Here is a 56,448-nt window from a genome sequence, read left to right on the forward strand (position 1 = left end):
GGACGCGCAGACGGCACAGCGCATGATCCGCGCCGAATATACCCGCACGCGCGTGCGCCTGGCGTCCGCCGTCACGATCCTGGCGCATGCGACGTCCAAGCGGCAGGCCCTGGCGTCGCGGGTGGACGATCTGGAAAAGGCATGGGAGGTCGGCGAGGTGTCGGTCATCGAATATCTGCGGGCGCGGCGTGACGCCCTGGCGGCGCAGCAGCAGGAACGCACGGCCTCGGTCGCCTGGCACAGCGCCATCGCCCGCATCCTGATTTCCGCGGGTTCCACGCCGTGAGATCCTGCCTGAGAACGCTTTTTTCCGGCGCACCGGCCGGCCTTTGCGTCCTGGCGTGCGCCCTCCTGCTGTCCGCGACGGGGGTGGTGCAGGCGTCGGCCGCCGAGCCTGTGGTGACGATTTCCGCCGACGCCCTGAACAGGATGGGAATCGGCACCGCCGTGGCCGTGGCGGGGACCCTGCGCGGTCATGTGACCTGTCCGGCCTATGTGGTGCCCGACGACCGGGCCGTCGTGCGGATCCATGCGGTCGGGCAGGGCCGGATCCTGCAGGTGCGGTCCTATCCCGGACAGGCCGTCTCGGCGGGCCAGGTCCTGATGGAGTACGACGATTATACCCTGACCGACGTCCAGCAGCAGGTCCGCGCCGCCGAGGCCACGCTGGAGGAGGCGCAGGCGACGCGCGACGAGGCCGCGCTGGCGGCCCGGCGGGCCGAAACCCTGCGGGGCGGCGCGCTGGCGACTGGCGAGGTGGAGCGTCGCCGGATGGTGCTGCGCCATGCCCAGGGCGCGGTCCGCGAAAAGCAGGCAATGCTGGACAATACCCGCATGCGGCTGGCGCAGTTTTCCTCGGCCACCGAACGTCCTGACGGCCATCGCTCGCGGATCGTGTCGCCGGTGGCGGGCGTCGTGCGCGTGGTCAACGTGGCGGCGGGCGACAGCGCCGGAGCCGGCCCGCTGCCGCTGGTCGAAATCGACGACCTGTCGTCGGTCTGGGTGGTGTCGCAGGTACTGGACCACGACGCCCGGCAACTGGCGCCGGGGAATCCGCAACTGACCTTCCCGGGCCGCGATGCGGCCGGGCAGATCGAGTCGCGGATCAGCACGATCGACGGCACCGTCGACGTGCAGACCCGCCAGCTTCTGGTGCGCAGCCTGGTCGATAACCGCGCGCGCCGGCTGCGTCCGGGCATGCTGGTCACCACCGCCCTGTTCGGTTCCACACCGGTGTCCGGCGTGGTCGTCCCCGACAGCGCGCTCCAGACCGTCGATGGCCGGCCCGTCATCTTCGTGCGGGTCGCCCCGGAACGCTACGCCGTCCGCGACGTGCGGGTCGGCCCCACCGCCGAGGGGCGGATAGTGGTCACGCAGGGCCTGTCGGCCGGCGAGACCGTCGTCACCCAGGGCAGTTTCGCCCTGAAATCGCAGTTGATGCTCACGCGACCCGACGGCGGGCCGTGACATGAGGCTGATTCATGCCCTGTTGCGCAGCCGCAGCCGCAGCATCGTGCTGGGGCTGGTGGCGCTGTTGACGCTGGCCGGCATTGCCGATCTGCGGACCCTGCCGGTCGAGCCGGTGCCCGATATCTCGCCCACCCAGGTGATGCTGTCGGTGCTGGCGCCCGGCCTGCCGACCGCCGAGGTCGAGAAGCTGGTCACCTTCCCCGTCGAGGTCGCGATGGCCGGCATCCCGGGGATGACGGGCATGCGTTCGGTGTCACGCACCGGCGTCGCCGTCGTCTATCTCCAGTTCGCGAGCGGGTCGGACATCTATCGGGACCGCACCCTGGTATCGCAACGCATGGCCGACGCCCGGTCGCGTATCTTCGTCAACGGGCTGTCGTTCACCATGGGTCCGATGGCCACCGGGATGGGCGAGATCATGCAGTTCCAGCTGCGTGGGCCGAACCTGCCACTGCCGGAACTGAACCGGATCATGACATGGCAGGTCGTGCCGCACATGAAGCTGATCCCCGGGGTGATCGACGTCAACGTCAATGGCGGGGCCGAGGAAACCTTCAAGGTCGCCCTGGATCCCGACCGGCTGCAGCAGTACGGCGTGTCCGTGTCCGACGTGTTCGAGGCGGTGGACAAGGGCAACGCGGCGGCGGGCGGCGCCTGGATCGAGCATAATGACGAACAGCGTGTCGTCGTCGGACGGACGCTCATCGACGACCTGGCCGAATTCGGCGAGATCCAGGTCCGCTCCGGCCCTAATGGCGAGGTCATCCATGTGCGCGACGTCGGCACCGTCTCGCGCGGGGCGCGGCCGCGCCTGGGGGCCGTCACGCGTGACGGGCAGGGCGAGATCGTCAATGCGGTGGTGCTGCTGCAACAGGGCGCCAGCGCCAAGGCCACGCTGACGCGGATCGACGAGGCCTTGCCCGGCATCCGGCGGACCCTGCCAGCCGGCACGTCGCTGGACGTCTATTACAGCCGGGCCGACCTGACGAATTCCACCATCGGCACGGTCAAGGAGAATCTGGCGCTGGGCGCCGTGCTGGTGCTGGTGGTGCTGCTGGTCGTCATCGGGGACTGGCGCGCGTCCGTGGTCATCATCTCGGTCATCCCGTTCGCGCTGATCGCCGCCATGGTGGGCATGCACCATCTGGGCATTTCGGCGAACCTGCTCAGCCTGGGCGCGATCGATTTCGGCATGGTGGTCGACAGTTCGCTGGTCATCGTCGAGAGCGTCATCAGCATGCAGGCCCACCGGCGGGTGTCCATGGGCGAGATGATCGCGACCGCGCTGTCGCAGGTGGTGCGTCCGGTCACCTTCGCGATCCTGGTCATCGTCATGGTCTATCTGCCGATCCTGACCCTGCAGGGGGTCGAGGGACGGATGTTCCGCCCGATGGCCCAGACCGTGATCCTGGCGCTGATCGCGTCGCTGGTCTTCTCGCTGGTCTGCGTGCCGGTGCTGACGCAATTGCTGGTGCGCGTGCCGCAGGGCCATCACGACACCGCCTTCATCCGGTTCTGCCGGCGCTATTACGAACCCGCCTTCGCCTGGTGCACCGCCCATGCCAATGCCGTCATCGGCGTGGCGCTGGCACTGCTGGTCGTCTCGGGGGGGCTTGCGATGCGTCTGGGCGGCGAATTCATTCCTCAGTTGCAGGAAGGCGACCTGGTGGTGACGTCCACCCGCCTGCCTGGGATTTCGCTCGATGCCTCGATCCGGGCCGCGACCGCCATCGAGAAGACCCTGAGCCAGTTTCCCGACATCCAGACGGTCGTCAGCAATACCGGAACGGCGGCCATTCCCACCGACCCCCAGGGCTGGGAACAGACGGACAGCTTCATCCTGTTGAAGCCGCGGGCCGAGTGGAAGACCGCCACGACGCAGGAGGGGCTGGTGCGCGCCTTTACCGCCGCCCTGCGCCGTAACGTGCCCGGGTCGCTGTTTTCGTGGAGCCAACCCATCCAGATGCGCATGGACGACATGCTTTCGGGTGTGCGCTCGCAGATCGCGGTCGGGATCTACGGCGACGATCTGCCGACGCTGGGTCGTCTTGCGGCACAGATTTCGGCGCAGATCGCCGCCATTCCCGGCGCGGCCGACGTGGCGCCGCAGGATGTCGGCACGATCGCGTTCCTGCATATCGACGTCGACCGCACGGCGGCGGCCCGACTGAATGTCGATACGACCGAGGTCATGAACGTCGTCGAGGCGCTGGGCGGGCATATCGGGCCGCCGGTCGTGCTGAACGGCGCGCTGATCCCCACGCAGGTGCGTTTCGCCGATGATGCCGGAAATACGGTGGAGAAGATCCGTAACCTGCCGGTCCTGACACGCAACGACCATGTCGTGCGCCTGTCGCAGGTAGCGTCGGTGGTGCTGGAGGAGGGCCCCGCCGCCATCCGGCGCGACCAGGGGCAGCGGCGGATGATGGTGCAGGCCAATGTGCGCGGCCGCGACCTGGGATCGTTCGTGGCCGAGGCCCAGCGGCGGGTCGCCAGGGTCGCGCTGCCGCATGGCTACCGGATCGAATGGAGCGGCCAGTTCAAGAACATGCAATCCGCCGTGGCGCGCCTGGGCGTCGTCGTGCCGGTGGCGCTGTTCCTGATCTTCTGCCTGCTGACGGTTGCGTTGGGGGAATTGCGTCTGGCCGGGCTGGTCTTCATCAACCTGCCCTTCGCCGCGACAGGCGGCATCATCGCCCTGTACGTCCGGGGCATGCCGTTCAGCGTTTCGGCCGGGATCGGCTTCATCGCCCTGTTCGGCGTCGCCGTCCTGAACGGCGTGGTGCTGGTCAGCTATATCCGCCAGAAGCGCCAGGCAGGCCTGAGCGTGGTTGAAGCCGCGACCAGCGCCGCGAAGGAACGCTTCCGCCCGGTGATGGCGACGGCCACCGTGGCCTGCCTGGGCTTTTTCCCGATGGCCTTTTCCCTCAGCGAGGGGGGCGAGGTCGAAAAACCCCTGGCCACCGTGGTGATCGGCGGCCTGATATCGTGCACCGCCCTGACGCTGCTGGTCCTGCCGTCGCTGTATATGCGCATCGTGGGGGACAAGGCGTCGCGGCGGCGCGAGGCGGGGAAGGCGGGCTGACCCCTGCGCGGCGACGGGGGCCGGTTATGCCCCCTGTCGTCCCGGTTCATGCCGGGCCGGCGGCAGCAGGCGGTGCAGCCGCTGGGCGATGTCCGGGGCGCTGGAATCCACCGGGACAGGCGGCATCATCGCCCTGTACGTCCGGGGCATGCCGTTCAGCGTTTCGGCCGGGATCGGCTTCATCGCCCTGTTCGGCGTCGCCGTCCTGAACGGCGTGGTGCTGGTCAGCTATATCCGCCAGAAGCGCCAGGCAGGCCTGAGCGTGGTTGAAGCCGCGACCAGCGCCGCGAAGGAACGCTTCCGCCCGGTGATGGCGACGGCCACCGTGGCCTGCCTGGGCTTTTTCCCGATGGCCTTTTCCCTCAGCGAGGGGGGCGAGGTCGAAAAACCCCTGGCCACCGTGGTGATCGGCGGCCTGATATCGTGCACCGCCCTGACGCTGCTGGTCCTGCCGTCGCTGTATATGCGCATCGTGGGGGACAAGGCGTCGCGGCGGCGCGAGGCGGGGAAGGCGGGCTGACCCCTGCGCGGCGACGGGGGCCGGTTATGCCCCCTGTCGTCCCGGTTCATGCCGGGCCGGCGGCAGCAGGCGGTGCAGCCGCTGGGCGATGTCCGGGGCGCTGGAATCCACCGGAAACAGCGAGACCAGGCGGTTGTTGCCATCCATCAGGTACAGGACCGAACTGTGGTCCATCAGGTAGCCATCCGCCTGACCCGGCCCGGGGCGCCTGCGGGCCAGGGCGTGGAATGCCGCCAGGGTGCGCCCGATTTCGGCCTCGGTACCGGTCAGGCCGACGATCCGGGGCGAGAAGGACGTGACATAGCGATGCACGACGGCGGGCGTGTCACGCGCCGGATCGACCGAGATGAACAGTGGCACGATCTCGTCCTGTCGCGGCCCCAGTTCGGCCAGCGCCGCCGTCACGGTGGCGAGGGTGAGCGGACAGACGTCGATACAATGGGTATAGCCGAAATAGATCAGGGTATATCTGCCCCTGAACATGGCCTGTGACACCGTGCGGCCCCGATCGTCCACCAGGGTGTAGTCGCCGCCGATGCGGGCGTGCGGCAGCAGGCCGGCAACCGTCCGATACAACGCGGCCCCGCCCAGCAGCACGGCCGCGACTGCGGCGATCGCCCAGCGGGCGCGCCGGTCCTGCGCCCGTATCCTGTCCTGCTGCGTGCCGCGTGCCATGGCGTTTTCATATCCCGGTTCCGCCGATCTTCACAACGCGGCGGATGCGTATCGGCAAGGATCTGGCCCGCGATACCTGTCATGGTGCGTGATCCGCCGTGCGCATTCCCGACCCGACGTCTCCGTTGCGGCAATGCCCCGGGCCGGGCTATGCCCTCGGCCTGCCCATTTATCCGTCTCTGTGCCGAACCTGTCGGCCGGACACTGTCTCGTCGCCGGAGCCCTCATGACGTCGCCGCCGCCTGCCGTCCCGCCCCCTTGCGCCTCGGATGAGGCGATTGCCGCAATCGGTTGCGGGCTGCTGGACCGTACCCTGCCGAAGGAGGCATGGACCCATGCCGCCCACTTCGCCGCCACGTTCTGGCTTCTGCGGACGCGGCCCGGGATGGATCTGCCGCGCGAGATGCCCGACCTGATTCGTGCCTACAATCTGGCGCTCGGTGGGGAGAATACCGACACCAGCGGGTACCACGAAACGATCACCCAGGCCTCGATCCGTGCCGCACGCGCCATACTGGCCGAGGACCCGTCGCGCCCGCTTTGGGCCACCTGCGACGCGCTGATGACCTCGCCGTTCGGCCGCAGCGACTGGCTGCTGACCTACTGGACGCGGCCGGTGCTGTTCTCGGTCGCCGCGCGGCGGGGGTGGTGCGCGCCTGATATTCGCGACCTGCCCTTCTGACGGTCGCGCCGCGTCGGGATCAGCGCAGGAAGACCTTTGGCACGCCTTCGCTGTTCAGGCACGACATGACGATCACCCCGGTCCACAGCGCCAGCGACGCCGCCGCGACCACGCGCGCCTGCGTCGTCCCGGCGGGCTGGCCGCCAAGTGCGGCCCTGTAGACCCTGCGGTGCGAGAACGCGACCAGCCCCATGGCCATGGCGATCAGCAGCAGCTTCGGCGTCAGATAGCTGCGACTGCCGATATGCACCGGATCGTAGAAAAACAGTGCGACCCCGGTGACCATCGCGACGGCGAACAGGCTGTGGATCCACGGCAGGATCAGCCGCGACACCGCTGCCAACGCCTGCCTGCCGCCATGCCGGAACAGCGCCACATCCAGCACCAGGTCGATGCCGAAGAAACCGGCCATGCTGATCATATGCGCCGTGCGGACCAGGTAATGGACGGGCTGCATCCAGTAATGGTACATACGGCTGTCGAGCATGGTCAGCACGGCGTAGGGCAAGCGCATGAACGCCAGGGGGTGAGACATCTTCATCTTCCGGGTCGTCGGTTCACCCTGTCGAATAGCATGGCAAATTAACAGTGCGAAGCAGTCGCATTACATGCCCGGCATATTCCCGATGGACCTCCCCATGCGCAGGGTTGTCACGGCGTGCCCGCCAAAGGGCATAGCCCTTTGGAAATCAATCTGTTTATTCATGATCGGGGTCCAGGGCCTCAGGTCCTGGTGGGTTCGGGCAAAGCCCGACCTTCCTTAACTGCGGGCGGCAGCGCCCCGGTCAGGCGGCGGTCTGGCGCAGATGCAGGGTCACGCGCATCGCCTCGGCGGCCAGGCGCGCGCCGCGCGTGGTGGTCGTCAGGCTGATATCGACGCCGTGATTGTTTTCCATCACCTTGCCGCCGCGGCCCCGGCCCATCGTCGCCTCGCCCTGCACGGCCCAGTAGGTGCCGTCGAAATCGCGCAGGCGGGTCAGGTTGCGGATGGTGCCGCGTGCCTCGATGCGCGAGAAGCCGACGCCGACGAGGCCGCCGCCCGAAATGGTGAAATCATAGGTGTGTCCGCCATAGACCAGCCGGCCCCGCCCCCAGGTGAATCCCGCCCCGACATCCAGTTCCTTGATCGAGAACGAGATCTGCCCCGTCGTCGCCGCGTCCGGCGAAAGGGGCGGCGCGATCGCGGCCGCCGTGGCGAGAGCGGCGTCGCCGAATGCCGCGCCGCACAGCGCCAAGGCCCCGAACAGGATTTTCTTCACGCCACATCCCCCCGTGAGGCCGGCCGCCGGCCCTGTCGGCCTACTGAAACCCGGCCTCGCGGATTTTACAACTCTCTTGATGCATCGGGCGCCTTTCCCGCGCGGCCCCGGTCGGCGAGAAAGTCCGCCAGCCCCGCGTCGATAGCCCGCCGGAAGGCGGCCAGGGTTTCCACGCCCACGTAATGTTCCATGCCTTCGGCATCGATTCGGGCGGTGTCGGCACTGATGCCCAGCGCGCGCAGGAAGGCCTCGACCACCCGGTGGCGGGTGCGGCTGTCCTCGGCCATTTTCTGCCCGGATTCGGTCAGGAAGATCCCGCGATAGGGACGGCGCGTCACCAGCCCGTCGGCAGCCAGCCGGGCCAGCATCTTGGCGACGGTCGGCTGCGACACGCCCAGCCGGCAGGCGATGTCCACCTGCCGGGCTTCGCGTCCTTCGGCCAGCAGGTCGGCGATCAGCTCGACATAATCCTCGACCAGCGCGGTCCGTCGGGCCTCGCGCGCCTGGCGGAAGCCTTCGGACTGGACGTCGGGGTCGGGCATGATCTCGACGGGCTTGCGCGCCGCGCGTGCGTTCTTCACCTGCCGGGACCTCCTGTATGACCTGCGCGAGAAAACCGTCCTTATACTGGACTGCCGCCGCGCCTCAATTCCCGCGTCGCGGCGACGCCGCCGTCCGCCTGGCCGTTACGGATTGACCCAAGCATATATCAGATCGCCTGCACTACATCATATAGCATATTGCATATTGTCGGCGGCGGGCGTTACGCTGGTTCGGTCGGGAGGGTTGTCCAGCATGTTCGAGGTCAATGCGACAGTCAGCGTGCCGCGTGACGCCACGGGATGGCGGCGTCTGCTGGCGTTCATCGGGCCGGGATATCTGGTGTCGGTCGGCTATATGGACCCTGGCAACTGGGCGACCGACCTCGCCGGGGGGGCGGGGTTCGGCTATACGCTGCTCTCGGTCATCATGCTGTCCAACCTGATGGCGATCCTGTTGCAGGCGCTGTCGGCCCGGCTGGGCATCGCGACCGGGCTCGACCTGGCGCAGGCGTGCCGCGAGCGGTTTCCGATGCCGGTCAATGTCGCGCTGTGGCTGGCGTGCGAGGCCGCGATCATCGCCTGCGACCTGGCCGAGGTCATCGGCACCGCCATCGCGCTGCAGCTTCTGTTCGGTATTCCGCTGCTGCTGGGGGCGGTGATCACCGTGCTGGACGCCGTGATCGTCCTGCTGCTGATGAATCGGGGTTTCCGTTATCTCGAGGCGTTCGTGATCGGGCTGCTGGCCGTCATCGCGGCCTGTTTCCTGGTGCAGGTCGTGGCGGCGGCGCCCCCGCTGGCCGCGATCCTGCGCGGCATCGTCCCGTCGCCCGCGATCCTGACCGAGCCGGGCATGCTATATGTCGCCATCGGCATCATCGGCGCCACGGTCATGCCGCATAACCTCTACCTCCATTCCTCGATCGTGCAGACCCGCGCCTATGACCGAACCGAGGCCGGGCGACGCGACGCGATCCGCTGGTCGACCTGGGACAGCACGCTGGCGCTGATGCTGGCGCTGTTCATCAACGCGGCCATCCTGATCGTCGCCGCCGCCGCCTTTCACGACAGCGGGCATCGCGACGTGGTCGAGATCGCGCAGGCCTATCGCCTGATGTCGCCGCTATTGGGACTGGGGGTCGCCTCGACGCTGTTTGCGGTGGCGTTGCTGGCGGCGGGCATGAATTCCACGATCACCGGCACGCTGGCGGGCCAGATCGTCATGGAGGGATTCCTGCATCTGCGCCTGCCGCACTGGGCGCGGCGGCTGCTGACGCGCGGGCTGGCCATCGTGCCGGTGGTGGTCGCGACCGCCCTCTACGGCCCCAGCGGGGCCGACCGGCTGCTGGTGTTCAGCCAGGTCGTGCTGTCGATGCAGCTTCCCTTCGCGGTGGTTCCGCTGGTGCTGTTCGTGTCCGACCGGCGGCTGATGGGGCCGTTCGCCATCACCCGGCGCATGGCCGCGCTGTCCTGGCTGGCGGCGGGGGTGATCCTGGTCCTGAACGGCAAGCTGCTGTGGGACATGGCCCTGGGAAACGGGTAAACGGTTCGCGCCCTGATCCTCGACCTTCTGGTGCCCGATGAATTGTCCCGTCTTTTCGACCGATTTTCGCGACACGCTCGACCGGCTGTTTCTCTGGCGGCGGGATGTGCGGCATTTCCGCCCCGATCCGGTGGCGGAGGCCACGCTGGATGGGTTGCTGGCGACCGCCTGCCTGGCCCCGTCGGTCGGGTTGAGCGAGCCATGGCGCTTCATGCGGGTCGATCGCCCCGACCGGCGCGCGGCCGTGCGGGCGGATTTCGCGCGCTGCAATGCCGAAGCGCTGGCCGCGCGGAGCGAGGACGACAGCGGGCGATACGCGGCGCTGAAACTGGCCGGGCTGGACCAGGCCCCGCATCATGTCGCGGTGTTCTGCGACGCCGATCCGCGTCAGGGGCGCGGGCTGGGGCGGATGACGATGCCCGAGACCACGGTCTGGTCGGCAGTCATGGCCATCCATACGTTCTGGCTGGCCGCGACCGCGGCGGGGCTGGGGGTCGGGTGGGTGTCGATCCTGGACCCCGAGCGGATCGCGCGGGTCCTGGACGCCGATCCCGACTGGACGTTCCTGGCCTATCTCTGCGTCGGGTATCCGCAGGACCACGCGGACAGTCCCGAACTGGAGCGCCAGGGATGGGAACGGCGCGACCCCCACCGGCGCGGCTGGATCGTCCGCTAGAGCCTCCATCCGACCGGAGAGGGATGCACGTCAGACCAACAAGCTAGAGCCATATCCGCGAGCCGGCGCGAAGGGATATCGCGCCAGGCTCGGCCACCGCATGGCGGCACGGCACGGCATAGAGGCGCGCGCCCCCTTGCCGCATGACGGGGTCCAGCAATGCCGGCCGCCGTCCCGCCGCCAGCCCTTCCATCAGCCGCAGCGGGCCGCCATGCGACAGCACGCAGGCCGGCGCGCCCTGCGCCAGCATATCGTGCCAGAACGACTGGACGCGGTGCAGCAGACCGCGGCCGGCCTCGCCGCCGGGGGGCGCGAACCCCTCGGGGTCGGCTGCCCATGCGTCAAGGGTCGCGCGGTCGATGCTGTCCCAGGACTGTCCCTCCCACGCGCCGAAATCCAGTTCGGCGAGGCGGGGGTCGACACGCAGCGCGATCCCGGCGCGGGCGGCGATCCGTTCGGCCACCTGCCGGCAGCGGCTGGCGGGGGAGGCATGGATGACGCGGCAGCCGGCCCCGCGCGCCAGGACGGCCAGGCCGTCGGCGCGGCCCCGCCACCCCGGCAGCAGGGCGACGTCGTGCCGGCCGTAGCAGGTGCCGGCCGGTACGGCGACGGGGGGATGACGTGTCAGCAGGATGGCCAGAGGGGCGTAAATCGTGTCGATCGCGGGACAATCCACCTGAGTCTCCCGTGGGGTCATGGCGTCCGTGCGACCGTGCCCGCACGCCGATACGGCGTCAAAGCGCCGGGGGGCGCAAGGATCATGGTTTCCGGCCGGGGTCACGGTTTCTTGACAGGCAGGGCGCACCTTATATGAAGGGCGCGATGGCTCCTCCTTCGGGAGGATTAAAAGGGAATGCAGTGCGGACCGGGCGGTCCAAGCCTGCGGCTGTCCCCGCAACTGTAAGCGGCATGTCACGTATCGCCGGGCGTCATGGTCCGGGCCACTGGGGTTTCTCGTCCCCGGGAAGGCAATGCGGGATGCGACGTCGCGAGCCAGGAGACCTGCCGTCAGCACTGGTTGCGACCGGGAACCGTCAGGCGGGGTAATCTGGCGGGCGGGCAGGGGCTGGAGTCGCGCGGCATGTCGCGGCGGTCCCGGCGGGTCCGTGTTCTCGTGGCAGCCGTGAACAGTCACGAGAACGGCCTTCGATGTATTTTCTTCGACATTTCCTATCCATATCGACCCTTTTCACGGGGCTGGGCGTCGCCGACGCCCTGGCCCGGGACGCGGCCGGCCCGGAGGCGCCGAACGGGCGAAAGGCGCCCCGCGTCACAATGTCGCCGGGGCAGGACAGCCTTCCCGAAACCATCACCGTCAGCGCCGCCCGCCGCCCGGTCCGCGTGGACGAGATCGGCACCAGCCTGAGCATCATCACCGAACAGGATATCCAGCTGCGCCAGCGCCGGACCCTGCCCGACCTGCTGAAGACCCAGCCCGGCCTGAACCTGGTCCAGACCGGCGGCCCGGGCGGCACGACGTCGATCTTCATGCGCGGCACCAATGCCAACGAGGTCAAGGTGCGGCTGGACGGCATGGACATCAATGACACCAGCAACCCCAGCGGGGCGTTCGACGCGGCGCAGTTTCTGACCGATGGAATCGGGCGGGTCGAAATCCTGCGCGGCCCGCAAAGCGGCCTGTACGGCGCGGATGCGATGGGCGGGGTCATCGACATCACCAGCATCCGGGGCGACGGGCCGATGAAGGCCATGGGCCGGATCGAGGGCGGCACCTTCGGTACCTTCAACCAGACGCTGGGCATGCGCGGCGGAGCGGGGCGTTTTCATTACGCGGTCTACGCCACGCATTCCCGCGTGGAAGACGTGCAGGTCACGCCACCCCGGCTGATCCCGCCGGGGGTAAAGATCCCGGGCAACCGCAACGACAACCGGTCGGCGAACGTGCGGCTGGGGTACGACGTCACGGACAATTTCGACCTGGGCCTGACCGCGCATCTGACGCAGAGCACCTACCGCTATGTCGGTGACGACTACAATGTGTATCCGCCGGTGCCGATGGCCGAGCGCAATACCTCGAACCTGAACCAGGCCGTGGTGCGGGGAACGGCGCATCTGCGCTCGTTCGGGGGCCGGTTCGACCAGGTTACCGGCCTTGGCTATACCGTCTATCGCCGTCGGGACGTGACGGCGGGCGAGGCGCAGGGCACCGATATGGGCAACCCCGCCTACAATCGCGGCGGCCGGGTGAAGATCGACTGGCACGGCACCACCGACCTGGGCCGGGCGGGAACCCTGCTGGTGGGCGCGGAACATATCCACGAGGTGATCTGGAACAGTCCCATCACCGCCCATACCGACACCAATGCCGGGTACGGCCAGTATCAGGGACAGTGGCGGCACATCCTGTTCGGAGCGGCGAACATCCGGTACGATTCCAATTCGCGCTACGGGAATTACGTCACCTGGCGCGTGGCGCCGGCGATCCACGTGCCGCATACCGGCACAGTCATCAAGGCCAGCGCCGGGTCCGGCTATCACGGCCCTTCGCTGAACCAGCTTTTCGTCAGCTATCCGGCCTATTTCTTCGTGGCCAACCCCAACCTGAAGGCCGAGCGCCTTCTGGGGTATGATGCCGGCGTGCAGCAGAGCCTGCTGCACGACCGCCTGAAATTTGGCGCGACATGGTATGAAAGCAAGGTGGACAACCTGATCAATACCGGCCTGTCGGGCTATAACTATACCTATGTCAACGTCGCGCGGGCGCGGCTGTACGGGGTCGAATCCTTCGTGGACTGGAAGGCGCTGGACACGCTGGACCTGACCGCCAACTACAGCTGGACGGTGGCGAAGGATGTGCAGACCGGCCAGGAACTGCAACGTCGTCCGCGGCATAAATTCAGCTTCGGCGCGGTCTGGACGGCGATGCCCGGCCTGACGTTCTCGCCCACCATCCTGTATGTCAGCCACTGGCGCGATGTCGATCGCTACGGCATGGACAGCGACGTGAAGGCCAGCGGCTATTTCACCATCGACCTGGCGGCGCAGTACCGCGTCAACCGCTACGTCACGGTCTTCGCGCGGGCGGACAATCTTCTGAACCGGCAGTTCGAGAACCCGGTCGGCTACCTGCAGCCGGGCCGGGCCGGATATGGCGGCATGACGCTGACGTACTGACATGCGCCGGCGGCCAGCCCTGACCTGCCTGATCGTAATAGGCCTGGTCGCGGTCTGGGGCGGCGCGCGGGCGCAGACCCGGCACAGGATCGTGTCGCTCAATCTCTGCACGGACCAGATGCTGCTGCTTCTGGTGCCCCGGCAGGATATCGTGGGCGTTACCTCGCTGGCCGCGGATTGCTCGAACGCGGTGATGTGCGATGCGGCGCGAGGGCTCCCTGTCATCCGCCAGACGGCCGAGGCCGTCATCGCCGCGCGGCCCGACCTGGTGTTGGGCGGGGTGTACACCGCCGCCACCGCCATCCTGGCCGCGCGGGAAACCGGACTGCCGGTGATGCAGGTTCCGCCGGCCGAGCGTCTGGACGACATCCCGCGCCAGATCCGCGAGGTCGCGCGGGCGGTGGGCGTTCCCGAACGCGGCGAGGCCCTGGCCGGGGCGTTCGCACGGCGGCTGGATGCCCTGCGGCGCGTGCCTTCCGTCACCGATCCCGTTGCCGCGATCTATGGCGCCAACGGCTTCGTCACCGACAAGGGGTCGCTGTCGGATGATGTGCTGACCCATGCCGGCCTGCGGAATTTCACCACCGTCGCCGGGATGGGCCGCGCGCATTTCCTGCCGATCGAAATGCTGATCGCCCGGCCGCCCGACCTGCTGGTCGTCGACCGGTCGGGCGTCGGGACGTCGCTGGCGCAGTCGATGCTGGACCACCCGGCCCTGCGCGACGCCTTTCCCGGCCCACATCGGGTGACGATTCCGGCGCGGCTGTGGCTCTGCGGCCTGCCGCAGACGCTGGACGCGCTGGACCGGCTGGCGCGGGCGCGCGACGCCCTGGAACGAGGGAACCGATGAATGATCGCCGCGACAGGACCCTGGTCGCCATCCTGGGCGGGGCGGTGCTGGCGCTGTTCGCGCTGTCCCTGGTGTGGGGGGAATCGGCCATCGCGTTCGGCCCGGCCTGCGCCGACCTGCTGGCCGGCCGCCACAGCGCGGGGGCCGTGATCCTAGGCGAACTGCGCCTGCCGCGCGCCATCCTGGCGGTGACGGTGGGGGGCGCGCTGGGCCTGTCGGGGGCTGCGTTGCAGGGGTATCTGCGCAATCCGCTGGCCGACCCGGGGGTGCTGGGGGTGTCCGGCGGCGCGGCGCTGGGGGCGGTGCTGGTGTTCTATACCGGCCTGATGGGTCTGTCGGTCGCGATGCTGCCGCTGGGGGGGCTGGCGGGCGCCCTGCTGGCGGTGCTGCTGCTGATGGGGCTGGTCGGGCAGGGGGGTGCGCTGGTGCTGCTGCTGGCGGGGGCGGCGCTGAGCAGTTTCGCCGCCGCGCTGACGGCGCTGGCGCTCAATCTGATGCCCAGCCCCTATGCGTCGTTCGAGATCATGCACTGGGTCATGGGCTCGCTGACCGACCGGACCTTCACCCACGTCTGGATCAGCCTGCCCGGAACGCTGCTGGGCTGCCTGCTGATGCTGACGACGGCCCGCGCGCTGGACGCGCTGGCGCTGGGCGACGAGGTGGCGGAAAGCCTGGGGTTCCGCCTGCGCGGACCTGCGGGGATACAGGCCCGCGTGGTGCTGGGCACCGCCCTGGCGGTCGGGTCCTGCGTCGCGGTGGCCGGAGCGATCGGGTTCGTGGGGCTGGTCATTCCGCACCTGCTGCGTCCGCTGACCGGCCACCAGCCGTCGCGCCTGCTGCTGCCGTCCTTCCTGGGGGGCGCGCTGCTGCTGCTGGTCGCGGATGCGGCGGTCAGGGTCCTGTCCACCGGGACGGAGATCCAGATCGGCGTGTTGACGGCCCTGGCCGGCGCGCCGGTCTTCTTCTTCCGCGTCCTGAAGATGCGCCGGGGGATGTCATGACCGGCCTGGTCGCCCGCGACGTCGCGCTGTCGCTGGGCGGGCGGGTGGTGCTGCACCCGTCCTCGGCGGGGGTGGCGCCGGGCGAACTGGTGGGGCTGATCGGCCCCAACGGCGCGGGCAAAAGCACGCTGCTGCGGGTGATGGCGGGCATGCAGCCGCCGGACCAGGGGCAGGTCGTGCTGGAAGGCCGGCCCCTGGCGACGGCCGGGCGCACATGGCGGGCGCGCACCCTGTCCTTCCTGCCGCAGGACGAGGTGCCGCCGCCGCCCATGCACGTCGCGGACCTGGTGGCGCTGGGCCGCCTACCGTACCGCGCCCATCCCGACCGCGCGCGCGACGGCGCGGCCGTGACGCGGGCGCTGGCGGAAGCCGACCTGCTGGCCCTGCGCGACCGCCCCGCCAGCCGCCTGTCGGGCGGCGAACGCGCGCGCATGCGGCTTGCGCGGGCGCTGGCGGTCGAGGCGCCCTACCTGCTGGCCGACGAACCGGTCGCGGCCCTGGACCCGGCCCACGCCCTGGCGGTGATGGACGTGTTCCGCCGCCTGGCGGCCGGCGGGGCCGGCGTGGTGGTGGTGCTGCACGACCTGATGCTGGCCGCGCGGTTCTGCGACCGGATCGTACTGATGCACGCGGGGCAGGTAGCGGCGCAGGGCCGGCCGGCCGACGTGCTGACCGATGCGGCCCTGCGCGCCGTCTATGGGGTCGAGGTCCGCCGCATCGAGGACGCCGTCATTCCGTGGCGCCTGGCGGGCGCCACGGAGTGACGGCCGCCTTCGGGGATTTCATGAAAGATACATAAAAGAAACGGAAGGATACGGTTAGAAGAAGCCCGTCTTTCATCAGGGTGCCTGTCCGCGATGAACGTGATTCTTCATGATCGTATCCCTTCCCACGATTATCGGGCGGTTTTTCTGTCCGATGTGCATCTGGGCACGCGGGACTGCCGGGCCGACCTGCTGGCCGATTTCCTGCGGGGCCTGTCCTGCCGGCGGCTGTACCTTGTCGGCGACATCATCGACGGGTGGAAGCTGAAGCGATCCTGGTTCTGGAACGATCATCACGACGACGTCCTGAACCTGATCCTGCGCATGGCCCGCGGCGGGACCGAGGTTTTCTATATTCCCGGAAACCATGACGAGATATTCCGCCGCTGGCTTCCCCACCGGCTGGAGGTCGCGGGTATCCGCCTGTGCGAACAGGCCGAACACGTGACGGCGACGGGGCAGAGATTCCTCGTGCTGCACGGCGACGAATTCGACAGCGTGGTACGCTACGCGCCCTTCCTGGCCGTACTGGGCGACCGGGCCTATTCCGCCGCCCTGCTCGTCAACCGCTGGTTCAATACGGTGCGCCGTCGGTTGGGGCTGCCTTACCGTTCGTTGTCGGCGTGGCTGAAACGGCAGGTCAAGGGCGCCGTCATGGCCATCGACCGGTTCGAGACTGCGGTGGCGGACGAGGCCCGGCGGCGCGGCATGGACGGCGTCATCTGCGGACATATCCACCATGCGGTCATCAAGGAGGTGGACGGCATCCTGTACATGAATGACGGCGACTGGGTGGAAAGCTGCAGCGCGCTGGTGGAACATCACGACGGCAGCATGCAGCTTCTGGACATGACGGACGTGCGGTGGCGCGTGGCCGCGCCCCGGCGCCTGGGGGCCGTGATGGTTCCGGCCGATGCCTGACGGCGCGATGCACGGCATGGTGCAGGGCCGTTCGCCGGGGCGGACGGCCTGCGTGGGGCCGGCGCGCATCCTGATCGTGACGGATGCCTGGTATCCCCAGGTCAACGGGGTTGTCCGCACGGTGTCGCGGCTGGCCGAGGAATTGCGCGCGGCGGGGCGGATCGTGGCGGTGGTCGGGCCGCATCTGTTCCGTACCGTGCCCTGCCCGACCTACCCCGAGATCCGGCTGAGCGTCCTGCCCGGCCGCCGCCTGGCCCGGATGATCGAGGATTTCCGCCCCGACGCGCTGCATCTGGTGACCGAGGGGCCGCTGGGCCTGGCGGCCCGGCGATGGGCGATGCGCAACCATCGTTGCTTCACCACGTCGTTCCACACGCGCTTCCCCGAATATATCCAGGCCCGGACGGGGCTTCCGACGGGACTGGCCTATCGGTTCCTGCGCTGGTTCCATGGCGCCGCGGCCCTGACCCTGGTGCCGACGCCCAGCCTGCTGCGCGCGCTGGACGACCGGGGATTCCGTCATCTGGAATGCTGGACGCGGGGCGTGGATGCCCAGCGCTTCCGGCCCGGCCGGGCCGGGTGCGACTGGCGCGCGCGGTTCGGGGTGAAGGGTCCCTACCTGCTGTATGTCGGGCGGGTGGCGGTCGAGAAGAACCTGACGGCGTTCCTCGACCTGGATGTGCCGGGGACCAAGATCGTGGTCGGCGACGGACCCGACCGCGTCGGGCTGGCGGCGCGCTATCCCGACGCGGTGTTCACGGGCTATCTGGACGGGGACGATCTGTCGGCGGCCTATGCCGCCAGCCACGTGTTCGTCTTTCCCAGTCTGACGGACACGTTCGGCCTGGTGATTCTCGAAGCCCTGGCCAGCGGTCTGCCCGTCGCGGCCTTCGACGTGACGGGGCCGCGCGACATCCTGCCCCCGGGGGTGTCGCCGGTCGGCGCGATCGGCCCGGACCTGCGGCGCAACGTGCTGGCGGCGCTGCAGGGCGATCGGGCGACGTGTCGTGCCTACGTGGCGCGGTTCGGCTGGGATGCCTGCGCGCGGATGTTTCTCGATGCCATCACGCGGGTGCTGCCCGACACCGCCCTGCACCTGCCATCCTATGGAGGCACTGCAACCGATTCGACGAGGTAATGGATCGGAAAAACCGGGTTTACCTGCCGCCGTGCCTCCGTTCATCCTGCCTGCGTGCAGGATAAAGAGCAGGGCATGACCGTACACGACGAAAGCCGGATCCGTGTCGACCTGGCGGCAGCCTTCCGCATCGTGGCGCGGCTGGGCCTGCATGAAGCCGTCGCCAATCATTTCAGCGCGGCGGTGTCCCCGGATGGGCGGTGGTTCCTGCTGAACCCGAAATGGCGGCATTTCTCGCGCATCCGGGCCAGCGACCTGGTGCTACTGGATGCCGAGGACGAGGATGCGCGCCATCGCGCCGACATCGACCCGACGGCCTGGGCCATCCATGGGCAGATCCATCGCCTGCTGCCGCAGGTGCGCGTGGCGATGCACCTGCACCCCATCCACGCCACCACCATCGCCTGCCTGGCGGACCCGACCATCAGGCCGATCGAGCAGAACACCGCGCGCTATTTCAACCGGGTCGCCACGGACACCCTGTACGGCGGCATGGCCGACACCGGGGCCGAGGGCGCGCGCCTGGCCGGCCTGCTGGGCAACCGGTCGCGGCTGATGATGGGCAATCATGGCGTGCTGGTCACCGCCCCCACGGTGGGCGAGGCCTTCGACGATATCTATACCCTGGAGCGCGCCTGCCAGATCCTGGTCTCGGCCTATGCCACGGGCCAGCCGCTGAAGGTCCTGAACGATGACGTGGCCGAAAAGACCGCGCGTGACTGGGAAGGGATCCGCGATTTCTCGATCGCCCATTTCGAGGAAATGAAGCGCATTCTCGACCGCGAGGATCCGTCTTACGCCGATTGACGCCCCCGCCTGAAGGAGCCGCATATGATTACGCGACGACATATCGTTCTGGGCGGTTTGTTCGAAGCCAACGGCTATCACTCGGCGGCGTGGCTGATGCCCGGGGCGCAGGATGGCGCCGCGACCGACATCGATTATTTCCGCCGCATCGTCCAGACGGCGGAACGGGGCAAGCTGGATTTCTTCTTCCTGGCCGATACGCCGGCGGCGCGGACCGAAAACCTCGACGCCTGGACGCGGGCACCGCTGTATATGAACATGATGGAGCCGATCACCCTGCTGTCGGCCATCGCCGGTTCGACGTCGCATATCGGCCTTGGCGCCACGGCGTCCACCAGTTTCTACGAACCCTATAACGTCGCCCGCCTGTTCGCGTCGCTGGACCATATCAGCCACGGCCGCGCCGCGTGGAACGTCGTGACCACCGCCAACGACTATGCCGCGCGCAATTTCGGCCTAGATGCGTTGCCGCCGCATCACCGGCGTTATGACCGGGCCGGGGAATTCCTCGACGTCGTGCAGGCCTTGTGGGACACCTGGGAGGACGACGCCTTCATCCACGACAAGGCGAACGTGCGGATGTTCGACCCGGAGAAATTCCATGTCCTGGACCATCAGGGCGAATTCTTCCGGGTGCAGGGCGGGCTGAACATGGCGCGCTCGCCGCAGGGGCAGCCGGTCATCTTCCAGGCGGGGGCGTCGGAAACCGGCAAGGAATTCGCGGCGCGGACGGCCGAAGTGGTGTTCGGCACCGGCGCCTCGATGTCCGAGGCCACGGCGTTCTATCAGGATGTGAAGGGACGCATGGCGCGCTACGGCCGCCATCCCGACGCGCTGAAGATACTGTCCGGCGTGTCCATCGTCCTGGGCGAGAGCGAGGCGCACGCGCGCGAGAAATGGGCCGCCTGGCAGGAGATGATCCATATCGACATCGGGCTGATGTACCTGAAGACCGACCTGGAAACCGACCTGTCCGACCTGCCGCTGGACGAGCCGGTGCCCGAACACCGGATTCCGGAAAAATCGAATTTCCATCAGGTCTATTTCCAGGAAATCTCCGGTCTGATCCGCCAGGGGCTGACCTTGCGTCAGGTGTGCAAGCGCTACAATCGCAGCAAGGCGATCTTCTACGGCACTGCCCGGCAGATCGCCGACCAGATGGAGGAATGGGTCGCGGCGGGTGCTGGCGACGGCTTCATGATGGCGCTGCCGGTGCTGCCGGAAAGCCTGACCGACATCACGGAAAAGGTGGTGCCGGAACTGCAGCGGCGTGGTCTGTTCCGCACCGAATATCAGGGCACGACCCTGCGCGAGAATCTGGGGCTGGCCCGTCCGCGCAATCGCTATGCGCCCAGGGGATGACCATGGTTTCCAAGGACCCGGCCGGGACGGCCCTGCTGCAGACGGCGTCGCGTCCGTTCGACGATGCGATTGCCATGCCGCCCGAGGTTTACACCAGCGAGGCGTTCCTGGCGCGCGAGGTCGAGACGATCTTCGCCCGGGAATGGATCTGCGTCGGGCGCGCGTCGGCGTTGGGGGCGGTCGGTGACTACCTGACCTGCGAGGTCGCGGGGCAGCCGATCATCGTCCTGCGCGACAGGGACGGCGGGGTGCGGGCAATGTCAAATGTCTGTCTGCACCGCATGTCCACCTTGCTGGAAGGCACGGGGAACGTCCGGGCGATCGTCTGCCCCTATCACGCCTGGTCGTACAATCTGGACGGCACGATGCGGGGCGCGCCGTTGATGAACGGGCGCCCGGGCTTCTGCAAGGACGAGTACCGGTTGCCCGACATCCGGTGCGAGGAGTGGCTGGGCTGGCTCTACGTGACGCTGGACGCCAATGCCGCGCCGGTGGCGGACCGCCTGCGCCCGCTGGAGCAGATGGTCGCGCCCTACGGCATGGAGCGGTATGTCGAATGCTTTCGGGAAACGCATGTCTGGGACACCAACTGGAAAATCCTGGCCGAGAATTTCATGGAAAGCTACCATCTGCCGGTCTGCCACGCCCGTACCGTCGGCCCGCATTCGAAGCTGGAGGAAATGGAGTGCCCGCCCGGTCTCGCGGCATTCAACTACCACTGGATCACCAAGGAGGCGTCCCTGCCGATCGGCAACGCCCATCCCACCAATACGCGGCTGACCGGGCACTGGCGCCGGACCACCGGCCTGATCACCATCTATCCGTCTCACCTGATCACGCTGACCCCCGGTTATTTCTGGTACCTGTCCCTCCATCCCCAGGGCGTAGGCAGGGTGCGGATGATCTTCGGCGGCGGCCTGTCCCCCGAATTCATCGACGACCCCAAGGGCCAGGAGTATGTCGCAGCGCTGAAGGCCCTGCTGGACGCGGTCAATATCGAGGACCGCCGCTGCACCGAAAAAGTGTTCCACGGCATGGGCGCCGCCCGGGCGGCGCCGGGCCGGCTGTCCCACCTGGAACGGCCGTTGTATGATTTCACCCGGTATCTTGCCGGGCGCACGGCGGGTTTCGACCCTGCGTCCGCACCGGCCGGCGGGGCATGACAGCGCCGCCCCGCCCATCTGTCGGCCCCGTCATCGAGGCCGAGACGATCTTTCCCATTCCCCATGACCGGCGTCACGGTCGGACCCGCGACCTGTTCACCGTCTGGTGCGGGTCGAACATGATGATGCTGACGATCGTCACCGGGGCGCTGTCCACCGGCCTGTTCGGCCTGTCGATCGGGCCGGCGCTGCTGGCCATCCTGCTGGGCAGCCTGGTCGGCGGGGTCGTGATGGCGCTGCATGCCGCGCAGGGGCCCATGCTGGGCGTGCCGCAGATGGTCCAGACGCGGGGCCAGTTCGGATCGGTGGGGGCCGTCCCGATCGTGATCCTGGCCACGCTGATGTATCTGGGCTTCACGGCGTCGAACCTCGTCCTGGGGGGCGAGACGCTGCGCGCGGCGCTGCCGGGCCTGGGGCGCGTTCCGGCGGTCCTGGCCATCGGCGTGTGCAGCATGGCGCCGACCATTTTCGGCTATCGGGGCATCCATGCCGGCGCGCGCGCGCTGACCTGGCTGGGCGGGCTGGCCATCCTGTACGCGCTGGCGCGCGGCCTGCCGCTGCTGGCGCATCTGGCGGCGCTGCCCCGGCACGGGTCGTTCCTGGGGTTTCTGGGGGCGTTGTCGACAGCGGCGCTGTGGCAGATCGCCTATGCGCCGAACGTGTCGGATTCCTCGCGCTACCTGCCGGCGACCACCGATGGCGGCCGGCGGGCCTTTGCCGCATGCTACGCCGGCAGCGTCACCGGGTCGGTCCTGCCCATGACGGTCGGCGCGCTGCTGGGGCCATTCGTGCGGCACGACGACGTGACCGGGTCGCTGGCTGGCCTGGTATCGCCGCATGCGGTGCCGGTCCTGGCTGTGCTGGCGCTCGGCATTGCGATCTCGACGGCCATGAATATCTATTGCGCCGCCCTGTCCAGCATCACCATCGTCCAGACCTTCGCCACCGGCTGGCGGCCCGGCCGCGCCGTCCGGCTGGGGCTGACGGCGGGCATCCTGCTGCTGTCGCTGGGTGTCGCGCTGCTGGCGGAGCGGCATTTCTTCCAGTCCTACACCACCTTTCTGGAAATGCTGATGGCGTTCCTGGTGCCATGGACGGCGGTCAATCTGGTGGATTACTACCTGGTCCGGCGTGGCGCGTATGACGTGGCCGCGTTCTTCCGCGCCGATGGCGGCATCTACGGACGCTTCAACACCGCCGCGTTGCTGGCCTACGGGTTCGGGCTGGCGGTGCAGTTCCCGTTCCTGACGAATGGATATTACACCGGGCCGGCGGTGCCACTGCTGCACGGGGTGGATATTTCCTGGATCGTCGGGCTGGCGCTGACGACGCCGGCCTATCTGTGGCTGTTGCGCGCCTTCGCGCCCGTCCAAAAGGGGGGCACGCGCGTCTGGACGGTTGTCATCCTGATGGGGCTGCTGCTGCCCGTCACAGGGGCGCGGGCGGGGTGCCTGGACGATGTCAGGCGCGCGGGGGTGCTGACATCGGGCACCGGCCTGCTGGGTGACCGGATCGCGCTGTGGCAGGATCGGAACGGCGAATATCACGGAGTGACCGCCGACCTGTTCTTTGAAATCGCGCGCCGGATGGGCGTCCCGCAGGCCCGCTTCATCCCGACCGAATGGCCGACCCTGATCCCCGGCCTGAAGGCCCGCCGGTGGGACATCGTGCTGTCGGACATTGTGATCACGCAGGAACGTATCATCGACGGAAACGTGCTGTTTTCCACACCCTATTTCCGGCTGTACGACCGTGTGATCGTGCTGGGCGATTCGCCGATCCGGACTACGGACGACCTGCGCGGCAAGACCCTGGGCTCGGTCGTCGGATCGACCGATTCCATGGTCGCGCACGGCCTTGTGGCGCAGGGGTACGGGGCGTCGGTCTCGGATTACAATAATTGGGCCGATCCGTTCCAGGCCTTGCGCAACCGCCAGATCGACGCCGTCATCCTCGACCAGGATTCGCTGCTGTCCCACAAGGACGAGTTCAAGAGCCTGCGGGTCATCGGCGATCCGCTGTTCTACCAGGCCAAGCCCGCCTGGCAGGAGGCGGAGCGCGCCTCGCCCTACTATCTGGGCGACGAGGGCATTGTGGTGCGGCCCGCTTGCGCCGACCTGCGGGCGGCGTTGAACAATGCGCTGGAGGCGATGCGGGCGGATGGAACGCTGAAGGCGATTCTGAAGAAGAACGGCGTGTGGGAACCGGTACAGGATCATCTGATCAAGCCGCAACCGACGGGGCGATAAGGGCGTGCACAGATTCTTCTTCAGGGAAGTCCCGGAATATTTTCTCTTCCTGCTGCAAGGGGCATGGATCACCCTTGTGCTGTCGCTGGTCAGCATGGCATGCGGGCTGGTCCTGGGCCTGGCTGTCGCCCTGGGGCGCCTGTCCCCCTATCGGGCTGTGCGCTGGCCGCTGGATGCCTATGTCGAATTGTGGCGCGACACGCCGCTGATCGTGCAATTGCTGTTCATCTACTTCACCTTGCCCGAATTCGGCCTGACGCTGCCGGCGTTCTGGGCGGGGGTGGCGGGGTTGTCGCTCAATCTCGCGGCCTATCTGTCCGAAGTGTTTCGCGCGGCCATTGTCGCGATCGACCCGGGCCAGCGGCAGGCGGCCCTGTCGCTGGGCATGTCGCGCGCCGCGATCTATCGCCGGGTCGTCCTGCCACAGATGTTCCGGGCGACGCTGCCGACGGTGGGCGGATATTTCATCGCGCTGCTGAAGGATTGCTCGCTGGTCTCGTTCATTTCGGTCAATGAGCTGCTGCGGCACGCCAATATCGTCATCGCGGATACCTTCGACAGCATGAACACCTACATCATGGTGGGCTTCATCTATTTCGTCATGAGCTTCGGCAGCGCCCGGCTGATCGGACTGCTGGAACGCAGGCTGACGCCGCGTCACCAGCGGCGCGGCACCGCGATGCTGTCCGATCCGAAAGGCGCCGCGGCATGAGCGGGGCCGCGCCCCAACCCGTGCTGGTCGCGCGGGGGCTGCGCAAGAGCTACGGCGCGATCGAGGTGCTGGCCGGTGTGGATCTGGCGGTGGCCCCGGGCGAGGTCGCCTGCCTGATCGGCCCCAGCGGCGGTGGCAAATCGACGCTGCTGCGGTGCCTGAACTTCCTGGAACGGCCCAGTGGCGGCTCGATTTCCGTCTTTGGCGAGGCGCTGTGCCAGGATGACGGGACGGGCGTGCGCATCGCGCCCGAGCGGACCCTGCGCCGGGCGCGCAGCCGCATGCCGATGGTCTTCCAGCATTTCAACCTGTTCAACCATCAGACCGTGCTGCAGAACGTGATGGAAGGGCCGGTGACGGTTCTGGGCCTGGACCGGGAGGCCGCGACCGACCGCGCCCGCCGCCTGCTGCGCGACGTGGGCATGGCCGCCCGCGAGGATCATTATCCCGATCAGATCTCGGGCGGGCAGAAACAGCGTGTCGCCATTGCGCGCGCGCTGGCGATGGCGCCGTCGGTCATCCTGTTCGACGAACCGACCAGCGCGCTGGACCCGCAACTGGTCAAGGGCATCCTGGCGGTGATCAACGACCTTGCACAGCAGGGGACCACCATGCTGATCGTGACGCACGAAATGAAATTCGCCCGCGAAGTGGCCGACCGGGTTCATTTCTGCGACGGCGGCCGCATTGTCGAATCAGGCCGCCCGGACGCCATCTTCCAGCGTCCCCGGTCGGCGCGTCTGGTGGATTTCGTCAGGTCGATTCACGAATGATGCGGACCGCCGCCGACCTCGCCGCTGTATCGCCTCCTCGCGGGCCCCGACAGGGCGCGGATCAACGTTGCCGTCGCTGTCCGGCATAAGCCGAAACCGCATATGTTCAGCAGGGAACCGTCATTTTTCATCCTTGTGCGTTACGATTGATTCATGACCGGTTGGTCACCAGCAATCCGTTTCATCTGATCCGCAAGGAATGTTCGAATGCGCGGCAGGAAGGCCGACGTATTGCCGCCGAGATGGGGCGTGAGGAGAAAATGAGGCGCGCTCCATAGCGGGTGATCCTCGGGTAGTGGCTCCGGGTCGGTCACATCCACCGCTGCGGAAATGCGCCCCGAATAAAGTTCGGCCGCCAGGGCATCCTGATCGACGACGCCGCCGCGTCCGACATTGATGAACAGGGCGCCGTCCTTCATCGCGGACAGAACGGGCCGATTGATGAGGCGCACGGTGCGTGGCGTCATGGGCAGGCTGCTGATCAGGATATCCGTCTGGGGCAGCAGACCCATGAGGTCGTCCATTCCATGGATATCGCCATGCTCGTCCCGGCGTGCGGTCTGGCCTATCCGAACGATCTCGACATCGAACGCGGCCAGCTTGCGGTGAAGCTCCTGCCCGATGCTGCCGTACCCCAGCAGCGCCACCTTTCGGTCGGTCAGGGTCAGGCGACGTTCCTCCTGCCAGACGCGGCGGGTCATGTTGCGTGCGGCGACATCAATCCCGCGCAACGATGCAATGACAAGGCCAACAGCCAGTTCGGCCGTCGATGCGGCATGCACCCCACGCGCACTGCACAGCACCACGCCGGGGGGAACCTTGCCCACCAAATTGTCCATCCCTGTACTTTGCGTCTGTACCAGCTTGAGGTTCGGTAGCGATGCCAGACGTTCGACCGTCAGGCTGGAATGCGCGTAGGGGGTAATGACGGCGTCGATGACGGAAAGATCGTCGGCGGACGGGTCCTCTTCATCCTTCCAGAGAATGAAATCAAGAATCGGACAGCGTTCTTCCAGATACGTCTTCAGCGCCGCATCCGGAACAGAAACCACCTTGATTCCCAGGCTTGTCATCGTCGTCTTCCCCATTTCGTGTGGGACCGATCATGCCAGAACATTTCGATTGACGAAAGACAATATGCTGTCCACGATACAGCATATTGACGGTCTGCCATTGTATGGGCGTCGACTGACGTGGTCCGCGTGATGGTTATCCGTTCTCCGCAACCTTGAACTGGAGGGTGCCGAATGACGATTCTGAGACACAATCTATTGATTCGATTGAGGAATGACGGCCATCGGGCCCTGCTGGCCGCGCTGTGCTGCTCGGCCGCCACGGTTGCGGACCGTCCCGCGCGGGCCGACACCGCGCCCCCGAAATATCCGGCACGCGCGGTGTCCCATGTGCCCGCGCGGCGCACCGTTCATCCAAGGCCCGTGACGGATGAGGCGATTACCGTCGATGGCCTGCGGAATTCCCCGCTGAGCCTGCGCAAGTCGCAGCATGTCGGCGAAGTGGTCACGCATATCAGTTCGGCGGATCTGGCGACACATCATGTCGAGACGCTGCAGAATATTCAAAATCTGGTGCCGAACCTGACGATTCAGCCCCAGGGGGCGACGGCGAACAACAATTTCAGCCTGCGCGGCGTCGGCTTCAAGGATTTCACGTCCAACAACACGCCCTCGGTGATGACCTATGTCGACGGGGTCGCCTATCCGATCGGCTTCATGACGTCCGGCCTGATGTATGATCTGGCGGGAGTCGACGTGATGCCGGGGCCGGTGGGATACACCCATGGGCAGGCCGTGACCGCCGGTGAGGTCAATCTCACCACCAATGGTCCGACCGACACGTTTCATGCCGGTGTCTCGCAGGATATCGCCAGCTATTCCAGAAGCCGCACCGCGCTTTACGTATCCGGGCCGATTTCGGACCGGCTGCGGTACCGCGTGTCCGGCTACACCGCCCATGGCGGCGGGTATCAGGTCAACCGCTATAACGGCGAGCATCTGGGCAATGCCAATGACGGCGCATTGCGGGGCAAGCTGGACTGGGACGTCGATTCCCGCACCAGCATCAATGTGACGGGGCACTGGGCGCAGGATGATTCCGACACGCCTGGCGTGTTCAATGTCGGCGACCTGGTCACGCCCTTTATCGCGCCGGATAACAACAATCTTCTTACGGGATGGGGGTTCCGCCCGGCATTCACCAAGATGATCGGCGTGGCCACCAATACCAAGCCGTTTCGCAACGACACGACCTGGGGCGTCGACCTGACGGGGCGCCATGATTTCGGATGGGCGGAATTCAGGTCCATCAGCGCCTACGAGGCGATGTACGTTCACAATCTGCTGGATCTCGATTCGACCAACGTTGCGACGGACGACCAGTATTTCACCAACAACTCCAACGTTTTCTCGCAGGAGGTGCGCCTGTCGAACGAAAACCGGCCGCGTCGCTTCCAGTGGACGATCGGCGCCTATTATGCGCGCACCGCGACCAAGGCCCGGTTCTTCTACGATTTTTCCGGATCGGGGCCCGCTCTGCGCCCGTATATCGAGGCGACCAGTTACAATCAGGACATCCAGACCTTCAACCAGTATGCGACCGCGTCCTTCCGCCTGGCGCCACGCTGGAAGATCTCGGCCTCGGTCAATCATGAATCCGACGACCGGCATCTGTCGAATCTGGAAACCATCCAGTATGGCTTCAGCGATGTCCGCTTCCCGACTCATGGGGCGTTGACGAACGAGTTCGGCGGAAAGGGCGAGATCGATTTCCAGGCGGCGCCGAATTTCCTCGTCTTCGCCGACGTTCGCAAGGGGTTCAAGCCGGGGGGATTCACAGCCAACAACACCGTCATTTCCCAGCAGCTCAACCCCTACAAGCCGGAATCTCTTCTGGCCTATGAAGGCGGGATCAAGAGCGACTGGCTGAATCACCGCCTGCGGGTGAATTTCGACGGTTTCTATTACGATTATCACGACCAGCAGATCCTGAGCCTGGAACTGGTGCAGAACTACGGGCTGGTCGGCGACTTCGTGAATATTCCCAAATCGACGATCTGGGGACTGGAAGGCGAGATCGACGCGAACCCGATCCCCGGCCTGCTCCTGGAACAGCATTTCGGATATCAGAGGGGCCGCTACGACGACCTCAAATTCCTTAATACGACGGCCGTCTACGCCAATTACGCCAAGACTGGTGTCTTTTCCCCCGCCTATACCAGCTATGACGGATATGATTCCGGTATTCCGAAGCTGACGCTGAACGGCAGCGTCAGCTACATGATGCACCCGACCCGGGCGTGGGATGTCACCTTGCAGGGCGATTACTCCTATCGCGGTTCGCAGCTCGATGTGCCGGGCAACGAGATCTACCGGCTGCCGGCCTATTTCCTGATGGGTATGAGCCTGACCCTCGCACCGCATCGCGGGCGGTGGTCCGTCGGGGTCTATGTGTCGAATCTTCTCGACCGTCGCTACGTGATCACGAAAGACAATGGTTACAACTCATTCTACGGCATTCCCGGCGCGCCACGCTTTATCGGCGCCACGATGCGCTACGATTTCTGAGAGGAGGCCGGGTGACAGAGAGGGACGAGAGAGCATGACCGGTCGTGTCTGCGGGATATATACCGCCGAGGTCGCCGCGCAGGAAATGATGGAAGGTCAGGAATGCCGTCTGCTGGCGAATGTCGGAATCGAGGGCGACCGCTATGCCAAGCGCATCGGGCGATGGTCCGACCGCCCCAAGACGGAACATCAGATTTCCTTCATCGAACTGGAGGTCCTGCATCAGATCTACGATGAAACCGGCGTGGTGCTGACCCCGCGTGAGAGCCGAAGGAATATCATTACCTATGGCGTGCGTCTGAACGATTTTCTGGGGCAGACGATCCGGGTCGGAGAAAATGCTTTGGTTTATGTCGAGAAGCTGAATCATCCCTGCAAATACCTCGAGCGTCTGATCGATAAGCAGGTGATGACCAGCCTGCTCGGTCGGTCCGGCCTGAACTGCCAGGTCATCTCGGGCGGCATCGTCCGCCTGGGCGACCGTATCGAGAGGGTGCTCTAGGATGGCGGTGCGGCTGTTGATGAAAGTGAGCGTCGATCAGATCGTCGACGAAGGAGGCGGCATCCGGTCCTTTTATTTCAGGCCCGAGGATCGCAGCCGGTTTCCGCCCACTTCGCCGGGCGCCCATACATTGCTGCGGGTGACGAAGGGGATGATGCGCCAGTATTCGCTGTGTGCGGCGCCGGGGGACCGGCGCTATCGTCTGGCGATCCGTCTCGATCCGGCAGGGCGTGGCGGGTCGCGCTTCATGCACGAATCCGCACGGGTCGGCGATGTCTTCTACCTGTCCTACCCCCAGCCGGATTTTCCGCTGGAGCCGGACCGGCCGTCATACAGTTTCTTCGCGGGCGGCGTCGGCATCACCCCCATCCTGTCCTTTCTCTATGCGCTGCAGGGGCAGGCGTGCCGGATCCGGCTCTGCTACTTCGTCCGTGCCGGCGACGCCGTTCCCTTCGAGCAGGAGGTCCGCGCCCTTTGCCCGCAGGTCGAGATTTTCAATTCCGCACTAAACGGGCGGGCGAATTTCGAGGGCCTGCTGCGCGGGTCCCAAGGCGATGCGATCTATTGCTGCGGCAGCGCGCGGTTCGTCGCGGGGGTGCAGGAGGCGGCGGACGCCCTGGGGACGGCCGCCATCCAGGTGGAATCCTTCGTGTCGGGCGTCAAGGCCGGGCACCTGGGCGAGCCGTTCGTGGTGGACCTGCCGCGCAGCCGCCACATACTGCATGTTCCCTCGGACCGGAGCATGCTGGACGTCCTGCTCGAGGACGGCGTCGACATCGACTACGCCTGCGAGGCCGGTGTTTGCCGGAGCTGCATCGTCGATGTGATCGAAGGCGAGATCATCCACCGGGACCAGTGCCTGACCGAGGAGGAGCGCAGGACCGTGATGACGCCCTGCGTTTCGCGCGGGCGGGGCAGGATCGTCATCAACTCCCTTTGAAAACCGGGCATATCGTAAACAAGGAGAGAATTGTCATGGACAGGACCACCCATATCATTGCCCCCCCGAACGTTCCCGCCGGAAGCGGCTGGAGCCACGTCGTGGCGGCGTCGGGGACTTTCGTCGCCATCTCGGGCCAGGTTTCGGTGGATGCCGAAGGCCGACTGGTGGGAAAGGACGATGTCGAGGCGCAGATCCACCAGGTCTACCGAAACCTGGCTGCGTGTCTTGAGGCGATCAATGCCGGGTTCGAGCACGTCATCAAGCTGACCTATTACGCAACCGACATCAAAGCCGCGTTGCCGCTGATGCGCCGGATCCGGCCGACCTATATCGGGATGGACAAGCCGCCGGCCAATACGTTCGTCGAGGTGACCGCCCTGGCCAGTCCGGACTTTCTCTTCGAGGCGGAAGCATTCGTGGTACTGTAATTCATTCCGGGAGAGTGACATGCCACGCATCGCGAAAGAGACCGCCATCGTCAGCCTGCTGTTCGTCCTGTATACGGTCAACGGGGTCGATCGTGTCTGCCTGTCGATCGCCATGCCGCTCCTCGCCGGCCACTATCATTTTTCGCCCATGCAGGAAGGCATTCTGTTCAGCAGTTTCTTCTGGACCTATTGCCTGTTCCAGGTGCCGTCCGGGCTGCTGCTGGACAGGGTGCTGCCGTCGGTGGTGATCGTGGCGGCCGTGGCATGCTGGGGGATCGCGGCCGCGCTCTCCGGCGCCGCAGTGGGGTTCGGGACGCTGCTGGCCACGCGCCTGATGCTGGGTCTGTTCGAGGCACCGTTCATGCCCGCCGCCAATCTCATCGTCGAGAAGGCGGCAGGTGGCTCGGCCCGGCAGGGCAAGATCACGATCATCGACAGCGGTGCCGCGTTCGGTGCCGCCCTGGGCTCGTATGCGGCGTCGGCGATCGTCGCCGCTACGGGGTCCTGGCGGCTTGCCTTCCTGATCACCGGCGGTGCGGCGGTCTGTCTGGCGCCTGTGGCATGGCGGCGGCTGGTTGCGCGCGGAACGACCGGCCGGCCTCGCGCCCCCTCGTCGGATGGGTGGACCGGCCCCCCGGGGGTTCGCGGCGTGCTGACGCGGGACATCCTCTATATGTGTCTGGGCCGGATCGCCTTTGCCAATGTGTTCTTCGGCTTTGCCTCCTGGGCGCCGTCGCTGCTGATCGCGCGCCGCCATGTCAGCCTTGAGATTGCCGGGACCATCACGGCCCTGATGTTCGTCGCCGCCGGCGCCGGCGAGATCGTCGGTGGCGCCGTCTTCGGCCGCCTGCGCCGCCACGTGGGGTTCGATTCCGCGCTGCGGCTGACGATCGGCCTGTCGGGCTCGGTCGGCCTGGCGGCGCTGGTGGCCGCGAACGCCATCGGCAACCTCGCGGCCTGCGCGGCGACGCTGGTGGTGGGTCTGTTCTTCTATATGTTCGGGGGAATCTACTGGGTCATTCCGGCCGCGATCGCGCCGGAAGGCCGTCTGGGACTGGTGGGAGGCATCCTGAATTTTTCCGGGACGTTCGGGGGAATCGCGGTCGGCATCGTGTCCGGGTGGATTGTGAAAAACTGGGGATATGGCGCGCTGTACGGGTATTTCCTGGCCTGCATGGCGCTGTACATCCTGTTTTCGATGTGCCTTCGTCCCCATGGACGCGCGAGCGGTGTATCGGCGCGCGACGATGGCCCCGGGCTGGCGGTTGCATCGGGCGTACCTGACTGAGCGGGTCAGGTTTCCTCGCGGTTGGAACTCCGCTATCGTGTTTGGTACGGTTGTCTATATTCTGTATGATACAGATATCAACCGACCGGCAACACGGAGCGACAGGACCGTCATGGCGCCACCAGGTCAGAGATCGACCAGATTTTCCGCGGAAAAGCCGCCTGTGGAGCCGCTCACCCACAAGGGGGATGAAACGGCCGCGGGCTCGAAGTCCAAGTCGCCGGCCATCAACCGCTCCTACGACATCCTCGACCTGCTGGCCAATGCACGCGCGCCGGTGCTGTCGCGGGCAGACATCACGCAGCAGATGGGCCTGCCGCGTTCCTCGACCGCCAACCTGCTGAGCGCACTGGAAGAGTGCGGCCTGGTCGAACGGATGGGGAACGACTATTCGCTGGGCCGCAAGATCGTCACGCTGGCCAGCGCCTATCTGCGGAAATTCGATCCGGTCCAGGAATTTTACCGCTTCTGTTCCAATTCCGATATCCTGAAGGACGAAACCGTCCGGATCGCCATCCTGGACCGGAATGAAATCATCTATATCGCCCGGTACGAAGGGCATCCCGCCATTCACCTGACGTCGAATATCGGGGACCATATGCCGGTGTCGCTTTGCGCGGTCGGCAAGGCGATCGTCTCGCGCCTCGATGACGAGGACGTGCAGAAGATGTTCGCCGGGGTCAAGATCCTTCCGGTCATGACGGAGCATTCGATCCGGACAGTCACCCAGCTTCGCAAGGAGTTGAAGGAAACGCGCCTGCGCGGCTACGCGATCGAGGACGAGGAAGCCACGCCCGGCGTCATGTGCCTTGGGATCGCGGTGCCCACGCGCGGCGTCAACGGTCCCAAGATGGGTGTGTCCGTCAGCTCGGTGAAGGTCACGTTCGACCAGCAGCGTCATGCCCGCCTGCTCGAGGGCCTGCAGAGCCTGGTGCGGGCGATTGGCAGTCCGTTGGACGGGGTGGGCTAGGATCCTGCGGTTGGCCGCCGCTCGGCGGCCCCGCCCGAGCCATGCGAAGGTGCGCTTGACGCTCTCGACTGTCCGGCACTCCAGGTCGCTCGGGGCCTGTGGCAACCTGGGGCGCGCATAGCCGCCGTCGCCGAGCATATGGCCGCGCGCTCCGGTCTTTTGGAGACTGGTAAAAATCTGCCCCGTCGGCGATCCGGCGCGCGTTTTCCGTGCTTCGCCGCTCGCGGCCGTCAAGGCCGTTCCGCTGCGATGGCCGAAACATCACGCCGGGCGTGCCGTGTGCCCCGTGCACGAGGAGCCAACGTTGCGTAATCTCGACTTCAGTTCATGGCACAGTTTCCTGATCACCATGATCGGGCTGTCGCTGATTACGCTGCTCGGCGTTGGCATCAGGCTATTGATGATGGTTCTCATCCAGCAGCGTCGCGAGCGCATGAACCGCCAGATCAACGAGCGCCTGCGCACCCTGATTGCAGCCTATCGGACGTTGGGGGGATCCTTCACCGGCGATCTGACCGTCGATCCGCGACATCGCAGGGAACTCCCGGCTATGACGGATGCAGGGACAATATCCCCCGAGGACACATCCGCCACGACCGATGCAGGCGTCGCGGCGGGGTCCGATCGCGCGCGCCGTATCCGCGATGCCGTCGAGGCCGCTTTGTCGGACATCATTCTTCTGGGCACCGAGGAGCATGTCCGCCTGGCCGAACAGGCAGCACGGGAACTTGTCGCAGGACAACGCGTGCATACCCATGATCTGGTCGTCTCGCTGCGCAATTTCATACGGAAGGCTCTCGATCTCGATCCTATTCCCTCCGACCTTGCCCTTCCGATGCAGGGGCCCGTCCGTATGCAGGCGTCGGGTGGTCGGGGAAAGGAGGATGGAAAAAAAGAAGGATCGGAAAAAGCCGGCGGTGGCGGTGGCGGAGCGATGAATGCAGGTGGCGATATGGCCGCTATGGGTGGAACCGGCATGGACAGTCACGAAACGACGTCGCCCCCCGGACATTGATCGTGGAAAGCGTCGCTCCAGGCATGAATTGCTTGCGACCGCTTCATGGGCGACACGGGGTCAATGCTATTTTTGCGCACCCGGGGCGAAGCCCTTGTCTCCGCCCCGCTCCCTGACCAGAGCGCGCTGGCTGGCGCAGTGATCGGCCAGGAAATCGACCAGCGCACGCACCGAGGGCAGCAGACCGCGGCGGGTCGGGAAGACGGCGTGCACGATGCCGCTGCGCGGCGCCCAGTCGGGCAGCAGCGGGACCAGCCGTCCGTCGCGGATATCCCCCCATGCCATCAGGCTGGGCAACTGGACAATGCCGATGCCGGCCAGGGCGGCCTCGCGCAGGGCGCTCATGTCGTCGGTGATCAGGCGGGGCGTATGCGGCACCCGCGCGGTCTGGCCGTCGCGATGCTCCAGGCACCAGGCATGGTCGCGGTGCGGCGGCCCCATGTCCAGGCTGGGCCATGCCGTCAGGTCGGCGGGCACCATGGGCGCCGCGCGGCCGGCCAGCAGGGTGGGGCAGGCGACCAGGCTTTGCGTGCTGTCGTCCAGCTTCTTCATGACCAGGTCGGTGGGTTCGATGGGCGGAAAGCGGACGCGGATCGCCAGGTCGAACCCTTCGCCGATGACGTCGACGCGGCGGTTGGTGCTGTCCAGATGGATATCGACGCGCGGGTTTTCGGCCATGAAGCGGGCGATCAGCGCGCCGAACTGGAAATTCAGCAGGGTCGTCGGGCAGGCCATGCGGATCACGCCCTGCGGTCCGGCGCGGATCTGCTCGATCACCTGCTGCGCCGCATCGGCCTCGACCAGCATCGCGACGCAGCGGCGATAATAATCCTGGCCGATCTCGGTGACCGAAAAGCGCCGCGTGGACCGATGGATCAGCCGTACGCCCAGCCGGTCTTCCAGCAGGGCGATGCGACGGCTCAGTTTCGATTTCTGCACGCCCAACGCCCGCGCCGCCGGCGCGAAGCCGGCATGGTCGACGACCTGCACGAAATAATAAAGGTCGTTGAGGTCCTGCATCGTCCTGTCAATAGGACGCTCCGTGCCATTTTACAATCTGCTGGATCTATCGTTGCCCGATTACGTTCTGGCCTGACGGCGCATGGCGTCCGTCCGAACCGGCACCCGTGGAGGCGGCATCATGAAGAAGATCCTTGGCGTTTACGGCAATAACGACGGCCACTGGGTGGGCGACGGGTTCCCGGTTCGCTCGCTGTTTTCCTATGACACGCTGGGGCGGCATGCCAGCCCGTTCCTGCTGCTGGATTATGCCGGCCCCTACCGGTTCGACCCGGCCGACCGGCCGCGCGGCGTGGGCACCCATCCGCATCGCGGGTTCGAGACGGTGACGATCGTCTATGACGGCGAGGTCGAACATCGCGATTCGACCGGCCAGGGCGGCGTGATCGGGCCGGGCGACGTGCAGTGGATGACGGCCGGCGGTGGCATCCTGCACCAGGAATATCATTCGCAGGGCTTCACCCGCACCGGCGGGCCGTTCCGGATGGTGCAACTATGGGTCAACCTGCCGGCCCGGGACAAGATGACGACGGCCGGATACCAGTCGATCCGGGATGCCGATATCCCGGTGGTCGCGCTGCCCGACGGCGCCGGCCAGGTTCGCGTCATCGCGGGCGCGTTCGGCGGCAGCAAAGGGCCGGCGCACACCTTCACGCCGGTCAATGTCTGGGACATGCGCCTGACCCGCGACGCGGATGTGACGCTGGACCTGCCGGCGGGGCACACCAGCATGCTGGTGGTCCTGGGCGGCCATGTCACGGTCAACGGCACGCAGGCGGCGGGCGAGGCCGAGATGGTGCTGCTGGACCGCGAGGGCGCCGGCGTGGCGGTCCATGCCGATGGCGACGCGACGATGCTGGTGCTGACGGGCGAGCCGATCGACGAGCCGATCGTCGGGCGCGGCCCGTTCGTGATGAACAGCGAGGCCGAAATCCGCCAGGCCATCGCCGATTTCCAGGGCGGCCGTTTCGGCCGGATGGTCCCGGCCTGATCGGCGGCGGCCAGACATTCAGGGGAGAAACACCATGACCAGGATTCTCGGCCTTTCCGGCAGCCTGCGACGGGGCTCGTTCAATACCGGCCTGCTGCTGGCGGCCCGCGACCTGGCGCCGGAGGGCGTGCAGGTGGAATTGTATGAGGGGCTGCGCGATATCCCGCCCTATGACGAGGACGTGCGTACGGCGGGCTTTCCGCCCGTGGTGGAGGACCTGCGCCGGCGCATTCTCGAGGCCGACGCGCTGCTGTTCGCGACGCCCGAATATAACCGCTCGGTCCCCGGGGTGCTGAAAAACGCGATCGACTGGGTCTCGCGCCCGCCGCACCAGCCCTTCGACGGCAAGGTGGCGGCGATCGTGGGCGCCAGTCCGGGCGCGCTGGGCACCGCCCTGGCGCATTATCATCTGCGGCAGGTGCTTTCGGTGGTAGGCGTGTATGTCCTGCCGGCGGCGGAAACGCTGGTCGGCGGGGCCGGCGCCAAGTTCGACGCCGGCGGGCTGCTGATCGACGAGGCGACGCGGAACGTGCTGCGCGACCGGATGACCAAGCTGGTCGATCTCGCCACCCGTCTGGCGCCGCGGGTATAAGGGGCCGCGTGGCCGGTGCGGCAGGGGGATCAGGTGTCGGACGTCGGTCGTTTTGAATTTATCCTGGTGCTGGTCGTGGCCATCGTCGTCCTGGCGCTGGTGGCCCGGCTGCTGCGACTGCCGACCTCGGCGGCGCTGATCGTCGGCGGCATCGCGCTGGCCCTGATCCCGGGCATGCCGGATGTCGATCTCGACCCCGAACTGGTGCTGGTCGCGTTCCTGCCGCCGCTGCTGCTGTCGGGGGCGTATTTCACGGTGTGGCCGGCCTTTCGGGTCAATATCGGCCCCATCCTGCAACTTGCGGTCGGGACGGTGCTGTTCACCACCCTGATTGTGGGGGTGGCGGCGCACTGGCTGATGCCCTCGATGCCCTGGGCGGCCTGCTTCGCGCTGGGGGCCATCGTGGCGCCACCCGACGCGGTGGCGGCCAAGAGCGTGCTGGAACGGGTGCACCTGCCCGAAAAACTGTCCGTCATGCTGGAAGGCGAAAGCCTGCTGAACGACGCGACCAGCCTGGTGCTGTACCGCTTCGCCGTGGCGGCGGTGCTGACCGGCAGCTTCAGCCTGCTGCACGCGACCCTCGCCTTCGGGGTGCTGGCGGTGGGCGGCGTGGTGTTGGGCGCGGCGTGCGGCTGGATCGTCCTGCACATCCTGCGCCGGATCCGCGACCCCATGCTGGTCATCAGCCTGACGCTGCTGACGCCGTGGATCGTCTATATCACGGGCGAGCGGGCCGGCGTGTCCGGCGTCATGGCCACCGTCACGGCCGGGCTGATGATCGGCTGGCACCAGCACGAGATCTTCGGCGCCGATGTCAGGCTGCGCGCCACCGCCGTGTGGTCCGTGCTGACCTTCATGCTGGAATCGCTGATCTTCATCCTGATCGGCCTGTCGCTGCGCGGCGTGCTGCATCCCCGGCACGGCGCCGCCGGGTCGCTGCCGCACCTGGCCTGGCCGGTGGCCGGGGTGGTGCTGGCGACGATCGTGGCCCGGTTCGTCTGGATGTACGGGGCCACCCTGCTGGAATGGCTGCTGGCCCCCGACACGGCCCGTCCGGCATCGGCCGAGGCGATGGGCCGTGCGACCGTCCTGGGATGGGCCGGGATGCGCGGCGTGGTCAGCCTGGCGGTGGCGCTGTCGGTGCCCGCGACCGTCCCCGGCCGCGATTTCATCCTGCTGGCGACATTCGCGGTCATCCTGGTGACGGTGCTGGGGCAGGGGGCCACCATCGGCCTGGTCATCCGCTGGACCGGCGTCGCCCGGCAGGCGGGGCCGCACGCCGCCCATCTGACGGAACCGCAGGCGCGGGCGCACCTGGCGGACGCGCAGCGGCAGACGGTGGAGAGGCTGGCGCACGCGCCGGACGGCACGGTCCTGCATCCCCGCCTGCTGGAGCAATATCGCTATCGCGCCCGGGTGGCGGCGCGCTTCAGCAACGAGGTGGACACGCTGCGCCAGGATCGCGACGCGCATTACGCCGTGCTGCTGGCGACGATCGAGGCCGGGCGCGCGGAACTGCTGCGCTTGCATCGGGGCGGCATGATCCACGACCATGTCCTGCGCCGGCTGGAGAACGAACTCGACCTTCAGCAACTGGCGGCCGAGGGGGCGCGGGGGAACGATTGACGCCGTGGGGCGTGGGGCCTGTTGCCCTGCCCTGAATCGAAGGAGGTCGATCCGATGATCGAGATGGTTATTCCCCAGCGCCGCCGCAGCCTGGGCGGGTTCGAGGTCGGGCGCGTGCTGCCCTTCGCCCGGCGCCGGATGGTGGGGCCGTTCGTGTTCTTCGACCACATGGGGCCGCTGGACCTGGCGGCGGCCGACGCCCGCCGGGCCGACGTGCGGCCGCACCCGCATATCGGGCTGTCCACCGTGACCTACCTGTTCGCGGGCGAGATCATGCATCGCGACAGCGTGGGCTCGGAACAGCCGATCCGCCCGGCGGAGATCAATTGGATGACCGCGGGGCGCGGCATCACCCACAGCGAACGGTTCGAACACGCGCGGATCGCCGGCGATCATCTGCACGGCATCCAGGCCTGGGTCGCCCTGCCCGACGGGCAGGAGGAGGTCGCGCCGTCGTTCCATCACCACCAGGGGCTGGACGACCTGCCGGCCTGGCGCGAGGGCAAGGCCACCACCCGCCTGCTGGCCGGCACGGCGTTCGGCCTGCGCGCCGCCGTGCCGATCCTGTCGCCGCTGTTCTACCTGCACTGGCAACTGGACGCCGGCGCCACCGTGGCGCTGCCCGACGGCCATACCGACCGCGCGGTGCATGTCGCCCAGGGTCAGGTCGAAATCGAGGGGCAGCGCTTCGGCGCGGGAGAGATGATCCTGTTTTCCCCCGGCGCCCCGGCGGAACTGACGGCGCTGGAGCCCGCGACGGTGATGGCGCTGGGCGGCGAACCGCTGGGCGAGCGCTTCCTGTTCTGGAATTTCGTCTCGTCATCCCCCGACCGGCTGGAGCAGGCGAAGGCCGACTGGCAGGCGGGGCGCATGACCCTGCCGGTCCATGACCAGGACGAATTCATCCCCCTGCCCGAAGCGCCCCGCCCCACGCCCGAACCGATGTCATAAGAGTCCGTCAGGGGCGCCGGGCATGGGCGGCGTCGAACCAGGGGGCCATGCGGGCCAGCGCGTCTTCCACCCGGTCGGTCGATACCGCGAAGCTGAAGCGCATGAAGCGATGCCCCTCGACGGGGTCGAAATCCAGGCCCGGCGCGGTGGCGATGCCGGTATCGGCCAGCATCCGGGTGCAGAACGCCAGGCTGTCGTCGGTCAGGTGGCCGATATCGGCATAGATGTAGAAGGCCCCGTCCGGCGGCGCGATCCGGTGCAGCCCCATCGCGGGCAGGCGGTCCAGCATCAGGTCGCGATTGTGCCGGTAGGTCCGCACATGGCCTTCCAGTTCGTCCCGGCAGTCGAAGGCGACCAGGCCCGCATGCTGGCTGAGCGACGGCGGGGTCAGGAACAGATTGCCCATGCGCGCCCGCGCGGCGTCGATCAGCGCCGGCGGCACCACCAGCCAGCCCAGCCGCCAGCCCGCCATGCTGAAATATTTCGAGAAGCTGTTGACCACCAGCGCGTCGGGATCGTCCTGCAGGATGCAGCGTGCGGGGTCGATATAGCTCAACCCGTGATAGATCTCGTCCGAGACGATGCGGATGCCGCGCGCGCGGCAGACCCGCACGATGGCCTGCATTTCCTCGGCGGGCAGGATCGTGCCGGTCGGGTTGGCGGGGCTGGCGACGATCAGCCCGTCGGGCGCCGGGTCCAGGGCCGCGACGGCGGCGGCGGTCAACTGGAACCGCTCGTCCGGGCCGCAGGCGATTTCCACCGGTTGCAGATGCAGCGCGCGCAAAGCGTTGCGATAGGCGACATAGCCCGGCCGCGCCAGCGCGACCCGCGCGCCCGGCGCGAAACAGCAGCCCAGCGCCAGGACGAAGGCCGGCGACGCCCCACAGGTCAGGATGATCTGGTCGGGCTGGATGTCCACGCCGTAGCTGTCGCGGTAATGGCGGGCGATGCGCGCCTTCAGCGGCATGCTCTCCCAATATCCCATGGCGTCGCTGTCCAGCACCCGATGCGCCGCCGCGATGGCCTCGCGCGGCGCGCCGGTCGAAGGCTGGCCGAATTCCATATGGATGATGTCACGCCCCTCGGCGGCCATGCGATGGGCGATGGTGCTGATGCCGATGGCGTGGAAGGGGTCGATCGGGGGGACGGTCATGGGCGGGGAGGTCCGAAAGGGGCGGCAGCGGGCTGGCATAATCGCCCGGCCGGCGGCTGGCAAGGCGCCGGCCTCGGCCCGCCCTGGCGCGGAGGCTAGACGGCCTCGGGCGTCGAAAACACCCCGCGACGCAGGCGGTCCTCGATTTCCTCCAGCGATCGCCCGCGGGTTTCCGGCACGTAGCGCAGCACGAAGAAGAAGGCGAAGGCGTTGACGCAGGCGAACAGCAGGAAGGTGCCGCCGGCCCCGAACGCCTGCACCATCGACAGGGTGGTCAGCGAAATCAGCAGGTCGGCCCCCCAATGGGCCGCCGCCACTAGGCTCATGCCCTTGCCCCGGCAGGACAGGGGAAAGACTTCCGCACCGACGATCCAGATCGTGACCGACAGGCTGCCCACATTCAGGACCGCATAGGCCAGCAGGGCCACGACCATCATCCAGGCGTTCGGCCCGGTCGTGGCACCCAGATGAAACAGCGCGGCCAGCACGAACAGCGCCAGACTGGCCCCCGGCAGCAGCCACAGCATCAGCGTGCGCCGGCCGATCACCTCGACCGCCCAGCTTCCGAACAGGGTCGCCACGATCATGGCCACCCCGACCGCCACCGACGTCAGCAGCGCCGAACTCTCGCCGAAGCCGGCGCCCGAGAAGATGGTGGGCGCGTAATACAGGACGGCGTTGATGCCGGTCAGCTGGCATAGCAGGCCGATGCCCACGGCCGCGACCAGCGCCGGGCGGACCCAGGGCTGGGCCAGTTCCGACCACGGCGCCTGGACGTCGTGGGCGTCGATGATCTCCTGCAATTCGCGCTCGGCCCGCCGGTGGCTGCCGCGCACCCGGCGCAGGACGGCGCGCGCGCCCTCGAAATCGCCGCGCATCGCCAGCCAGCGCGGGCTGTTGGGCAGGAACGCCATGCCCAGCAGCAGCACCACGGCCGGCACGGCGCCCAGTGCGAACATGATCCGCCAGCTGTCGTGACGCAGCAGATATCCGGCGATGAACGAGATCAGCACCCCCGTCACCACCGCAAGCTGGAACATGCCGACCAGGCGTCCGCGCCGCCGGGCGGGCGCCAGCTCGGAAATATAGACCGGCACGATCTGCGAGGCAGCGCCCACGGCCAGCCCCAGCACGAACCGTGCCAGCGTCAGCAGCCAGATGGTGTTGGCAAGGGACGCCATGATGGTGCCGACGATGAAGACCGCGGCGGCCACCATGACGGTGCGCCGCCTGCCGCCCCGGTCCGACAGGGGGGCGGCGCCCATGCAACCCAGCAGCGCGCCGGCGATGATCGCGGAGGTGACGATCTGTTGTCCGCCCGTGCCCAGATGGAACTGCTGCGAAATCTGCAACAGGGCGGCGGAAATAATTCCCGTATCATATCCAAACAACAGGCCGCCGGCGGCTGATATTCCCGCCACAACATCAACAATAAGGTTTGATTCAGGTCGATCCAATTCATTCATGGCAGTATCATGTCAAAAATCCGGTCCAGATCAAACCATTGTTTTGTCCGTGTCCTGAAACATTTTTTGACTGCCCCCATAAAATTCTCCGGGAACTTTTTCGGTTGCCCTTTTCAGGACTGACGATCATGGCCGCGGTGTCAGAGTCACGCATTTGTGATGACACGCCCCGGTGTTGGTCAGGGAATTGCCATGCTGATCGCGCGAGACTGGCGCCCCCGGGCGACGGCCGGGGCACGACGACATATTCGGGAAACGGAAAAAATGAACAGCAATAATAATTTCCGGCCTGCCGGTTCGGACGACGCGCTGAAAGGGACCGGCCTGCGCCGCGCTGGCCCCGTTCATGCCAACCTGCATGCCCCCGCCCTGACCGAGATCGCGATTCGCCGCCACGAAGGCAGCCTGTCGTCGGGCGGCGCGCTGATGGTGCGGACCGGCCTGCACACCGGCCGGTCGGTGCGGGACAAGTTCATCGTCGACGAACCGGGCGTCAGCCCGGACATCTGGTGGGGCGAGATCAATGCCCGCCTGCCGGTCGAGGCCTTCCAGCGGGGCTGCGACCATGTGCGGGGCTATCTGGACGGGCAGGAGCTGTTCACCCAGGATCTGTATGCCGGGGCGGACCCGCGCCATCGCATCCGCATCCGGCTGGTGACCACCCATGCGTGGCATGCCCTGTTCGCCCGCAACATGTTCATCCGCCCGACGGCGGAGGAGTTGGAATCGTTCGCGCCGGACTACGTGATCCTGCATGCGCCAGACCTGCCGATGGACCCGGTGGCGCATGGCGTGCGCAGCACCACGGCCGTCATGCTGTCGCTGACGCAGCGGCTGGTCGTCGTCGCCGGCACCCAGTATGCTGGCGAGATCAAGAAATCCATCTTCACCGTCATGAACTGGCTGCTGCCGGAACAGGATGTGATGCCGATGCATTGTTCGGCCAATATCGGGCCGGATGGCGACGTCGCGCTGTTCTTCGGCCTGTCGGGCACCGGCAAGACCACCCTGTCGTCGGATGCGTCGCGGACATTGATCGGCGACGACGAACATGGCTGGTCACATGACGGGGTCTTCAATGTCGAGGGCGGCTGCTACGCCAAGGTGATCGGCCTGCGGCGCGAGGCCGAGCCCGAGATCTGGGACGCATCGCACCGCTTCGGTGCGGTCCTGGAAAATGTGGTGGCCGACCGGGACGGCCTCCCCGATTTCATGGACGGCAGCCTGACCGAGAATACCCGCGCCTGCTACCCGATTGATTTTGTGGACAATGCCAGCCCGGACGGGTGCGGCGGCGTGCCGCGCCATGTGGTGATGCTGACGGCCGATGCGTTCGGTGTGCTGCCGCCATTGTCGCGCCTGACGTCCGAACAGGCGGTCTATCATTTCCTGTCGGGCTATACCGCCCGGATCGCCGGCACCGAGACGGGGCTGGGCAAGACCCCGCAGGCGACCTTCAGCACCTGTTTCGGCGCACCCTTCCTGCCGCGCCGGCCCCAGGTGTACGGCGATCGCCTGGCGTCCTGCCTGGCGCGCGGGCCGGTGACGTGCTGGCTGGTCAATACCGGCTGGACCGGCGGCCCCTATGGTGTCGGGCAGCGGATTGCGCTGGCGCATACGCGCGCCCTGGTGCGCGCGGCGCTGGAGGGGCGGCTGGACGACGTGGCCTTCGAGGTCGAACCGCATTTCGGCCTGGCCATTCCCACCCGCGTGCCGGGCGTGCCCGACGACATCCTCGACCCCGCCCGGACCTGGGACGACCCGGCGGCCTATCGCCGCGCCGCCGCCGACCTTGCGGAACGGTTCGGGCGGAATTTCGAGAGTTTCCGCGCGGACAGCACCACATAGACATCAAGGTCGGGCTTGTCTCTGCCCGAACCCGGCAAGGGCCTCGGCCCTTGCCTTTGTGATGGAGCACCATGCCGATGCACAGCAGGACAGTCGGGGGCCCGACCCTCCGGGGCGTCACGGTTCGAGGGGTCACGCTGGGAGTGGGCCGCCCCGCCGTCATCGTGCCGATCACCGCCGTCACGGCGGACGAGGCCCAGGCGGCGGCCCATCGCCTGGCGGTGGAGGGCGCGGTCGATCTGGTGGAATTGCGGGTCGATCACCTGCAGTGCGCGCTGGACGCGCCACGGGCCGCCGCGCTGTGCCATGCGGTGCGCCATATCCTGGCGCATCGTCCGCTGATCGTCACCTTCCGCACCGGGGCCGAGGGCGGGATGACCCCGATCGGGGACGAGGCCTATGTCGCCTTCTACGACCAGGTGCTGAACGCCGCCGGCCCCGATGCGGCCCCGGACCTGATCGACGTCGAATTCAATCGCGGCCGGCATGTGGTGCGCCGTATCGTGACGGCGGCGCGGGGCGCCGGGGTGGGGGTTATCCTGTCGTCCCATGATTTCACCGGCACCGACAAGGCTCCGGCCCTGGTGGAGCGGATGCGCGCGATGCAGGAGTACGACGTCGATCTCATCAAGCTGGCCGTCATGCCGCGCGACGGCGGCGACGTGCTGAGCCTGCTGGCCGCGACGTACGAAATGCGCACCCGCTGGGCCGACCGGCCGCTGATCACCATGGCGATGGGCGGGGTGGGGGTGGTGTCGCGCCTGGCGGGCGAAATCTTCGGGTCGGCGGCGACCTTCGGCATGCTGGGCCAGCCCTCGGCCCCCGGCCAGATCGACGTCCATGACCTGCGGCATTGCGTCGATATCGTCCATCACGCCGCTGCACCCGACCTGCGGGTGGCCGGCACGCCGCCCGGCGGGGCGGGGTAGAGGGGGCGGACTATGCTGCGCGGCGCAGCTTCTCGAAGCGTTTGACCACCCGTTCGCGCTTCAGGCGCGACAGACGGCGGGTCCAGAAGAGGCCGTCAAGCTGGTCGATTTCGTGCTGCAGGCAGACCGCCAGCAGGCCGTCGGCATCCTCGACCCGCGCGGCGCCCGTCAGGTCGTGATAGCGCACCCGCACGCGGGCGGGGCGGTCGATGTCCGCCGACACCCCCGGCATGGACACGCTGCCTTCCTCGAACCGCGCGGTCTCGGGGCTGGCCCATTCGATTTCCGGGTTCACATAGGTCCGCACCTGCGCGTCCGGCAGCGCGATGACCACAAGCCGCAGGCCGATGCCGGCATGAGGCGCGGTGATGCCGATGCCCGGGGCCGCGCGCATGGTGTCCAGCAGATCGGCCGCCAGCGTGGCCAATGCGGCGTCGAACGCGGTCACGGGGGCGGCGGCGCTGTGCAGCCGGGGGTCGGGGTAGGGGACGATGGGCAGGATGGTCATTTCGCGGCGAGGGTAGCATCGGGCGGCGAGCGGATCACGGAGATTCAAGGTCGTGATGCTTGACCGGCCGTCCCCGCCCGGCGCTATGATCGCCGCGTTCTCCGGGGAGTCGCGCTGGGCGGCTGAGAGAGGGGCGAGCCCCTGACCCGTCGAACCTGATCCGGGTCATGCCGGCGAAGGGATGGGAATTTGACGCGGGCGCCCCGGATGGCGTGCCGCGACTGTGACATTCGCGCCGGCGCGGCTCCTCCAATAAACATGAGGACGCGTCATGAACAACCAGACCCATCGGTCCCGCGCACCCGCCACCGGCGACGTGACCATCGGCCCGCGCGCCGGCGGCCGCAAGGTGTACCAGCCGGGTACGCTCCATCCCGACCTGCGCGTGCCCTTCCGTCAGGTCGATCTGCATCCCACCGCGAACGAACCGCCGGTAACGCTGTACGATCCGTCCGGCCCGTATACCGACCCGCAAGCCACGATCGACATCGCGCGCGGCTTGCCGGGCATTCGCGGCCCGTGGATCGACCGCCGGGCGGATGCCGAGGTGGTGCCCGACCCGCGCGCCGTCCGGCCGGAGGATAACGGCGGCGCGGCCGGGGCGCTGCTGGCCCCCGCGTTCGACGATTCCCGGCGCACCATCCTGCGCCGCCGTCCCGGCCGCCTGGTGACGCAGCTGGAATATGCCCGCGCCGGGATCGTGACGGCCGAGATGGAATATGTTGCCATTCGCGAAAATCTGCGCCGCACGCAGGCAGATACGGCGCTGCGCGACGGCGAGGATTTCGGGGCCAGCATTCCCGATCACGTGACGCCCGAATTCGTGCGGGAGGAAATCGCACGCGGCCGCGCGGTGATCCCGGCCAACATCAACCATCCGGAACTGGAGCCGATGATCATCGGCCGCAATTTCCTGGTGAAGATCAACGCGAATATCGGAAATTCGGCGGTGCTGGGCCATGTCGCGGACGAGGTCGACAAGATGGTGTGGGCCACGCGTTGGGGCGCCGACACCGTCATGGACCTGTCGACCGGCCGCAACATCCACAACATCCGCGACTGGATCGTCCGCAACAGCCCGGTGCCGATCGGCACGGTTCCCCTCTATCAGGCGCTGGAGAAGGTCGGCGGCGTGGCCGAGGACCTGAACTGGGAGGTATTTCGCGACACGCTGGTCGAACAGGCCGAACAGGGGGTCGATTACTTCACCATCCATGCCGGCGTGCGTCTGCCCTTCGTCCCGCTGACCGCCCGGCGGGTCACCGGCATCGTGTCGCGTGGCGGCTCGATCATGGCCCGATGGTGCCTGGCCCATCACCGCGAGAGCTTCCTGTACGAGAAATTTCCCGAAATCTGCGAGATCATGCGCGCCTATGACGTGACGTTCAGCCTGGGCGACGGGCTGCGTCCCGGTTCCATCGCCGATGCGAACGACGCGGCGCAGTTCGCCGAGCTGCGGACCCTGGGCGAATTGACGCGCGTCGCCTGGGACCATGGCTGCCAGGTGATGATCGAAGGGCCGGGCCATGTGCCGATGCACAAGATCAAGCAGAACATGGACGAACAGCTGCGCCATTGCGGAGAGGCGCCGTTCTACACGCTCGGGCCGCTGACGACGGACATCGCGCCGGGCTATGACCATATCACCAGCGCCATCGGGGCGGCGATGATCGGCTGGTTCGGCACCGCCATGCTCTGCTACGTCACGCCGAAGGAACATCTGGGCCTGCCCGACCGCAACGACGTCAAGACCGGCGTCATCACCTACAAGCTGGCGGCCCATGCCGCCGACCTGGCCAAGGGACACCCTGCCGCCCGGCTGCATGACGACGCGATGTCGCGGGCGCGCTTCGAATTCCGGTGGGAGGACCAGTTCAACCTGGGGCTGGACCCCGAAACCGCGCGGGGGTTCCATGATGAAACCCTGCCGAAGGAAGCGCACAAGACCGCGCATTTCTGTTCGATGTGCGGGCCGAAATTCTGTTCGATGAAGATCAGCCACGGCATCCGCGACGCGGCCCTGGCCCAGAACCGGGTGGAGGAGGGCCTGTCGCCGGCCGAAATCGAAGCCGGTCTGGCGGAAATGGGCGCGCGCTTCCGCGACAAGGGGGGCGTCATCGACGTGGCGATGGACCCGGCCCCCGTCTGATCGGGGGCATCCGTCCCGATCCCCGGCGGCCGCGTGTACCGGGGATCAGGCGGCCCGGAAGCGGGCGGTGCTGCAATCGCCGACATAGGCGTCGGCCATCGGGTAGGGGGTGCGTGCCAGCTCGTCGACGGCCGCGATGATCCGCAGGGCCTTCGCGTCGTCCATCAGCGCGCTGAAATTCAGGCGGGTCCAGCCGGGCTTGTCCATTTCCTCGCCGCCCAGGATGGCGGTGCGGAGCGCCTGCGACCGGGCGGCGTCGATGCCCAGCAGCCGGTGGGCGTAGGGCCCGGCGCAGGCGCAGCCGCCACGGGCCTGGATGCCGTAGCCGTCGGACAGCATGCGGGTGAACAATTGCTGATGGATCATGCCGCCGCGCAGCGGGTCGCGCACGCGAAACGAAAAGATCGGCAGGCAGGTCGTTGCTCCCCGGTTGCCCAGGATCTCGATATTCGGGTTGTGGTCCCAGACCGCCAGCGCCGCGCGGCGGAATGCGGCGTGGTGCGCGTCCATCCTGGGCTGCCCGATAGCCTCCTTGACCAGGAAGGCCAGCCCCGCACGGATGTCGCCCACGACATTGGGAGTGCCGGCTTCCTCGCGGCAGGCCAGGCTTTGGGAATAATCATGTCCCCAGGGCGACACGAACCGAACCGTCCCGCCACCGGTAAAGACCGGTCGGTCGCGCGAGACCGCCGCATCGCGAACGATCATGACGCCGGACGCGCCGGGGCCGCCGATGAATTTGTGGGGCGAGACAACCACGGCATCCTTCTCGAACGGGGTGCCGGCCTTCATGTCGATGGGCAGGTAGGGGCCGCCGCCCGCATAATCCCAGACCGCGCGGGCGCCGTGACGTTTCAGCAGGGCCGTCACGGCATCGGGCTCGGTGACGATTCCCGTCACGTTCGATGCCGCCGAGAACGCCCCGACCCTCAGCCGCGCCGGCCCCGCCGCGGCCAGTGCCGACGCCAGCGCGCCCAGGTCGGGGCCGCCCTGTTCGGCCTCGGGGATCTCGACGATCTCGGCGCCGCTCTCGCGCCAGGGCAGGATATTGGAGTGATGTTCATAAGGTCCGATGAAGACCACCGGGGCCTGCCCGGCCCGGGCGGCGTCCTCGACCCCCAGCAGATGCACCAGGCGGTTCAGCCCCGCCGTCGCCCCGGACCCGGTGAAGATGGTCGAAAATGCCGCCGTCGCGCCGCACAGGCGGGCGATCTCGTCCCGCGCCGCCTGCCGCAGGCGGGTCATGTATCGCCCGCAGTACGAGGCCTCGGTATGGCTGTTGGCGTAATAGGGCAGCACCTGCGTGGCCACGAAGTCCTCGACTTGGCGCAGGGCGCGGCCCGAGGCCACGTAGTCGGCATAGATCAGCGCCCTGCTGCCGAAGGGGCCGGGAATGGGCGCGCCTTCGCCGATCACGCCGTCCCGCAGGGCCGCCAGGTCGCCGGCGCCCAAGGCGGCGGCGAAGTCCGAAAGCGGGGTGTGGTCGTCCTGCATCGCTCTGTCCTCGGCTGTCTATCGGTCGGATGACGATAGACCCGCTTGCGTGGACAAACTTCACCATTCCATGCTTCCAGATGCGGCATATTGTGGTCATATGATCGGTCATGAGCGAGAAAATGGATCATTTCGATCGCGCCCTGTTGCGGGCGCTGCAGAAGGACGCCACGCTGTCGCAGCGCGAACTGGCCGACATCGTGGGGCTGTCGCAGAACGCCTGCTGGCGGCGGCTGCATGCCCTGCGCGAACGCGGGCTGGTACGCGGGCAGACCGTGCGGCTGGATGCGGGGACGCTGGGCCTGAAGCTGACGGTGTTCGTCATGGTCCGCACCCGGCATCATTCCCAGGAGTGGCTGCAAACTTTCCGGGGCGCGGTGACCGCCATCCCCAACGTGATCGATTTCTACCGCATCGCCGGCGACTACGATTACATGCTGAAAATCGTGGCGGCGGACATGAACGCCTTCGACGAGATCTACCGGCGTCTGATCGCGCAGGTCGAACTGGATACGGTCACATCGTACATGGCGATGGAGGCGATTTCGGACAATCGCGACCTGCCGATCTGAAACAGTGTCCGGAACGGGGCAGGGCTACGGCTGCCGCGCGTCGAACGCCGCCTGTGCGGCGTCGATGTCGTCCATATGGTCCAGCGCCCATTGTCCCAGCGCCTGTACCGGCTCGCGCAGCGAATGGCCCTGCGCGGTCAGCGCGTACTCCACCCGTGGAGGAATGGTGGGGTAGACGGTGCGCGTCACCATCCCGTCCCGTTCCAGCCCACGCAGCGTCAGCGTCAGCATGCGTTGCGAAATGCCGCCGACCATACGGCGGATTTCATTGAAGCGGCGGGGCCCGTCGCCCAGCAGCATGACGATCAGGACGCTCCATTTATCGCCCAGGCGCGCCAGCACGCGGCTGACTTTGCGGCAATCCCCATGGGCCGGGTCCGCCGGCGCGGCGGTTACAGTACTGTTCCCGTGTATCAAAAATGTGCCTCCTTGCGCATCGGCGTCATGGTGACGAACCTAGCCTCGGTTACAAACATATACCGAAGGTACGTCCGATGACACTCCTGCACCTCGACGCCAGCATCCTGCCCGCCGGCCAGTCGGTCAGCCGCGCGCTGTCGGCCGCTGCGGTCGACCATCTGCTGGGCCTCAACCCGGATCTGACGGTCACGCGCCGCGACCTGGTGGCCGATCCGCTGCCGCACATGACCCCGGCCAACCTGCCGCCCGATCATCCGGGGTCGCAGCCGGGCGACGAGGCCGCGCGGGCTGTCAGCGCGACGGTGCTGGAGGAATTCCTGGCCGCCGACATCGTGGTGATCGGCGCGCCGATGTACAATTTTACCGTGCCGGGACAGCTCAAGGCCTGGATCGATCGTATCCTGGTGCCCGGGCGTACCTTCAGCTACGGCCCGGACGGGGTCCAGGGCCTGGCGGGCGGCAAGCGCGTCGTCATCGTCCTGTCGCGGGGCGGGCTGTATGGCGCGGACACGCCCTATGCGGCGGCCGAACATGTCGGCACCTACCTGCGCACGGTGCTGGGCTTCATCGGGATCGGGGCGCCCGAGATCGTGGTGGCCGAAGGGGTTGCGCGCGGCGACGACATGCGTGCGGCGGCCCTGGCGGATGCCCGCCATGCGATCGCGGCCCTGCCGGCGGCCTGACGGCGGGCGCGGACGGCGCCGCCGTTCCTTACGACCGGGCCTGCCGGATGAAATCCAGCACCATGTGCAGGTCGTCCATGATCGCCAGGGCCTTCCGGCGGATGTCGTCGTCGGGCTCCAGCAGGTCCGGTACCACGATGACCCGGATGCGGGCGGCGTGGGCGGCGCGCGCGCCGCTGTGCGAATCTTCCAGCGCCAGGCACCGCGCGGCCGGAACGCCGATCCGGCGGGCCGCGGTCAGGTAGGGTTCCGGGTCGGGCTTGCCCCGCGTGACGTCGTCGCGCGTCACGATGGCGTCGAACCGCCAGTGCAGGTTCGTCAGGGCCAGGTGATGATCGGCGCGAGCGCGGCTGGACGAGGTCGCGATCGCACGGGGAATCCCCTGGGCGTCCAGATAGTCCAGCAGCGGCGCGACGCCTTCCTTCAACACAAGCCTGCCGGCATCGACCAGATCGCGCAGATGAACCTCCTGCGCCGCGAAGAAGTCGTGCAAGGGAAAAGAATCGCCATAGGTTTCCAGCATGAGGGCGCGGCACCCATCGGCCGCCACGCCGACCATGCGCCGGCAGAACGAGTGGGATACATCATAGCCCAAGGTCGTGCCGGCATGGATCAGCGCATCCATGGCCAGGCTTTCGCTGTCCAGCAGCAGGCCGTCCATGTCGAAGATCACGCCGTCGATCGGCTGGAGTGTCATCATCCGTGAGTCGGGCATGCGGTCCCCTGAACATGTGTCTTCAGTCACCGGAGACGTCGCCGCCTTGATGATGACGCTTTCCGCGCGGGGCAGGGGCAGATGGTCTGGGAAAGGTGTGGTGGCCCGGCAGAGGGGCAGGGCGGCGGATCGCCTCCTGCCCCCGGACGGCCGTTGGAACTTGTGCGGTCAGAGCTTGTTCAGCGTGCCCTTCACGCCGCCCTTGGCCTTTTCGGCCTGGCCCTTCATCTTCTGGGCCGCGCCCTTGGCTTCCAGTTCCGGATTGTTCGTGGCCTTGCCGATGCCGCGCTTGACCTCGCCCAGCATCGTATCGGCATGTCCTTTGGCTTTGTCTTTCAGTTCGCCCATCTCGGGTACTCCATGATGGTGCCTCTCTGGCCGGAGGCCGGCAGGAATGAAACGCCCGGCGGGGGCGGAAGTTGCAGTTCCGGCGCCGTCATCCGCCCGGCGGTGCAAGCTGAAGCGCCAGGTACAGCGCCACGATATCCTCGGTCCGCGTCAGATCGACACCGCAGATCCGTTCGATCTGCTTCAGGCGGTAATCCAGGCTGTTGCGATGCAGGTCCAGCGCCTGGGCCGTGGCGGCCTGCTGCATGCCATGGGCCAGCCACGTCGTCAGCGTGCGCAGCAGCGGCGCATGCCGCGCGTCCTTGATCAGCGGGCGCAGGGGCGCGCGCAATTCCTCGGCGCGCCAGTCCTGGTGCGTACCATCCAGCAGCACGGGCAGGCGCATGTCCTGATAGAACAGCGTCTGTCGGTCCGGATACAGCCGGCGGCCGACCGCCAGCGTCGCGCGTGCTATCCGGCAGGATCGCGCCAGCCCGTCCGGTCCGTCGAAATAGCGGCCCAGCGCCAGACGCAGCGACAGGCCGGTGGCCTCGGTCGCGCGGGCCAGCAGGCGGGCGGCGCGCGCGCGGTGCCAGTCCAGGCTCCAGGCCCCCCTGGCGTTCAGCGCGGGCATCAGGACGACCATCTCGGTCAGCGACAGCGACGCGACCAGATTGCCGGCTTCGGGCACGCGCAACAGCGTGATCAGTCGCTGCAATTCGCCCAGCAGAGCGCTGGCGTCCCGCATGTCGCTGCGGACCTCCAGAATGGCGGCGATGCGCGGCCGGTGCAGATCGACGCCCAGCCGGGCAGCCGATTCCATCAGGGCCGGCAACGGGGTTTCGCCCCGCACCAGGCTCAGCACCAGTTCTTCGCGCAGGCGGGCGTCGTGCGAGACCATGCGCGTCTGCCGCGCCTGTTCCAGCATCGTCTCGGCAGCCATGCGCACCAGTTCGGCATAGGGCCGCATGCTGGCCGGCGTCCCGGTCAGCCCCACGCAACCCACCACCGCGCCGCCCACGTGCAGCGGCAGGTTGACGCCCGGCCGCGCCGCCGCGCCGAACTGGCGCGCCGTGCGGGCGCCGATCTCGACCGGGGCCTGCCGGGCGATGACCAGCAGCGCGGCATCATGGATCTGGCCCAGTCGTGCCGCGTCGCCGCTGGCGACGATCACCCCCCGTGCATCCATGACGTTGATGTTGCAGTCGATGATGGCCATCGACCGGTCCACGATGGCCTGCGCCAGCGCGGGGTCGATCGACCAGCGTGGCGGGCCGCCCTGCGGCCCGGGGGATTCCGGAACGGACATTATCGAGGCCTGGGCGATTGCCTGAAATTTTGGGAGAATAACCGGAATTTTTTAGTGCATTTGCATCAAGCCTGCCAAGGCGTTTCTGCCCTACCATTCCGGCACGCCCTGTGCCGCCCAAGGGCTATCAATCGGGGAGCCGGCGATGAAAATCGTGATTGTCTGTGATTCCTTCAAGGAAAGCCTGTCGGCGCTGGATGTGGCCGACGCGATCGAGGCCGGTTTTCGCGAAATCTATCCGGACGCGACCTATGTGAAACTTCCGGCCGCCGACGGGGGCGAGGGCACGGCGGAATCGCTGGTGGTGGCGACCGGCGGCCGGATGCTGCGGCGCAGGGTGACGGGGCCGCTGGGCGAACCGGTCGACGCCCATTACGGCATCCTGGGCGACGGGCGCACCGCCGTGGTGGAAATGGCCGCCGCCGCCGGCCTGATGCTGGTGCCGCGCGCGCTGCGCGACCCGTTGACGGCCACGACGTACGGTGTGGGGGAACTGATCCTGCAAGCGCTGGACCACGGCTGCCGCCACGTCATTCTGGCCCTGGGCGGCAGCGCCACGAATGATGGCGGCGCCGGGATGGCGCAGGCGCTGGGCGCGTCGCTGCGCGACCGCTCGGGCGCCGAACTGCCGTTCGGCGGCGGCGCCCTGGGCCGCCTGGCGACGATCGACATGGCCGGGCTGGACCCCCGGCTGGCCGACTGCCGGGTCGAGGTGGCGTGCGACGTCGACAATCCGCTGACCGGACCGCACGGGGCATCGGAAATCTTCGGACCGCAGAAAGGGGCCACGCCCGAGATGGTGCGGTTGCTGGACTACAATCTGGCGCAGTACGGGCGCGTGCTGGACCGCACGCTGGGCCGGGCGGTCGGGGACATTCCCGGTGCCGGCGCGGCAGGGGGCATGGGGGCGGGGGCGATCGCCTTTCTCGATGCCACCCTGCGCCCCGGCGTGGATATCGTGATGGAGGCGCTGGGCCTGGATGCGATCGTCGCGGATGCCGACCTGGTCATCACCGGCGAGGGGCGGATCGATGGGCAGACGGTGCATGGCAAGGCCCCCGTCGGCGTCGGCCGCGTGGCCCGCCGCCACGGCCGGCCGGTCATCGGCATCGCCGGGTCGCTGGGGGCCGACGCCCAGGCGGTGCATGCCCACGGCATCGACGCGGTGTTCAGCGTGGTGAACCGTCCCTGCACCCTGGACGAGGCCCTGGCCGAAGCCGCCGTGAACGTCCGCGCCACCGCGCGGAACGTGGCGGCCGCCACCGCCCTGCTGTGTCCACGCTGAAGGTATATGCTGACGACGGATCAGACCGGATCGCCTGAGGGAACGGAGGCCGGCAGCAAGGTGGGATGCGCCCGACCGTTCAGCAGGGCCAGCGTGATGATGCCGCAGGCGGCGGCCCCCACCACCAGCATCATCGCCGGCGCCAGGTTGCCGCCGGTATGCGAGGCGATCCCGTTTTCGATCAGGCCGGTGCTGGCGGCCAGCAGGTTGCCAAGCTGGTACGCCACGCCGGGAAACGTCGCCCGGACGTCGGGTGGGGACAGTTCGTTGAGATAGGCCGGGACCACGCCCCACGCGCCCTGGATGCAGAACTGGATGAGGACGGCGCCAAGGCCGATCCCTGCCGTCGAGCCGGACAGCGCCCAGAGCGGCAGCAGAGGCAGCGCCAGGCCGGCCGCCAGCGCCATGGCGCGCGGCCGGCCGATCCGTTCGGACAGGATGCCGAAGCACAGCCCCCCGGCGATGGCCGCCAGATTGTACAGCACCACGATAAGCGTGATGGTCGGGTGCGGAATGTTCTTTTGCAGGGCGAGGAAGATCTTGGGATAGAGGTCCTGCGACCCGTGGCTGAGGAAATTGAATGCCGTCATCAGGCAGACGGCATACGCGACCAGCGGCCCGTGACGCCGCAGCAGCGTCCGGATTGACCCTCCGCCCGCATCGCGGGCCGTCTTGCCGGCGGCGTGCGCCGCGTGCCGTCGCGCCAGCCAGACCGGGCTTTCCTTCACGAAAAGGGCGATGTAGGCGACCGAGACCACCGACGTCGCGCCCAGCACGAACAGCCCGCGCCAGCCCAGCGCGGGCAGCAGCAGGAACAGCAGCGAGGCCAGCAGATACCCCGCCGGGTATCCCGCCTGCAGCAGCCCCGACGCCATGCCGCGCCAGTGGGCGGGAACGGTCTCCATGGTCAGCGACGTGCCCACCCCCCATTCGCCGCCCAGCGCCACCCCGAACAGCAGCCGCAGGGCCAGGAACAGGCCCAGCGTCGGGGCGGCGGCCGACAGCAGTTCGATGCCGGAATAGGTCAGGATCGTCGCCATCAGCACGGGCCGGCGTCCGTACCGGTCGGCCGCCCGCCCGAACAGGTACGCGCCCAGCGGGCGGCTGATCAGGGTCAGGGTGGGGGCCAGCAGGATGGTTTCCAGCGTGGTGGCGAAGCTGCGGGCGACATTGTCCAGCGTGAACAGGACGATGAAGAAGTCGCACGCATCCAGCATCCAGCCGAGGAAGCAGGCCGCGATGACGTGACGCGCGTCGGCGCCGGTGCGCGTCTGGGGGGGAAGGGACAGGACATTCATCGGCGCAGATGGTTCCTCGGGGTTTCGCGATATCCCTTCGTTTCTAGCCGGAACCCGCCGGCCGGACAGGCGGATGACGATCACGAGATGGGCAGGTGGCTGACAATCGGGTGAACCCGGCAGTCCGGCGGGCGTCGTCGCCGAGTCACGATTTCGGATTATTGATGAAAATGACGTTAGTTTTTCCTTAATATCACTTTCCTGTGAACGGTGTGCCGTCGGGCACTCCGGCTCGTTAGGAACAGCAGATCGGCGCGATCTCACGCCGTCGTCCTCCCCCCGCATCAGGAAGGCCAGAAAGATGGATCGACACCACCAGGTTCCGTCCAGTCCGGTCCAGGTGCTGTCCGTCGCGTCCGAGATGTTTCCCTTCGTCAAGACGGGGGGGCTCGGCGACGTCGTCGGCTCGCTGCCTGTGGCCTTGCGGGCCGAGGGCGTGGCCGTCACGACTCTGCTGCCGGGATATCCCGCGGTGCTCGATGCGCTGGAAGGCCCGGTGCGGGTGGCCGAAATGACGCCGTTGCCGGGGGTCGAGGTCGCGCTGCTGGAAGGCATGGCGGCGGGTCACCGCCTGCTGGTGGTGGACAGCCCGGCCCTGTTCCGGCGCAAGGGCAATCCCTACCTGGGCCCCGATGGCGTGGACTGGCCGGACAACGGCGTCCGCTTCGCAACCTTGTCGCGCGTGGCGGCCACGATCGCCCAGGGGCATGTCGCCGCCTGCCGGCCCGATCTGGTGCTGGCCCACGACTGGCAGTCCGGCCTGACCGCCGCTTACCTGCATTATGACGGCCAGCCGGCGGCGCCGGTGATCCATACCATCCACAATATCGCGTTCCAGGGGCGTTTTCCCGCGCGGGATCTGGAACGGTTCGGCCTGCCGCCTCATGCTTTCGCCATGGACGGGGTAGAATACCACGGCGATATCGGGTTCCTGAAGGCGGGGCTGCATTTCGCCACCTGGATCACCACCGTATCGCCGACCTATGCCCGCGAGATCCAGAAGCCGGAATGGGGGATGGGGCTGGACGGCCTGCTGCGCAGCCGGTCGGACCGTCTGGTTG

The 56,448-nt window shown here is 67.4% G+C and carries 52 protein-coding genes, 1 pseudogene and 2 riboswitches (2 of these 55 running past the window's edge); of the genes and pseudogenes, 37 read left to right on the forward strand and 16 right to left on the reverse strand.

From position 1 onward, the window contains the following. The 4 genes and pseudogenes from HLH34_RS03395 to HLH34_RS03410 form a co-directional block, all read left to right on the forward strand. Window positions 1-286 carry the 3' portion of a TolC family protein gene (locus HLH34_RS03395; RefSeq protein ID WP_183118197.1) on the forward strand. 926 nt of this gene lie to the left of the window's left edge, so only the last 286 of its 1,212 coding nucleotides appear in the window; the start codon falls outside the window, past its left edge; it ends in the stop codon at window positions 284-286. Beyond that, a complete protein-coding gene (locus tag HLH34_RS03400; protein WP_183118198.1) occupies window positions 283-1,467 on the forward strand; it encodes an efflux RND transporter periplasmic adaptor subunit in 1,185 nt (394 codons plus the stop codon). Before HLH34_RS03395 ends, HLH34_RS03400 begins: the two co-directional genes overlap by 4 nt. Before the next feature lies 1 nt (window position 1,468). Then, complete coding sequence (locus tag HLH34_RS03405) at window positions 1,469-4,555, forward strand: efflux RND transporter permease subunit (protein ID WP_183118199.1); 3,087 nt, start codon at window positions 1,469-1,471, stop codon at window positions 4,553-4,555. Window positions 4,556-4,655: 100 nt separating this feature from the next. Beyond that, window positions 4,656-5,075: pseudogene (locus tag HLH34_RS03410) on the forward strand (efflux RND transporter permease subunit); the annotation flags it as partial. 24 nt (window positions 5,076-5,099) lie between these two features. Here HLH34_RS03410 and HLH34_RS03415 read toward each other — a convergent pair. After that, window positions 5,100-5,750 (reverse strand): SCO family protein, encoded by a 651-nt coding sequence (locus tag HLH34_RS03415; protein WP_183118200.1) that lies wholly within the window; start codon window positions 5,748-5,750, stop codon window positions 5,100-5,102. Window positions 5,751-5,976: 226 nt separating this feature from the next. Between HLH34_RS03415 and HLH34_RS03420 the strand changes: the two genes are divergently transcribed. Beyond that, window positions 5,977-6,432, forward strand: coding sequence for a hypothetical protein (locus HLH34_RS03420; protein WP_220792019.1), 456 nt, complete (start codon window positions 5,977-5,979; stop codon window positions 6,430-6,432). A gap of 19 nt (window positions 6,433-6,451) precedes the next feature. Here HLH34_RS03420 and HLH34_RS03425 read toward each other — a convergent pair whose 3' ends face one another. The 3 genes from HLH34_RS03425 to mntR form a co-directional block, all read right to left on the reverse strand. Further along, a complete protein-coding gene (locus HLH34_RS03425; RefSeq protein WP_183118201.1) occupies window positions 6,452-6,967 on the reverse strand; it encodes a hypothetical protein in 516 nt (171 codons plus the stop codon). Between the two features lie 250 nt (window positions 6,968-7,217). Next, window positions 7,218-7,691, reverse strand: coding sequence for a hypothetical protein (locus tag HLH34_RS03430; protein WP_264784166.1), 474 nt, complete (start codon window positions 7,689-7,691; stop codon window positions 7,218-7,220). 65 nt (window positions 7,692-7,756) lie between these two features. Continuing rightward, window positions 7,757-8,272 carry a manganese-binding transcriptional regulator MntR gene (gene mntR / locus HLH34_RS03435; protein ID WP_183118202.1) on the reverse strand — a complete coding sequence of 172 codons (516 nt, stop codon included), beginning with the start codon at window positions 8,270-8,272 and terminating at the stop codon, window positions 7,757-7,759. A 214-nt stretch (window positions 8,273-8,486) separates the two neighbouring features. Here mntR and HLH34_RS03440 point away from each other — a divergent pair, with 214 nt between their 5' ends. Both HLH34_RS03440 and bluB read left to right on the forward strand, forming a co-directional pair. Further along, the gene (locus HLH34_RS03440) at window positions 8,487-9,773 is read left to right on the forward strand and encodes an Nramp family divalent metal transporter (RefSeq protein WP_183118203.1); all 1,287 of its coding nucleotides are present in this window, start codon (window positions 8,487-8,489) and stop codon (window positions 9,771-9,773) included. A gap of 37 nt (window positions 9,774-9,810) precedes the next feature. Further along, window positions 9,811-10,449 carry a 5,6-dimethylbenzimidazole synthase gene (gene bluB, locus HLH34_RS03445; RefSeq protein ID WP_183118204.1) on the forward strand — a complete coding sequence of 213 codons (639 nt, stop codon included), beginning with the start codon at window positions 9,811-9,813 and terminating at the stop codon, window positions 10,447-10,449. Between the two features lie 43 nt (window positions 10,450-10,492). Here bluB and HLH34_RS03450 read toward each other — a convergent pair whose 3' ends face one another. Beyond that, window positions 10,493-11,146, reverse strand: coding sequence for a histidine phosphatase family protein (locus HLH34_RS03450; RefSeq protein WP_183118205.1), 654 nt, complete (start codon window positions 11,144-11,146; stop codon window positions 10,493-10,495). A gap of 109 nt (window positions 11,147-11,255) precedes the next feature. Continuing rightward, a riboswitch (cobalamin riboswitch) is annotated at window positions 11,256-11,473 on the forward strand. A 125-nt stretch (window positions 11,474-11,598) separates the two neighbouring features. On the opposite strand from HLH34_RS03450, the gene HLH34_RS03455 reads away from it, so the two are divergent. From HLH34_RS03455 to HLH34_RS03510, 12 genes are all read left to right on the forward strand, one after another. Continuing rightward, window positions 11,599-13,584: a TonB-dependent receptor plug domain-containing protein gene (locus tag HLH34_RS03455; protein ID WP_183118206.1), complete on the forward strand. Its 1,986-nt coding sequence runs from the start codon at window positions 11,599-11,601 to the stop codon at window positions 13,582-13,584. Window position 13,585: 1 nt separating this feature from the next. After that, window positions 13,586-14,434 (forward strand): ABC transporter substrate-binding protein, encoded by an 849-nt coding sequence (locus HLH34_RS03460; protein ID WP_183118207.1) that lies wholly within the window; start codon window positions 13,586-13,588, stop codon window positions 14,432-14,434. Next, the gene (locus tag HLH34_RS03465; RefSeq protein ID WP_183118208.1) at window positions 14,431-15,435 is read left to right on the forward strand and encodes a FecCD family ABC transporter permease; all 1,005 of its coding nucleotides are present in this window, start codon (window positions 14,431-14,433) and stop codon (window positions 15,433-15,435) included. Before HLH34_RS03460 ends, HLH34_RS03465 begins: the two co-directional genes overlap by 4 nt. After that, the gene (locus HLH34_RS03470; protein ID WP_183118209.1) at window positions 15,432-16,199 is read left to right on the forward strand and encodes an ABC transporter ATP-binding protein; all 768 of its coding nucleotides are present in this window, start codon (window positions 15,432-15,434) and stop codon (window positions 16,197-16,199) included. Before HLH34_RS03465 ends, HLH34_RS03470 begins: the two co-directional genes overlap by 4 nt. 93 nt (window positions 16,200-16,292) lie before the next feature. After that, window positions 16,293-17,120, forward strand: coding sequence for a UDP-2,3-diacylglucosamine diphosphatase (locus HLH34_RS03475; RefSeq protein ID WP_183118210.1), 828 nt, complete (start codon window positions 16,293-16,295; stop codon window positions 17,118-17,120). 16 nt (window positions 17,121-17,136) lie between these two features. Then, the gene (locus HLH34_RS03480) at window positions 17,137-18,258 is read left to right on the forward strand and encodes a glycosyltransferase family 4 protein (RefSeq protein ID WP_183118307.1); all 1,122 of its coding nucleotides are present in this window, start codon (window positions 17,137-17,139) and stop codon (window positions 18,256-18,258) included. Between the two features lie 75 nt (window positions 18,259-18,333). Further along, the gene (locus HLH34_RS03485) at window positions 18,334-19,065 is read left to right on the forward strand and encodes a class II aldolase and adducin N-terminal domain-containing protein (RefSeq protein ID WP_183118211.1); all 732 of its coding nucleotides are present in this window, start codon (window positions 18,334-18,336) and stop codon (window positions 19,063-19,065) included. A 24-nt stretch (window positions 19,066-19,089) separates the two neighbouring features. Beyond that, entirely contained in the window at window positions 19,090-20,427 is a 1,338-nt protein-coding gene (locus HLH34_RS03490) for an LLM class flavin-dependent oxidoreductase (RefSeq protein ID WP_183118212.1), read from the forward strand. 2 nt (window positions 20,428-20,429) lie between these two features. Then, the gene (locus HLH34_RS03495) at window positions 20,430-21,590 is read left to right on the forward strand and encodes an aromatic ring-hydroxylating oxygenase subunit alpha (protein WP_204738548.1); all 1,161 of its coding nucleotides are present in this window, start codon (window positions 20,430-20,432) and stop codon (window positions 21,588-21,590) included. Beyond that, the gene (locus HLH34_RS03500) at window positions 21,587-23,839 is read left to right on the forward strand and encodes a cytosine permease (RefSeq protein WP_183118214.1); all 2,253 of its coding nucleotides are present in this window, start codon (window positions 21,587-21,589) and stop codon (window positions 23,837-23,839) included. Before HLH34_RS03495 ends, HLH34_RS03500 begins: the two co-directional genes overlap by 4 nt. Window positions 23,840-23,843: 4 nt before the next feature. Continuing rightward, a complete protein-coding gene (locus tag HLH34_RS03505; RefSeq protein WP_183118215.1) occupies window positions 23,844-24,551 on the forward strand; it encodes an amino acid ABC transporter permease in 708 nt (235 codons plus the stop codon). Further along, window positions 24,548-25,324, forward strand: a complete 777-nt coding sequence (locus tag HLH34_RS03510) for an amino acid ABC transporter ATP-binding protein (protein WP_183118216.1) — start codon at window positions 24,548-24,550, stop codon at window positions 25,322-25,324. The genes HLH34_RS03505 and HLH34_RS03510 overlap by 4 nt, the downstream gene beginning before the upstream one ends. Before the next feature lie 140 nt (window positions 25,325-25,464). Here HLH34_RS03510 and HLH34_RS03515 read toward each other — a convergent pair whose 3' ends face one another. After that, window positions 25,465-26,397, reverse strand: a complete 933-nt coding sequence (locus HLH34_RS03515; protein ID WP_183118217.1) for a 2-hydroxyacid dehydrogenase — start codon at window positions 26,395-26,397, stop codon at window positions 25,465-25,467. A 174-nt stretch (window positions 26,398-26,571) separates the two neighbouring features. Between HLH34_RS03515 and HLH34_RS03520 the strand changes: the two genes are divergently transcribed. The 7 genes from HLH34_RS03520 to HLH34_RS03550 all read left to right on the forward strand — a co-directional run bounded on the left by HLH34_RS03520 (window position 26,572) and on the right by HLH34_RS03550 (window position 34,051). Continuing rightward, on the forward strand, window positions 26,572-28,905 hold the full coding sequence (locus HLH34_RS03520) for a TonB-dependent receptor (RefSeq protein ID WP_183118218.1): 2,334 nt from the start codon (window positions 26,572-26,574) through the stop codon (window positions 28,903-28,905). Window positions 28,906-28,939: 34 nt separating this feature from the next. Then, a complete protein-coding gene (locus HLH34_RS03525) occupies window positions 28,940-29,407 on the forward strand; it encodes an MOSC domain-containing protein (RefSeq protein WP_183118219.1) in 468 nt (155 codons plus the stop codon). Window positions 29,408-29,426: 19 nt separating this feature from the next. Further along, the gene (locus HLH34_RS03530) at window positions 29,427-30,347 is read left to right on the forward strand and encodes a PDR/VanB family oxidoreductase (RefSeq protein ID WP_244959619.1); all 921 of its coding nucleotides are present in this window, start codon (window positions 29,427-29,429) and stop codon (window positions 30,345-30,347) included. Window positions 30,348-30,382: 35 nt separating this feature from the next. Next, window positions 30,383-30,778 carry a RidA family protein gene (locus tag HLH34_RS03535; protein ID WP_183118221.1) on the forward strand — a complete coding sequence of 132 codons (396 nt, stop codon included), beginning with the start codon at window positions 30,383-30,385 and terminating at the stop codon, window positions 30,776-30,778. Between the two features lie 19 nt (window positions 30,779-30,797). Beyond that, a complete protein-coding gene (locus HLH34_RS03540) occupies window positions 30,798-32,066 on the forward strand; it encodes an MFS transporter (RefSeq protein WP_183118222.1) in 1,269 nt (422 codons plus the stop codon). 163 nt (window positions 32,067-32,229) lie between these two features. Beyond that, window positions 32,230-33,036, forward strand: a complete 807-nt coding sequence (locus HLH34_RS03545; RefSeq protein WP_204738563.1) for an IclR family transcriptional regulator — start codon at window positions 32,230-32,232, stop codon at window positions 33,034-33,036. Window positions 33,037-33,340: 304 nt separating this feature from the next. Next, window positions 33,341-34,051 carry a hypothetical protein gene (locus HLH34_RS03550; RefSeq protein WP_183118224.1) on the forward strand — a complete coding sequence of 237 codons (711 nt, stop codon included), beginning with the start codon at window positions 33,341-33,343 and terminating at the stop codon, window positions 34,049-34,051. Between the two features lie 66 nt (window positions 34,052-34,117). On the opposite strand, the gene HLH34_RS03555 is transcribed toward HLH34_RS03550, so the two are convergent. Next, window positions 34,118-35,071 (reverse strand): LysR substrate-binding domain-containing protein, encoded by a 954-nt coding sequence (locus tag HLH34_RS03555; RefSeq protein WP_183118225.1) that lies wholly within the window; start codon window positions 35,069-35,071, stop codon window positions 34,118-34,120. A 118-nt stretch (window positions 35,072-35,189) separates the two neighbouring features. Between HLH34_RS03555 and HLH34_RS03560 the strand changes: the two genes are divergently transcribed. The 4 genes from HLH34_RS03560 to HLH34_RS03575 are packed head-to-tail and all read left to right on the forward strand — an operon-like array spanning window position 35,190 to window position 39,231. Next, window positions 35,190-36,062 carry a pirin family protein gene (locus tag HLH34_RS03560; protein ID WP_264784178.1) on the forward strand — a complete coding sequence of 291 codons (873 nt, stop codon included), beginning with the start codon at window positions 35,190-35,192 and terminating at the stop codon, window positions 36,060-36,062. Window positions 36,063-36,096: 34 nt separating this feature from the next. Beyond that, complete coding sequence (locus HLH34_RS03565; RefSeq protein ID WP_183118227.1) at window positions 36,097-36,654, forward strand: NADPH-dependent FMN reductase; 558 nt, start codon at window positions 36,097-36,099, stop codon at window positions 36,652-36,654. A 33-nt stretch (window positions 36,655-36,687) separates the two neighbouring features. Then, a complete protein-coding gene (locus HLH34_RS03570) occupies window positions 36,688-38,280 on the forward strand; it encodes a Na+/H+ antiporter (protein ID WP_183118228.1) in 1,593 nt (530 codons plus the stop codon). 54 nt (window positions 38,281-38,334) lie between these two features. After that, entirely contained in the window at window positions 38,335-39,231 is an 897-nt protein-coding gene (locus tag HLH34_RS03575; RefSeq protein ID WP_183118229.1) for a pirin family protein, read from the forward strand. Between the two features lie 7 nt (window positions 39,232-39,238). Here the strand turns inward: HLH34_RS03575 and HLH34_RS03580 are convergent, their stop codons facing one another. Beyond that, window positions 39,239-40,384 carry an aminotransferase class I/II-fold pyridoxal phosphate-dependent enzyme gene (locus HLH34_RS03580; RefSeq protein WP_183118230.1) on the reverse strand — a complete coding sequence of 382 codons (1,146 nt, stop codon included), beginning with the start codon at window positions 40,382-40,384 and terminating at the stop codon, window positions 39,239-39,241. Between the two features lie 95 nt (window positions 40,385-40,479). Next, on the reverse strand, window positions 40,480-41,850 hold the full coding sequence (locus HLH34_RS03585) for a sugar porter family MFS transporter (RefSeq protein WP_183118231.1): 1,371 nt from the start codon (window positions 41,848-41,850) through the stop codon (window positions 40,480-40,482). 264 nt (window positions 41,851-42,114) lie between these two features. Here HLH34_RS03585 and pckA point away from each other — a divergent pair, with 264 nt between their 5' ends. Both pckA and aroD read left to right on the forward strand, forming a co-directional pair. Continuing rightward, complete coding sequence (pckA, locus tag HLH34_RS03590) at window positions 42,115-43,698, forward strand: phosphoenolpyruvate carboxykinase (ATP) (protein ID WP_183118232.1); 1,584 nt, start codon at window positions 42,115-42,117, stop codon at window positions 43,696-43,698. A gap of 77 nt (window positions 43,699-43,775) precedes the next feature. Then, window positions 43,776-44,627: a type I 3-dehydroquinate dehydratase gene (gene aroD, locus HLH34_RS03595; protein WP_183118233.1), complete on the forward strand. Its 852-nt coding sequence runs from the start codon at window positions 43,776-43,778 to the stop codon at window positions 44,625-44,627. Between the two features lie 10 nt (window positions 44,628-44,637). Here aroD and HLH34_RS03600 read toward each other — a convergent pair whose 3' ends face one another. Next, window positions 44,638-45,135 carry a peptide deformylase gene (locus HLH34_RS03600; RefSeq protein ID WP_183118234.1) on the reverse strand — a complete coding sequence of 166 codons (498 nt, stop codon included), beginning with the start codon at window positions 45,133-45,135 and terminating at the stop codon, window positions 44,638-44,640. Between the two features lie 92 nt (window positions 45,136-45,227). Beyond that, window positions 45,228-45,334, forward strand: a riboswitch (TPP riboswitch). 72 nt (window positions 45,335-45,406) lie between these two features. On the opposite strand from HLH34_RS03600, the gene thiC reads away from it, so the two are divergent. Next, window positions 45,407-47,284 carry a phosphomethylpyrimidine synthase ThiC gene (thiC, locus tag HLH34_RS03605; protein ID WP_183118235.1) on the forward strand — a complete coding sequence of 626 codons (1,878 nt, stop codon included), beginning with the start codon at window positions 45,407-45,409 and terminating at the stop codon, window positions 47,282-47,284. Window positions 47,285-47,329: 45 nt separating this feature from the next. Here thiC and HLH34_RS03610 read toward each other — a convergent pair whose 3' ends face one another. Beyond that, complete coding sequence (locus HLH34_RS03610; protein ID WP_183118236.1) at window positions 47,330-48,778, reverse strand: aminotransferase class V-fold PLP-dependent enzyme; 1,449 nt, start codon at window positions 48,776-48,778, stop codon at window positions 47,330-47,332. Between the two features lie 110 nt (window positions 48,779-48,888). On the opposite strand from HLH34_RS03610, the gene HLH34_RS03615 reads away from it, so the two are divergent. Next, window positions 48,889-49,350, forward strand: coding sequence for an Lrp/AsnC family transcriptional regulator (locus tag HLH34_RS03615; RefSeq protein WP_183118237.1), 462 nt, complete (start codon window positions 48,889-48,891; stop codon window positions 49,348-49,350). A 24-nt stretch (window positions 49,351-49,374) separates the two neighbouring features. Here the strand turns inward: HLH34_RS03615 and HLH34_RS03620 are convergent, their stop codons facing one another. Continuing rightward, window positions 49,375-49,767: a winged helix-turn-helix transcriptional regulator gene (locus tag HLH34_RS03620; RefSeq protein WP_183118238.1), complete on the reverse strand. Its 393-nt coding sequence runs from the start codon at window positions 49,765-49,767 to the stop codon at window positions 49,375-49,377. A gap of 77 nt (window positions 49,768-49,844) precedes the next feature. Here HLH34_RS03620 and HLH34_RS03625 point away from each other — a divergent pair, with 77 nt between their 5' ends. Beyond that, entirely contained in the window at window positions 49,845-50,453 is a 609-nt protein-coding gene (locus tag HLH34_RS03625) for an FMN-dependent NADH-azoreductase (RefSeq protein WP_183118239.1), read from the forward strand. 28 nt (window positions 50,454-50,481) lie between these two features. Here HLH34_RS03625 and HLH34_RS03630 read toward each other — a convergent pair whose 3' ends face one another. The 3 genes from HLH34_RS03630 to HLH34_RS03640 all read right to left on the reverse strand — a co-directional run bounded on the left by HLH34_RS03630 (window position 50,482) and on the right by HLH34_RS03640 (window position 52,804). Then, the gene (locus HLH34_RS03630) at window positions 50,482-51,168 is read right to left on the reverse strand and encodes an HAD family hydrolase (RefSeq protein ID WP_244959599.1); all 687 of its coding nucleotides are present in this window, start codon (window positions 51,166-51,168) and stop codon (window positions 50,482-50,484) included. Between the two features lie 168 nt (window positions 51,169-51,336). Further along, window positions 51,337-51,516 carry a CsbD family protein gene (locus HLH34_RS03635; RefSeq protein WP_183118240.1) on the reverse strand — a complete coding sequence of 60 codons (180 nt, stop codon included), beginning with the start codon at window positions 51,514-51,516 and terminating at the stop codon, window positions 51,337-51,339. 88 nt (window positions 51,517-51,604) lie between these two features. After that, window positions 51,605-52,804, reverse strand: a complete 1,200-nt coding sequence (locus HLH34_RS03640) for a sugar diacid recognition domain-containing protein (RefSeq protein ID WP_183118241.1) — start codon at window positions 52,802-52,804, stop codon at window positions 51,605-51,607. Window positions 52,805-52,949: 145 nt separating this feature from the next. Between HLH34_RS03640 and HLH34_RS03645 the strand changes: the two genes are divergently transcribed. Then, on the forward strand, window positions 52,950-54,089 hold the full coding sequence (locus HLH34_RS03645) for a glycerate kinase (RefSeq protein ID WP_183118242.1): 1,140 nt from the start codon (window positions 52,950-52,952) through the stop codon (window positions 54,087-54,089). A 20-nt stretch (window positions 54,090-54,109) separates the two neighbouring features. On the opposite strand, the gene HLH34_RS03650 is transcribed toward HLH34_RS03645, so the two are convergent. Then, window positions 54,110-55,387, reverse strand: coding sequence for an MFS transporter (locus HLH34_RS03650; protein WP_183118243.1), 1,278 nt, complete (start codon window positions 55,385-55,387; stop codon window positions 54,110-54,112). A gap of 301 nt (window positions 55,388-55,688) precedes the next feature. On the opposite strand from HLH34_RS03650, the gene glgA reads away from it, so the two are divergent. Beyond that, window positions 55,689-56,448, forward strand: partial view of a glycogen synthase GlgA gene (glgA, locus tag HLH34_RS03655; RefSeq protein ID WP_183118244.1) — the 5' portion only. 896 nt of this gene lie beyond the right edge of the window; the window shows 760 of its 1,656 coding nt (coding positions 1-760); the start codon lies at window positions 55,689-55,691; the stop codon falls past the right edge of the window.

Source organism: Gluconacetobacter azotocaptans (genome assembly GCF_014174355.1).
In the GTDB taxonomy this organism is placed as follows: Bacteria; Pseudomonadota; Alphaproteobacteria; order Acetobacterales; family Acetobacteraceae; genus Gluconacetobacter; species Gluconacetobacter azotocaptans.

Bases quoted from the DNA above. Each gene is read 5' to 3' on its own strand.
- HLH34_RS03510 (WP_183118216.1), top strand. From the start codon at position 24,548: ATGAGCGGGGCCGCGCCCCAACCCGTGCTGGTCGCGCGGGGGCTGCGC.
- HLH34_RS03525 (WP_183118219.1), top strand. From the start codon at position 28,940: ATGACCGGTCGTGTCTGCGGGATATATACCGCCGAGGTCGCCGCGCAG.
- aroD (WP_183118233.1), top strand. From the start codon at position 43,776: ATGCACAGCAGGACAGTCGGGGGCCCGACCCTCCGGGGCGTCACGGTT.
- HLH34_RS03610 (WP_183118236.1), bottom strand. From the start codon at position 48,778: ATGCAGGACGACCACACCCCGCTTTCGGACTTCGCCGCCGCCTTGGGC.
- HLH34_RS03520 (WP_183118218.1), top strand. From the start codon at position 26,572: ATGACGATTCTGAGACACAATCTATTGATTCGATTGAGGAATGACGGC.
- HLH34_RS03475 (WP_183118210.1), top strand. From the start codon at position 16,293: ATGAACGTGATTCTTCATGATCGTATCCCTTCCCACGATTATCGGGCG.
- HLH34_RS03635 (WP_183118240.1), bottom strand. From the start codon at position 51,516: ATGGGCGAACTGAAAGACAAAGCCAAAGGACATGCCGATACGATGCTG.
- HLH34_RS03530 (WP_244959619.1), top strand. From the start codon at position 29,427: ATGAAAGTGAGCGTCGATCAGATCGTCGACGAAGGAGGCGGCATCCGG.
- HLH34_RS03575 (WP_183118229.1), top strand. From the start codon at position 38,335: ATGATCGAGATGGTTATTCCCCAGCGCCGCCGCAGCCTGGGCGGGTTC.
- HLH34_RS03415 (WP_183118200.1), bottom strand. From the start codon at position 5,750: ATGGCACGCGGCACGCAGCAGGACAGGATACGGGCGCAGGACCGGCGC.
- HLH34_RS03450 (WP_183118205.1), bottom strand. From the start codon at position 11,146: ATGACCCCACGGGAGACTCAGGTGGATTGTCCCGCGATCGACACGATT.
- HLH34_RS03585 (WP_183118231.1), bottom strand. From the start codon at position 41,850: ATGAATGAATTGGATCGACCTGAATCAAACCTTATTGTTGATGTTGTG.
- HLH34_RS03455 (WP_183118206.1), top strand. From the start codon at position 11,599: ATGTATTTTCTTCGACATTTCCTATCCATATCGACCCTTTTCACGGGG.
- HLH34_RS03500 (WP_183118214.1), top strand. From the start codon at position 21,587: ATGACAGCGCCGCCCCGCCCATCTGTCGGCCCCGTCATCGAGGCCGAG.
- HLH34_RS03460 (WP_183118207.1), top strand. From the start codon at position 13,586: ATGCGCCGGCGGCCAGCCCTGACCTGCCTGATCGTAATAGGCCTGGTC.
- HLH34_RS03615 (WP_183118237.1), top strand. From the start codon at position 48,889: ATGAGCGAGAAAATGGATCATTTCGATCGCGCCCTGTTGCGGGCGCTG.
- HLH34_RS03485 (WP_183118211.1), top strand. From the start codon at position 18,334: ATGACCGTACACGACGAAAGCCGGATCCGTGTCGACCTGGCGGCAGCC.
- HLH34_RS03495 (WP_204738548.1), top strand. From the start codon at position 20,430: ATGGTTTCCAAGGACCCGGCCGGGACGGCCCTGCTGCAGACGGCGTCG.
- HLH34_RS03645 (WP_183118242.1), top strand. From the start codon at position 52,950: ATGAAAATCGTGATTGTCTGTGATTCCTTCAAGGAAAGCCTGTCGGCG.
- HLH34_RS03535 (WP_183118221.1), top strand. From the start codon at position 30,383: ATGGACAGGACCACCCATATCATTGCCCCCCCGAACGTTCCCGCCGGA.
- HLH34_RS03470 (WP_183118209.1), top strand. From the start codon at position 15,432: ATGACCGGCCTGGTCGCCCGCGACGTCGCGCTGTCGCTGGGCGGGCGG.
- pckA (WP_183118232.1), top strand. From the start codon at position 42,115: ATGAACAGCAATAATAATTTCCGGCCTGCCGGTTCGGACGACGCGCTG.
- HLH34_RS03640 (WP_183118241.1), bottom strand. From the start codon at position 52,804: ATGTCCGTTCCGGAATCCCCCGGGCCGCAGGGCGGCCCGCCACGCTGG.
- HLH34_RS03650 (WP_183118243.1), bottom strand. From the start codon at position 55,387: ATGAATGTCCTGTCCCTTCCCCCCCAGACGCGCACCGGCGCCGACGCG.
- HLH34_RS03405 (WP_183118199.1), top strand. From the start codon at position 1,469: ATGAGGCTGATTCATGCCCTGTTGCGCAGCCGCAGCCGCAGCATCGTG.
- HLH34_RS03630 (WP_244959599.1), bottom strand. From the start codon at position 51,168: ATGCCCGACTCACGGATGATGACACTCCAGCCGATCGACGGCGTGATC.
- HLH34_RS03540 (WP_183118222.1), top strand. From the start codon at position 30,798: ATGCCACGCATCGCGAAAGAGACCGCCATCGTCAGCCTGCTGTTCGTC.
- bluB (WP_183118204.1), top strand. From the start codon at position 9,811: ATGAATTGTCCCGTCTTTTCGACCGATTTTCGCGACACGCTCGACCGG.
- HLH34_RS03515 (WP_183118217.1), bottom strand. From the start codon at position 26,397: ATGACAAGCCTGGGAATCAAGGTGGTTTCTGTTCCGGATGCGGCGCTG.
- thiC (WP_183118235.1), top strand. From the start codon at position 45,407: ATGAACAACCAGACCCATCGGTCCCGCGCACCCGCCACCGGCGACGTG.
- HLH34_RS03555 (WP_183118225.1), bottom strand. From the start codon at position 35,071: ATGCAGGACCTCAACGACCTTTATTATTTCGTGCAGGTCGTCGACCAT.
- HLH34_RS03420 (WP_220792019.1), top strand. From the start codon at position 5,977: ATGACGTCGCCGCCGCCTGCCGTCCCGCCCCCTTGCGCCTCGGATGAG.
- HLH34_RS03600 (WP_183118234.1), bottom strand. From the start codon at position 45,135: ATGACCATCCTGCCCATCGTCCCCTACCCCGACCCCCGGCTGCACAGC.
- HLH34_RS03580 (WP_183118230.1), bottom strand. From the start codon at position 40,384: ATGACCGTCCCCCCGATCGACCCCTTCCACGCCATCGGCATCAGCACC.
- HLH34_RS03480 (WP_183118307.1), top strand. From the start codon at position 17,137: ATGGTGCAGGGCCGTTCGCCGGGGCGGACGGCCTGCGTGGGGCCGGCG.
- HLH34_RS03490 (WP_183118212.1), top strand. From the start codon at position 19,090: ATGATTACGCGACGACATATCGTTCTGGGCGGTTTGTTCGAAGCCAAC.
- HLH34_RS03440 (WP_183118203.1), top strand. From the start codon at position 8,487: ATGTTCGAGGTCAATGCGACAGTCAGCGTGCCGCGTGACGCCACGGGA.
- HLH34_RS03625 (WP_183118239.1), top strand. From the start codon at position 49,845: ATGACACTCCTGCACCTCGACGCCAGCATCCTGCCCGCCGGCCAGTCG.
- HLH34_RS03425 (WP_183118201.1), bottom strand. From the start codon at position 6,967: ATGTCTCACCCCCTGGCGTTCATGCGCTTGCCCTACGCCGTGCTGACC.
- HLH34_RS03565 (WP_183118227.1), top strand. From the start codon at position 36,097: ATGACCAGGATTCTCGGCCTTTCCGGCAGCCTGCGACGGGGCTCGTTC.
- HLH34_RS03465 (WP_183118208.1), top strand. From the start codon at position 14,431: ATGAATGATCGCCGCGACAGGACCCTGGTCGCCATCCTGGGCGGGGCG.